This window comes from Pseudomonadota bacterium (assembly GCA_018817425.1).
Classification (GTDB): Bacteria; Desulfobacterota; Desulfobacteria; order Desulfobacterales; family RPRI01; genus RPRI01.
This window is the reverse complement of record JAHITX010000067.1, coordinates 1-57,671: the sequence shown is the minus strand read 5'-3', so window position 1 is coordinate 57,671 and position 57,671 is coordinate 1. Positions and strand designations below refer to the sequence as shown.

The following is a 57,671-nucleotide window of genomic DNA, read 5'->3' as shown; positions in this document are numbered from 1 at the left end:
GCCGATATCATGCAGCAGACCCATACGTCGTGCAAGCTTTGCGCTAAGCCCAAGCTCTGAGGCCATTATTCCGCTTAAAAAACCGACCTCAATCGAATGCTGCAAAACATTTTGCGTATAACTTGTTCTGTATTTTAATCTTCCTATAAACTTTATTAGTTCAATATGAATCCCATGAACACCCAGATCAAAAGCTGCTTGCTCACCAGCTTCCTTTATAATCTGATCAACCTCAATGCCAACTTTTTTTACTACATCCTCTATTCTTGCCGGGTGAATCCGACCGTCAGATATAAGCCTCATAAGTGAAATACGTGCCACTTCTCTTCTTACCGGATTAAACCCTGATAGAATTACTGCTTCAGGAGTGTCATCTATAATAAGATCAATTCCGGTAGCTGCTTCAAGGGTCCGTATATTGCGCCCTTCTCTTCCTATTATTCTTCCTTTCATTTCATCGCTGGGAAGTTGAACAACAGAAACAGTTCGTTCAGCTACATAGTCCGAGGCATATCTTTGCATAGCAGTTGCCATAATACTTTTTGCTTTCTTCTCAGCATCTTCTTTGGCTTCATTTTCTATTTTTTTAATTAGCTTTGCACCATCATGACGGGCTTCATTTTCCATGGCTCTAAGCAAAAGCTCTTTAGCCTGTTCAGAGGTTAAACCTGATATTCTTTCAAGTTGTCTGTTTTGTTCCTCAATTATTTCATTGTATTTATTTTCGCTGTTCTCAATATTATCTTCTCTTTTTTTAAGAATAGCTTCTTTTCGTAAATTTTCCTTCTCTTTGCGTTCGATCTGATCAAGCTTATTATCTAAACTTTCTTCTTTTTGAATCAGCCTCTTTTCACGTTTTTTATGCTCGGCTCTTGTTTCCTTGGTTTCAAGATCAAATTCTGTTTTCATCTTGAATAATTTATCTTTTGCCTCTATCTGGGCTTCTTTAATAACAGCTTCCGACTTTATTTTTGCGGCTTCTATTATTCTGGTCGCCCCATTCTCTGCTGCCTTGACTTTTTGGGAAGTCATTTTTCCTTTTACCCAATAGGCAACTAAATATCCTATGGCAAACATTGCAACGCCAATTATTATCAGATATATGTTCATTATCTATCTCCAGTTGTTCAAAATTAGCTTATATAAAACAAGATAGGTTTAAGCTACCATGTAAGATTTAGCAATTTAAAAATTAATTATGGGCAATGGCATGAAAACAGCTGATAGGTAGGAGGAAAACGGTAAGGGACAAAGATTACTCCTTAAAGATATCAATTCTATTTTCCTGGTAAATTTAATACCCCCGCACTGTGCCGTGTTGGCAAGCCTCTGAACCTAATGTTCAAAGTTGGCGCCTTATGGTTTCTTTAGGCTTTTCTGTACAAGCAGAACATGCACACCAAAACCAAGGAAGGCTCCCTACATTTTCTTTGTTGGATCAAAGATCAAATACCAATCACAAACACGGCAGGGGTATTATAAAAACCAATTTCGTTTCGGAAATCCCGGTCAGAAATACGTTATATATTTGAGAAATCGAAGAGAAATCTTCTATTTTCAGCTTATTACTATTACACTTTTGAAAGTCGGAACAAAATATCTTTTTTGATTTTTAATATTTAGGAACTTATTTCAAGTCCGTATCTTACAAATACTATCAAAAATCTAATATTAAAAGCTTTCTAATTTATTCAACAGCATTGACGATTTATCAGAAATTTTGCGAATAAAATCCACATGGTTGTCTTTGCTATCAATATTATCTCCAGCAATATTCATAGCAGTCAATATCATGATTCCAAGCGGATTAAAGCGTGCCGGGGAGCCCTTTTGTTGAGACTCAACTTTTTTTACTTCTTTAACAAGAAGCTCGGCCACTTCTTTAGCTTTTTCAACCTGAGTTTCAGCTTTGAATGTATATTTCTTTCCAAAAAGCTCTATTGTTATAATTTGTTCCAATAAGAAATATCTACCTTTCAATAAAATTAAACGGCATTTAACTATCAGCCTCTGTAACATCACCCAGCCTGTTAAGAAGATTATCTATCTTTGATTTAATAATATCTCTCTCCTGTATGTAGTCCTTTTCCCTTTCGCTCTTTTCCTGTAGTTCCTCCTCTAACTTTACTATAGTACTCTTAAGTTCCGAGTTTGTTGCTTCATATGATTTACAAACTGCAACCAGTTTTTCAAGTCTGTTTTCTATCTCATCAAATTGCCGCAGGATCAGTTCTGTATCCAAGTTTTCACCTCATATCCATAATCTTTTATAATATTTAATTCATGCCAAAGTCAAGATATAATACATCATTTACTTATATCGAAAATCATTGAGTCATTCTTTTTTTCATTATTTTTTCTACTACCATCAACTCCTCCAAGCTGTTTACACCTAATACCTCTTCACTGTCTTGTCCTATCATCGCTCCTACCTTTTTGTTTTCGGAATATCCGATTTTAACAACATCTGTAAGATAAAATTCACTCTGAGCGTTATTTGCTTTTATTTTATTCAGAGAATATTCCAAAAAACTTCTCTTTATACAATATATTCCTGAATTAATAATGTTTATACTTTTTTGTTCATCATTTGCATCAGCTTCCTCTATTATCCCGGATACACAGTTTTTTTCATCCATAATAATCCTTCCATATCCTTTAGGATTATCGATTTTAACTGCCAGAACAGATACGTCACGATCCGATTTAACATGGTCTTCATAAAGCTTTTTCAGCGTTTCAAAAGACAGAAGCGCTACATCCCCACACAATATTAAAACCTGCTTAGAATGTTCGGGCAGAAAAGATAAGGCACACTTAACCGCATGCCCTGTACCAAGCTGCTCTTTTTGTAAAGCAAAAATGACATTATAATCTTTTGATACTACCTCGCCGACTTTTTCAGCCTGATTTCCAACTACCGCAACTATGTTATCGCCGGCAATTTTTTTAGCTGTTTCAAGGATATACATAATCATGGGCTTACCATTAATCTCATGTAATACCTTTGCCTTATCTGATTTCATCCGTTTCCCTAATCCGGCAGCAAGAATAACAGCAACAAGTTTATTTTCCATTTCTAACCTGATATCCTTTTTTTATAATTTATTTATGCATAGGTTAAACAGCTACTCTTCTTTAACCTATGCATTGAGATTATGTCCACAAATTAAAATGATTTCCATTTTTTTTAAACATACCAGCACTAAAATTGAAAATCAATACCACTGGATTTATCAAAAATTTATCAAAAATCATTCGTCAGACAACAACCTATTTTTAGAATGTTTTTGTTACAAATGCTTTTCGCCTGTGTTTATCCTGGAAATCTACACTTCCATCCTTCACAATCTCGTTAAGATATTCGATATTACGGTCAATTGCTTCGATATATAGATTGCGGTCAATCATAAATCTCTCTTTAAAATGGCGCTGCGCATACTTATAGACATTAAAAAAAATTTTGGAAAACCGCTTTTTCATTAATTTATGAAAACTTATGGTTTTTTTTATAATATCAAACTCGATATCAAACCCTTTTATTTCAGCCTCTTGAAACTCATAAAACAAAAATAATAGTTTCTCCAGATAGTCACTGTCTGACATCTGAGATAAAATATCGGATGTGCCAAGTATATATCCGGACAGTTTTTCTTCATCGGAGGAAAAAGCTATGGTACCCGGTTTAATCTGCAAATCCGTACACAAAATCAAATTTTTCATAGGTAAAATTTGATCCGGAGTAATTTCAAAAACCTCATGATGCCTTTTAATAAATTGAATACTTCTTTTTACATGAGTTGCGGTATGTTTTGCACCAGTGCCTGTACTATCATTATTTTCTTGAATATACCCCGTATCATGAAAAAGGGCGGAGTTCAGAAGGGCTGACGCAAGTAAAATCGGAAGGGGTTTGTTTTCCAAGTTGTATCCATCTATTAATCGGGCGGTTGCAAGCAAAATATCCACAGTGTGCGTGAAATCATGATATTCAGTGTTGCATGCCTTATAACCCGGAAACTTCCCATCAAACAGGGTTTTTATAATATAAAAATTATCATGTATATTATCAAAATTTCTATTTGAATAATGGAAACAAAAGGTCTTTCTGACCTCAGTGATAATTGATTCAGGACTGGGATTACTTATAAGCTTTGACAACTGGATACTATCGCTTGAATTCACATGCATAACCTTTATTTAAGAAACAAGTGAAATTTATCCTTATAATTAGAGCAGGTCGAATTTTATGACAATCCAAAAAGAGTTTATTTTCTTTTCAATCCGATAGTTATCTATCCCATAGATAGCTATAAGTCAATAAAAAAGGGCTTACAGCTCTTATCTGCTGTAAACCCTTAAATTATCTGGTAGGCGCGATTGGATTTGAACCAACGACTTCTACCGTGTCAGGGTAGCGCTCTCCCCCTGAGCTACGCGCCTTTATTATAATTGGCTTTAGCATCAGTTAATTTTTGTGTCAAGAGATTTGGATTGCCTCTTTTTTGGATATGAACTTTTGAATTAAATGGTTTTTTAAAATCATGGTAGATGATGCCAATATATTAGATTGCACTATATAATTTGACTTTATAAAAAATATCCGTTATTTTTGCACAAATAAATTCTCCCGTTATAATTCTCCTCTGTTTTTCCAGCCGGCACATCTCATCTTTGAAGGGAGAGATCCTGATGAATAAATAAGTAAAAACAAACCCGGAACGAATCGGATAAATATCCATCTTAACGCAGGAAATAAGCAAAGCACACCTGTAATAGAGGAAATGATATCCCCATGACTATAATATTTATTTTGTCGCTATCTATTTCCCTGCAATTCTTTGCAGCATTCATGGCTTTCAGGCTTATTCCTATTACCGGCAAACGGTTAGCCTGGAGTTTTATCTCAGTAGCCCTGATATTTATGGCTATGAGGCGGTGCATCCCTCTTATCCGTATGCTTTCCGGAAACACGATGATTCGCCCGGATTTAAACGCCGAACTCCTGGCCCTCTTAATATCAATTTTAATGGCAGCCGGCATAATAAGGATCGCTTCAATTTTTTTGGAACGCAAGAAGGCGGAAGAGGCACTCCGGCATTCCGAAGCCTTTCTTAATAAAATTATTGAAGAAAGTCCTAACCCAATGTGGATTGCTGATGAGAAAGGCACACTGATCAGAATCAACCAGTCTTGCTGCAATTTATTAAACCTCATACCGGAAGAAGTGATCGGAAAGTATAATATGCTCAATGATAATATTGTTGAAGAACAAGGGCTACTCCCCTTAGTAAAATCAGTATTTGAGGAAGGTAAAACAGTAAGATTTGACATTACATATGAAACACCTCAACTGAACCAGCCTGCACTTCAAAAAGAAGCATTCGTAATTCTGGATACCACCATTTCCCCCATATGGGATTCAAGCGGAAAAATCACGAATGCAGCCATCCAGCATATTGACATAACAGAGCGCAAGCAAGCGGAAGAAGCGCTTCGGCTTAGCGAAGAAGAATACAGGTCTTTAATTGAAAATCAACCCGATCTTGTTTGCCGTTTCAAGCCCGACGGAACCTTTATATTTGTTAATGATGTGTATTGCAAATTGTTTGGAAAAACAAAAGATGACTTGATCGGGAAAAAATGGCTGCCTTTGCCTCTGGATGATGACCTAAAAGAAATACAGGAAAAATTGCTTAAATTGTCCCCGACAAACCCGGTTGTTAATATTGAAAATAGAGTGCGTTCTGTCAATGGAGATATACATTGGATACAGTTTGCCAATAAAGGTTTTTTCGACTTTAACGGAAATATGCTGGAAATTCAATCTGTAGGACGCGATATCACCGAAATTAAACTGGCGGAAGAAAAAGCGGCTCAAACAGCACGGGAGTGGAAAACTACCTTTGATGCCGCAAATGATGCTATCTGGGTTCTGGATCAAAATCAGCGGGTATTGCGGTCGAACAAAACCGCGGAGCGGTTTTTTCATCTCTCCTGTGAAGATTTCATTGGTAAACACTGTTGGGAAATTGTGCACAATACATCGAAACCGATCCCCGAATGTCCTCTCTCCCGGGCACAAAAAAGCCTTTGCCGTGAAACCATGGAATTACAGATCAGCGATAACTGGTTTCAGGTTACCGCAGATCCCATCATAGACGCGGCCGGCCATTATGCCGGTGCAGTCCACATCATACGCGACATAACCGAGCGTAAAAGAATGGAAGAGGAGCTTTTGAAGGCCCAAAAACTTGAATCCGTGGGAATTCTTGCAGGAGGCATAGCCCATGATTTCAATAACATCTTAACTTCAATATCAGGAAACATTTCCCTGGCAAAGATGCAGGTAAAGCCTGAACAAGATATATTCGATTTGTTAAGCGCAGCAGAAACCGCCTCAGTCAAGGCCCAGGGTCTTACAAGGCAGTTACTGACATTTGCCAAAGGCGGAACTCCGGTAAAGGAGACTGCTTCTATTCAAAAGCTCATCAAAGAATCTTCTCTCTTTTGTTTGCGGGGTTCAAAATCCGCATGCAAATTTCAGATAGCAGAAAACCTATGGCATGTTGATGCAGACCTGGGACAGATAACCCAGGTCATTAACAATATTGTGATAAATGCAAATCAGGCAATGCCGGATGGAGGTACTATCCTGATTACGGCAAAAAATCTGATAACGGAAGAGATACATACAATACCGGTAAAGCCGGGAAGATACATCCGTATATCGATAAAAGATCAAGGGGTGGGCATAGCTGAAAAACATCTTTTGAAGATATTTGATCCATATTTTACTACAAAGCAAGCCGGAAGCGGCCTTGGACTTGCCACGGCATATTCCATAATAAAGAAACACAACGGGCACATCTCAGTGGAATCTGTTCCGGGAATAGGAACCACGTTTGATATTTATCTGCCGGCTTCCGACAAAAAGATTCAGGAAACAGAAGAAGAATTTCTGTTAAAAGGCCGGGGTAAGATACTTGTGATGGATGATGATGTATTGCTTAAAGAAATGGTCAAAGAGATGCTTGATTTACTTGGTTATGAATCGGAGTTCGCAAAAGATGGCGATGAAGCGATTGAGATGTACAAGGAAGCGATTGAATCAGAAAAACCTTTTGATGCCGCCATCTTGGATATTACAATTCCTGGCGGTATGGGAGGAAAGGAAACCATAAAAATACTACAGGAAATAAACCCCAAAGTTAAAGCCATTGTTTTCAGCGGTTACTCTGATGATGAAGTTCTTGCAAATTTTAGCAAATACGGCTTTAAGGGCATGATGCCAAAGCCTTTTGATGTCTATGACTTGGGGAAAGTGCTAAATGATGTATTAAAAGACAACAAAGAGGTTTGAAAAATGCCTGTCTTTGGGCAACTCATGGGACACAACAATATAGCAACCATATACCTTTTGGCTATTGATACGCATGGGAGTTGACCTGCGAGGTCTGGCGGTTAAGAATCAAACCAAGCACCTTTTCTTTGGGCAGCATTTGCAAAGCTTTGTTGACTTCGAACATGGGCGTTTTACCGGCCTGCACAACCAGTATAATCCAGTCTACCAGCGGTACAAAAGCCAGGGCATCGGCTCCTACAAGAAGAGGCGGAACATCAAAGAACACATAGCGCTCAGGATAGCGGCCCTTCATCTCTTTAGCAAGCTCCCGCATCCGCGGCGATGCTATAACTTCGCTGCTCTCGTGTATGGTTTTACCGCCTGAGATCACTGTCAGCTTTTCCACGCCTGGCCAAACTACAAGATCATAAACAGGTGTGCCATCAAGTAAATGGTTTATAAGCCCTACGTCGCTACGATAACCCATTGTCTTATGGATGCTCTGCTTCCTCAGATCACAATCCACCAGCATGGCTGTGTGTTCGTATTCCTTTGCGAATGTGAGAGCAAGATTTATGGCAGTGGTTGTTTTGCCTTCTCCGGGAAGGGCGCTGGTAATCATTATGGCACGTCCTCCCTGTTCCTGAGTTAGGCGCAGTATGCGGGTTCGAAGCAAATTATAGTACTCTACTTCCGGGCTGTTCGGAAACATGGCCACGCAACGGTTTTTTGAAATAATATCAGGATCAAGCCTTACGCTCTTGGACCGAGAATAGGTTGGAGACACCCAGCCGGCTCTCTTCTTGCTTTCGGGCAAATCGGTAAGATCAATTTTATCAGTCGAATCTGTTTCTTTTGATTCCTTATTTTTCGTTTTGTCAGAAAACATATTGGGTTTCATAGGGTACTCCTTTTAATTTTAATACCTTTGAGAAATGTTCATGTTTGCTTCTTATTCCAACTCTTCAAGCATCTTTTTCTTGTTTCTAAAACCTCATCTTCAGGTAACGCATTATACGAATCCACAAAACACCCAGATCCATAATCAGTAAATGAATGACCACCAGAGCCACCAAAACGCAGAGGATCAGAGCAACCAGCATAATTATGCGCTTTTTTCTATCCCGGGCTAAATCTTCCACTGTAACAATCTCCGGTATCTCTGCGAGAACGGGTATCTGAAAAGCCTTTGTTAAGTCATCGGAACGGCGGACTGATTGGTCGGAATACTCCCATATAGATGCCATACCCACTCCAGCACCAATTCCAAAAATAAGGCCGATAAGAAGAATAACCGGAATATTCGGCCTTACCGGTTTCTCAGGAAGTCCGGCAGGGCTGATCAGCGTAAAGCGTTCACCAAGTTGATCCTTTTCAAGTCCTGATGCCACTTTTGCTTCCATAAATTTTTTCATCAGATCATTATATTTAGCCTGCGTATTATTTCTTTCAGCCAGCAGATTATTATATCCTTCCTCCACACGGGGAGAAGCTTCAATTCTTTGATTAAAATTTTGTCTTTTTATTATCAAATCGTCAATCTGCCGTTTTGCAGATTCGATTTCTGATTGTATGCTGGCCAATTGTGAACTGAGAGTAATGTAAGCAGGAGTGTCTAATTGCCGAACCGCCGATAAATCACTTACAGTATTTTGACGCTTTTCAAGCTCTGCGATTTCCGCTTTTGTTTTGATTACATCAGGATACTCATCAGATACCCTGGTTTTTAAATTAACAAGCATTGCGCTTAGTTCTCTCAACCGGACCTGGTCACCCATTTGGGCATCCGATGGTATATTTGCCAGTTGAGCCTGTGTGGAGCTTTCCTTCTCCCGAAGGGTTCGGAGCTGGTCGTTAAACTGGTTTAAATCTTTATCAATACGGTCCAGTGTTATGAGATTGAACTGAAAAAGTTCGGGAAGGGCAATATTGTTTTTTTCCTTATAGGTGGCAATATTCTTTTCCAATTCAGCCAGATTTTTCTGGACTGACTTCATTTCATCCTCCAGGAATTTTGTCGTACTTGATGTCTGCTGCGCCTTTACCTTAATATTTTCTTCCAGATAAAGAGATGTAAGCATATTTGCAACCTGCTGGACTACTACCGGATTTTTCCCCTCATAAGAAATTGTAAAGGCAATTGTGGCCTCTGTCGGTCTTCCGGTCCTTTGATCGATGACATCGGCAGTTACGGTCTCAAACTTGATGTCTTCCTCACGCATGTTGTCTATGATCTCTTCAGTCGTCAATCTATCTCTTTTATCAGCATAAAGATTGAAGCGATTAATTACACTGAGAAGTCGCGGCGTGCTCATGATCCTCTGGGTAATGGTTTGCAGACGCTGTTCCGCAAGACTTGTCACAGTAGCCATAACATAGTCCCGGGAAATTTCCTGCTCTTCGATAAGAATCGTAGATGTGGAACGATAGACAGGATCTATGCTAAAACAGATTATCACGGCAATCAAAAAAACGGCAATTGTTGGAATAATAAGTCCCCATCGCCTTCTTTTAATAATTCCGATAAGCTCATTGACTGTTAATGTGGTCTGTGCTTCCATAAAGTTCCTTTCCAATTATGTTACAGGGTTCAGGGTTCAGGGTTCAAGGTTCAAGGTTCACGGTTCAGGGTTGATTGACTTGAATACATAGAATCCTTTTTTTCATAAGTCAAAACAGTTGTTTTCTATCACTCAAACCCCTGAATCCGCAAACCCTTAAATCCTTTTCCTTCGTCAACCGTGAACTGTGAACCCTGAACCTTTTTTCTTTTTCCAACCGTAAACTGTGAACTGTGAACTGTTTTTCTTTTCCAACCCTTCTTTTGCTATTCCAACAGAGAATGCTGAATATACAGTCGAATAGAGAAAAGGTGTCTATCAGCTTCTGTGTCCGCTGTATTATCGTTATATAGACTATATTTATATTTCGCTTCAACAGAGATATCTTTTGACACATTGTAACTAATGCGTGGATTAATATAGTAGCTTTCCTTATCTATGTTTTGTGTATAAAACTCAAGCTTATCTGTTTTATTGGCAAAATAACCGACGTGAAGATCCGCTGATAACTCATAGGTCATTTTATACCGGCTGTAAAGTTCCAGAGAATTACGTTCCATTGCAACACCATAAAAGCTTGACGGCCTGATCTCCCTTATGTAAGAAATATCACAGTAACCGCTTTCTCCATTGTATATCAGAGAGACCTTGCCAAGCCAACCCCATGCATCTTCCGTTTCTTTATAAGCTACCCTCTGATATAAAAACGGCGGCAATACCGGTTCCAATCGGTATGTTAAAATTTCAGATTCTGCATACCGCAAGCCTGCGTAAATACCGACGCTCCACAGCTCGTTTAAAGCTTGGGAGAGCCCCACAGTTCCCGAAGTAATATCCATTTGATTGTCGGAAAAATCGTAATTACTGTAGCCTATGCCAAGATACCCTTTAAGAGCCGGAACATATTTGTTGAAATCGTGCGTAAGCCCGGCATTAAATTCATGAGTCAGTGTATCGGAATACCCCTCCTTGTCAAATGTCTCCTTACTATATGCATAGGAAAGCGATAAGGCGTCTTGCTCGGTAAACTGATAATCAGTGGATAAAGCAGTATTAACTCTATCCCTGCGCAAATCCGAAGTGATAAGGCCGGTTGTTTCCAAATCCCGGTCCGGGCGGGAATCACTTAGATACCCGACATCTGCTGAAATGCCGAACCGTGGTGTAATATTATACCTAAGCTTTCCCTGGTATAATTGATCCGTAGCATTAAGATCCCGGTTGTCGGCATAACCGATAAGGTCGAGCCGGACCTTGATGTTGGCATTCGACCGCTCTGTTCGATTCACAAGCTCAAAAGCCGGAGAAAAAGTTGTAATAAAGTCGCTTTCAGGCTCATATGACGTGAAAAAAACATTGCTGTTATATTCTTCTAACGCAGTTACAGAAGGTATAATCTTAAATTCATCACTTCTAGCACCAGAAGAAATCATAATAAAAGAAAAAATAGTAACTATAAGAATAATGAGTTTTTTACTTGTCATGGGATACCAATCCGTTGATCAGGGTACAACAACTATATCACCCTTTTTCAGGCGAATATTCTGTTCCAGATTTTCACCTTTCACAATCTTGTCATATTCAAAAGGAAACATTTGTGTCTTACCATTTTCTTCACGAAAAATCTTTATTTTATTGTTTTTTGCAAAAACATTTAGCCCGCCTGCGGTTGAAAGCGCTTGCAGTACATTGATATTGGCATTTAGATTAAATCTGCCTGGAGCATTCACCCGTCCGATAACGTAAACAATCATGCTGTTGGCCTGTCTGACTTCAAGGGACAAAACTATATCCGGTACATAGCGGGCGAGTTTGCCTTCAATTTCCGCTTTAAGCTCTGCAACGGTATTTCCGGCAGCCTGTATGTTGCCAATCAATGGAAAGGAAATAAAACCGTCCGGCAAAACAGTTGGTACGCTTGTCAATGCCTCATCTTTCCATACCGAAATGCTCAAAACATCTCCAGGTCCGATTATATAACTCCCTGCTTCAGGCAAGATAGCTGCTTCCTCTGCTGCCCAGGATGATGAGTGAAGCATGATTGTAAATATGCCTGCCAACATAATTAAAACATACATTTTTTTCAACATGTATACAGTCTCCTTCTTTGAGTAACTCATGAGTTCAAGGTTCAACAAGGTTCAAGGTTCAAGGTTCAAGGTTCTGGGTTCAAAGTTCTGGGTTCAAAGTTCTGGGTTCACGGTTCAAAGTTCTGGGTTCAAAGTTCTGGGTTCACGGTTCAGGGTTCAAGGTTCACAGTTCGAGGTTCAAAGTTGATTGACTTGAATGCATAGAATACTTTTTTTCATAACTCAACACTCAAAACAGTTTTTTTCTTTTTCCAACCGTGAACTGTAAACTGTGAACTTTTTTTCTTTTTCCAACCGTGAACCGTGAACTTTTTCTTCTTTTTCTAACCGTGAACTTTTTTTTCTTTCCAACCGTGAACTGTGAACTTTTTTCTTTTTCTAACTGTGAACTTTTTTTCTTTCCAACCGTGAACTGTGAACTTTTTTCTTTTTCTAACCGTGAACTTTTTTTTCTTTCCAACCGTGAACTGTGAACTTTTTTCTTTTTCTAACTGTGAACTTTTTTTCTTTTCCAACTGTGAACTTTTCTTAACGCATCCCAGCCACTATCTTCTCCGCCTGCTCTCTGCCTTCAAATCCGGCTTCAGACGTCAAGGCCAACTGTAGATACTCTTTTGCTTTGTCCAAATTTTTGTTTTTATAATATGCCATACCCAAATGATAAGCAAACGTAGGATTACGGGAAATTTCCACCTGGGCTTTTTCAAGATATTCGATGGCCGGTTTCAACTCATTTCTCCGATAATGAATCCAGCCAAGAGTATCAAAAATCGCAGGATTATTTGGATTAAGAGTCTCAGCTTTTTTAGCCAGGACCAAAGCCCGATCAAGATCTTTTGCACCCTGCCCATGTTCCGCCAGTAAAAAGGCCAGGTCATTTGCTGCAACCCAAAGATTCGGCTGAACCTTCATTAATTGCTCATATTCTGCTTTCGCTTTATCCCAATTCTTTCTTGTAAGATAGCTGCTTATTAGCTTTAGATAGCCAAGGGGCAACTTGGGAGCCTGCTGTTTGATTTTTGCATATTCTTTTTCCGCCTGCTCGAAATCACCGGATGCCTGAAAGAAATCACCCATTTCCGCCCTAATCTCCAAATCTTTGGGATTGGCATCAAGAATTTTTCGATACTGTGTTTCTGCATCTTTAAATTGTTTTTGTGTTATAAAAAGACGCGCCATAGACCGAACTAAATCCCGTGATTGGGGCATAAGTTTTATGGCATTTTGAAGGGTATCAAAGGCCATATTGGTTTCCTTATTTAACATATGGGCCTCGGCAAGCCTAATATAGCCGGGAGCAAACTGAGGGCTTTCGTTTACAACTGTCCGAAAGGCTGAAACAGCCTGGAGTCCTTCTTTCTTCCTCAGATGAATGGCCCCCTTGATATAATTGGTATCACTGTTTTTGGGGCTTTCCTTTATTACTTCATCTACATATAATTTAGCCTTATCGATCTCATTTCGGCCAAGATAGATTCGAGCCAGTGTATTTTTTGTCTGGATAATATGCTGGTCAGCCGGATTATTATTCAGGGATAAACATTCCTGGAGCACCGCAATAGCCTGATCATAGTTCTTCATGCGCGTAAGCAAATCAACCAGGGCAAAACGTATTATAAAACTTTTTTCATTCTTACGGATACCCTCTTTCAACTCTTGCTCAGCCTCGGCCGGTTTGTTTTTTATTATATAAAATTTAGCCGCCTGAATCCATGATTTCTCTTCCTCCGGTTCGGCTGAAACCATGGCATTAAGGATTTCTTTCGCCTGTGACTCTTTGCCCGAGTTCCATAAAATATCTGCCAGAGTCAGACGGAACTTTATTTCTTTTGGCTCAATATCAATAATTATCCGGGCAATTCTTATCGCTTCATCCGTCTGTTTCCTTTTCAGGGCAAGGTTGATCAGGGGAAGGTAAAGAGGTACAGCCTTTTTATTAACCTCAATACCTTTCCGAAGTGTCTTTTCAGCGCTCTCCTCATCTCCCTTTATTTGATAGGCTAAACTTAATAGAAGGTAACCGTCTGGTTTGTTAATCTTGCTACCCACAACATCTAAGAGAAACTTGAGTGCATCGTCCGTATTTTTTTTAGCCAGCAAAACAGCCCCTTTAAGGATATTTGCATCTTCATTGTTCGCATCGCTCTTTAAAACCAAATCTGCTTTTGCTAAAGCCTCGTCCGTCTTACCCGTGCTAAGCAACAAACCGCCCAACTGAACATGGCTGTCCAGATTTCCAGGATCAAGCTCGACGGCCTTCGAAAAGTTTCCATAAGCAGCTCTTAGATCCCGATTCTTCATAGCAATCAGACCAAGCAGATGATAGGCATCGGCAAATTTAGGATCGATTTGAATAGCGTTTTTAAGCTCCAGCCTGGCCTTAACATAATCTCCTTTTTCATACAAAGCTTTGCCTTTATTAAAAAATTCCATCTTCCTCTCTTCCGGCCCGCTGCATGAAACCAGAAGCATGACTGCCAAAACCAGCGCTATTCCAGAGAAAACACTACGTCGAATAATAATCATCCATCCTCCTTTATTCTAAAAAAACTACTCAATCAAGTTATTAGGTTCACGGTTTAGGGTTCAGAGTTCAGAGTTCAGGGTTCACAGTTCAGGGTTCAGGGTTCTGGGTTCAGGGTTCAAGGTTCAAGGTTCTGGGTTCAAGGTTCAAGGTTCACAGTTCACAGTTCAGGGTTAAGAGTTCATGCTTTACGGTTATTTAACTTGAGCTCTTCATATTTCTTGAGATAGTTGATAAATCCACGAATGGCAGCTCGGGTTTGTCTAACCTGTTCGTAAACATCTTTAAATTCGTCGGAAGATATGTACTCCTCGTCCATAGCCATATATAGTTCGCTCTGAACTTCCGTACAAGACCGTTTAGCATATCTCAAGAACCGGATAAACTCCGCATTCGTCTCGGAATCAAACCTTTCAGCAATATTATGCATCGATGATCCGGCGGCATCTTGTATCTGCCTCTTCAGCCCATAGTCCGTCGCAAATCCCGGTTTCTTTGTCAGACGGTACACTTTTCGAGTCAACACACGTGCCAGTTGCCAAGCCTCAATGTCTTCAAACCGTTCAATTTTCATCGCTCTTCAACCTTAACCCGTGAATTTAGAACTTTATTTCTTCTTTTCCAACCTTGAACCTTGAACTGTGAACCTGGAACTTTATTTATTTTTCCAACCCTGAACCGTGAACCGTAAACTGTGAACTGTGAACCGTGAACTTGGAACTTAGAACTTTATTTCTTCTTTGCCAACCTTGAACTGTGAACCTGAAACTTTTTTTATTTTTCCAACCCTGAACCGTGAACTTAGAACTTAGAACTTTATTTCTTCTTTTCCAACCCTGAACCCTGAACTGTGAACCGTGAACTTAGAACTTTATTTCTTCTTTTCCAACCTTGAACTGTGAACCGTGAACCCTGAACCCTGAACCTTCAACTGTGAACCTGAAAACCCTCACATCAACCCCCGCACACCTATGATAGCCAAACCACCAAGCGTACTAACCGTAAGAGCATTAAATTCCCCCCTGAGTTCTGTGATTAATACTTCATAGCTAAACAAAATTACAATCAGTTTTACCACAAGCATACCCACAATATGGCTTTGTATGGAATCAATCGGAAGATTAGGAATAACAATGGCTATGAAGAGAACCAGAAAATCCATGGTAGTCACATGAAAACCTTTGCTCCTTCGGGAAAACTTGATTGTAAGAATAACAAAAAAAGCCATAACTGCCAGCCCAATGTGGTACCCCATCATTATTTCCGGTTTGATCCAATCTGCGATTCCTTCCTGACTAAGGTAGAGGATAAGAGGAATACTCAGGTAAAGAGCAGCGCGCAGGCCAAGTGACCAGGCATTTTTCCCAAATATCCGCATGACAATAATCAGCAATCCGAAACCAAGTGCAACATAGATCGCATATCCGGGAATCTCCCTGGGCAGAAAACAGGAAAACATAAAAATCAGCGGGATCAAGACCTTCGATATCTCAAAGGAAATACGGATCACAAGCTTCTTGTCTCTGATGTTTGCCAACCTTCCTTTAATGATGTGATCGATCAGGTGGTAACGCTTAACCCGGAATCCTTTTCTGTCTGCTATGGCAAATACACTGATAAATAAAGCTGAAAAGATCAGATAACCTGCAAAGCATTGATACGCAAAGTAATACCTGAAAAGAATAGCCGAAATAATCATCAAAGACTGGATCAGGTAGATAATTACAACCGCCTCGGTATGGAAAAAGCCGATACTAATCAGCCTGTGGTGGAAATGGTTCTTGTCCGGCAAAAAAGGAGATCGGCCCTGCTTCATCCTTTCTAACATCACAGTGAGAGTATCAAGAATCGGAAAACCCATAATAATCAGAGGCAAAACCGGATTCACAGAAACATTTTCCTGAGTAACCTTGATCGCCAGCACAATAGCCGAAAAACCCAGAAGCTGGCTTCCCGTATCTCCCATAAAAATGCTGGCCGGATAAGTATTATATCGCAAAAATCCGAATATAGCCCCCACAAAAGCCAGAGAAAGAAGTAAAACTGTATTATCCTGAATCAGATAGGCAAGAAAACCGATGCAAAAAAAACCGAGCAGAGAAATCCCCCCGGCTAAACCATCAAGACCGTCGGAAAGATTAATGGCATTTGTTACTCCGACAATCACAAGCAGAGTCAAAACAACTGCAAGCAAATCCGGCAATACAGTACCATAGGACAGCAATGTGCCGAGATTAGTGATCCTGATGCCGCCATAAAATAACATAATCAGGGCAGCTAAAACTTGTCCTAGAAATTTAAGCCTGTAATCCAGCCCCTTAAGGTCATCCACCAAGCCGAAAATAACCAGAATCGCTCCGCTCACAATATAGGCATAAATAAAATCATTTCTCGGAGCCCACATTAAAAGGGGAATTAATACACCAAGAGCAATAGCAAGGCCACCGATACGGGGTATTGGTATTGTATGGATCTTGCGCGAATCCGGCATATCAAGGGCATTTCCTCTCACTGCCAGTTTTCTTAAGATGGGAATCAGGACGATAGTAATGAATACAGATAAAAGTAAAGCAGATAAGTTTTTCATGCAAATATGGGTTAGGGGTTAGGGGTTCAGGGTTCAGAGTTCACGGTTCACGGTTCGGGGTTCGGGGTTCAGAGTTCAGGGTTCACGGTTCAGGGGTTCGGGGTTCAGGGTTCAAAGCTCGGGGTTCAAAGCTCCTATCCTGAAACCTGAACACTGATTTGAACTCTCTTTTCGAGAGAAAAAATCTATAACCCATAAAGATACAGACCTGCAATGGACTGAAAATGTTTATCTTTAGTGTATAGCTTTAAACCATTTTGAAATGCCACAGCCGCAATCCATATGTCATTTGTGGGGATTGGTTTTCCGATTTGTCTTAAGTTATAAAGTATTTGAGCATAGAATTCGGTAGTGTCCTCATCGACAAGATAAAGAACCACTCTGGGGCTGTCAAGAAATTGCTCAAGTTCTTTGCGGTTCTTTTTCTCCATTCCTCCAATTTTGAACCCTGACAACAGTTCTCCAATGCTGATCACAGAAAACCCGATTACGTCGATTTCTCTAAGGACTTCTACAACACTGTCATCCCCTTTGAGTGCAAGCGAGTATATATTAGTGTCAATCAGCAATTTTTTCATTGCCATAATTCCGGATCAATTTTTCTTTGTTTGTCAATATCTCCCTGAATCTTTTCATGCTCAGACTTCGACCATTTTCCAAAAAGATGGTCTAAATCGTTATACTGCTTTGAAAACTTTTTCTTCTTTTGTGTTCCAAGATTCTGACTAATCAGTTCAAGGATAAACTTGTTGACACTCTTGCCTTCACGCTGAGCAGCATACTTTAGCTTTTCAGAAATGGAAGAATCAATTCCTCTGATTGTAATTGCCTTCATAAGTATCTCCATTATGTGCTATCATATTAAAACATCTTAATGATGTCATAATATGATGTCATAGAATGCTTGTCAAGTTTTCTTATTTCCTTTAATCACTTCCCTTCCACATGCTGGTTATCTTTTAAGAACTTCAATAACTCTGTCATCATTTCCCGAACAAATTGATCCAGCCTTTTTTCTGCATCCTTAATATCTTCATTCGGCCCAATAATAGTTATCGGTCTGATAAAAAGATCATAGGTATTATCTTTTTTTATTGCATTAAGAGCCAAATGCAGGCGGTTTATGTTTTTATCATGACTTGTCTTATCTTTGGTCTGGAACCAGAAATATACCAACTCATGTGTCCCTAAACTTTCCATAACCATTTTTATTACCGATATATTACCAAAGTGCTCGACATTATATATGTCATGAGTTGTTGTTTCTATCACTTTCCATCCGGATGATGGCAGACAAACGGTAGGGCTGTGAAAAAAATTATCGGTTTTCATAAAAGCGCTTTTTATATAACCAATATAAAGCGAAACATTATCATTCTTATCATTTCTATAAAAGCCTGAAAAAGCCTCTTCAGCACCGGATTTTATTATAATCTCATTATCAATATAATCCGCTCTTCCTTGCCATTCTGAAAAATTCAGGGGGAAGCTTTGCATACCACCCGCGATAACAAAAGGAGGCATTGCTTTTGTATTCCAACTGAAAAATGTCAGTATCACCAATAAAATTGCAGATACAAGAAAACCGGCGTAACCGGTTTTCCTGGGAATTGCAGTATCATTTACTTCAGGTTTCTTTGATCGCACATCGGATTTTTCCGGAAATGCTTTTCGCATAATATAACCAATTAAAAAAAGAAATGCGAAAGCAACCATAAATATTGCCCAACCGGAGAAATCATGAAAAAATCCTTCCGCAACCTCAGCACCGTAATAAGTGGCAAGAATAGCTGTTATCCCTATTCTCAAACCGTTTGTAATAATTGCAATGGGTACAGTTAAAACAACAAAAAAGATCTTTTTCGAAAGAGCTTTTTCGAAAAAATATGAGTAAATCACACCAAGAGCAAGAAGGGGAAATACAAATCTCAAACCGCTGCACGCATCCACAACCTGTAATTGTGTAACTCCAAGGTCAATTACGTTCCCGCTCAAATAAACAGGTATGCCGAACAACTTCACCAACCAAACTCCCAGTTTTGATGAAACGTTTTTCAGAAAAACTCCAAAGGTTCTGTCAAGAATATCCGGTAACGGCACCATAAAAACAAGCATGCCCATCGGTACCAAAGCTTTTTTTATAAAATCAATCCCAAGACAAAACATCGCAAAGAATATTATCATAACCGGTATGGAAGGCATTGCCACGTTTCCGCTGGAACCTAAAATACCGTACATGGAAACAAGGAAGAAGAATAAAAGGGCAGGCAAAACAGGCCATGATGTTTTAAAATCAACCTTTTTTATTTCATTCCTGTTATCCCATAACAGATAAAGTGTAATAAAAGGAATCAACATGCCATATGAATAATCATCGTTTGTCATCCATATATTTACCATGCTGTTTATAGGAATCCAGTAAGCAAGAATAAAAAGGCCAAGCAAGATAGCAAGATAAAATCTGATATCTTTAAAAATATTTAATTTTATATTCATATTTAAAAATCCCGTTTTACTTTATGCAGCTTAAAATAAAAAGTGTTTAGTGACTAAGATATGCAACTGACAAAACTTTCTATAAACCCCAAGATCCTCAACATCCAAATAATTTTTACCATTCACTTCACTCCCCCTGACACCTGAAACCGTGAACTGTGAACCGTGGAACCCCGACACCTCATCCCGAAACCCGAAACCGTAAACCCTGAACCCTATCCTGACACCCGACACCTTAACCTGACACCTGACACACGAAACCCTGAAACCTCTCAGCAGGTGTCAGGTGTCGGGTGTCAGAGTTCAGGAAGATTTTCAGCAGTATTGGGCCAGCCATTAAGCATACGAATGCATTCCTTATAACGATCCCTAAATTCTAAATAAACCATTTCTGTGATGTAGTCTTTGAGTTTTGCCATAAACAGATGGTGAATGGTTTCAGCAGCTTCTCCTCTACTACGATTCACGCCTTCTATTTTGTTACGGATATGGCGATCATCGTTTTTTTCGGCAAGTTGTGCTGGAGCACTGTTTGAAGAGCGCCTGGCCTGGCTTCCCAACTCATATTTTTCTTCGACAGGCCACATGTGCGTCAAAACACAAACTTCAATATGCAACTGACACAACTTTCTATAAACCCCAAGATCCTCAACATCCAAATATTTTTTACCATTCACTTCACTTCCCCTGACACCTGAAACCCAAAACCGTGAACTGTGGAACCCTGACACCTGAACTCTGAACCCTGAACCCTGACACCCTGAACCCTGACACCCTGAACCCTGAACTCTGAACCCTGAACCCTGAACCCTAACACCCGACACCTTATCCTGACACCTGACACCTAACACCCGAAACCCGAAACCCCTGAACCCTGAAACCTTATCCTGACACCTGAAACCCGACACCTGACACCTGAAACCCGACACCCGAAACCTGACATCCCCCAATCACTGACACCTGAAACCTGAAACCTCATCCTACATCATATATTTCTATGCAATCGGTATTAACTTTAGCACCCATAAGGCTTTTTAGTTTGTTACGTATAACCCATTTCAACGGATGCTTGATATATTTATGCATCACGGGCGATACCGAACCTATCATCCAGCAATTCTTGGGGCATGTTTTAACCCTCTGTCGAATCATAGAAGCATGGTTGCTTTGCCAAAGTTCATCAAAATGATTTACTTTACCAATATTTCCAAAACTCTCAAACCAATATTTTTTTTCCATCCCGTTACATGGCAGTACTTCTCCATAAGGATCGATAAAAAAATTTTCGGTGCCGGCTTCACACGGAAGCAATCGTTTTTCACCACGGATATAATTAATCAGGCCCAGATTAAAAAAAGCCCGGAACCAGCTTTTGGGACTGTTTTCTTTAAGAAGGCGATTTATAAGTTCTGCAAAATTATCTATAACTTCATCCTTATTTGTAATTATATTGTCATCCTTGTGGAAATAAAATGAATTATGAAATGCAGCAGTAGCAAATTCCATCTTCAGTTGCTTGGCCAATTCATAAAGCCAAAGCATATCTTTGGAGTTGTTGTTTGAAACCGTAATCCCAAACCCTACATCTTTTCTTCCCATTGCACGCAAATCCAGCAAGGCTCGAAGCCCCCTGTCAAAACCTCCCTGCTTACCACGAAGTTCATCGTTTTTTTGCGATAATCCTTCAATGCTTATGCGAAAACCAAGCGAAGGATACTTTTCAGCAAGCTGAAGTAATTTATCAGTATACCAACCACTGGTAGACATACATACACGTTTGGATTTCTGCATAATAACATGTATGATCTCATCAATATCATCTCTTATTAAAGGCTCTCCGCCGGTAACATTTGTAATATTCACCTGTGGCATTTTCTCCAGTTGCTCAGGCTTTATCTCTTTTTCCCTGTCAGTCGGATTATCCCAGATATTACACATCTTACATCGCATAGGACAGCGATAAGTAACTATAATAGAAGCATCCATAATTGCCTTTTAGGTTTAAAATGGGTTAGATGGTTGTGATCGTTGTGATGGTTTAGATGGTTTAGATGGTTGTGATGGTTTAGGTGGTTGTGATGGTTATGATGGTTTAGGTGGTTGTGATGGTTTAGATGGTTATGATGGTTTGGTTCGTTTTGTTCGTTGAGAACGCAGGTAACGAAGTAAGCCATCGATGATTTTTATTGTTTTTAGAGCCTGGTCATAAATGTCAGTAAAAGCATCTTTCGTAATAAATTGTTGATCCTTTGCAATATACAAACAGTTTTGAGTTTCTGCACAGGACCTTCGAGAATACGTCAAAAAGCGAATGAATTCATTATTAGACTGGGCAGCCCAGCCTTCGGCTGTATTATTCATCACAGAAATAGCTGCCCCTGTTATTTGACCAGTGAGACGATAGTCTTTTTGAAAATCCCTATTTTCATTGATGGCTCTATAAACCATGTTGACTAACTTCCTGGCCTCCTGCCAACATTCCAGATCCTCAAAACGATTTATCGTAGGCATCGATCCCCCCCCAAACCTTCCTAACTATCAAACACTCCCAACCGTCCCAACGCTCCCAACGCTCCTAACGCTCCAAACCATCCCAACCATCTCAACGATCCTAACGCTCTCAACCATCCCAACGCTCCCAACGTTCCCAACGTTCCCAACGCTCCAAACCATCCCAACCATCTCAACGATCCTAACGCTCTCAACCATCCCAACGCTCCCAACGTTCCCAACGTTCCCAACGCTCCTAACACTCCCAACGCTCTCAACCCCTCAATACCGATAAATACAATTCCTCCATTTGATCCGTCACCCTATCCCAGGAATAATTTCGCCGAACATGTTCTATCGCAGCAGCCTTCTTTTCCTCCACTTTCTCCGGGTGTGCTATAAGGTCAGAAAGTACATGCCGCAGGTCTTCACTATCGCGATTCCGAAATGTGTGGCCATGGTCTTTGATAGCTTCAATGTTCTCCGGGATATCGCTCGACATGCAACAGTTGCCATAGTTCATGGCTTCCAAAAGCGCCACAGGAAGACCTTCCATAGTTGAAGGCAGACAAAATAAATAGGCATTGCTGAAAAGTTCTGCAAGCGGAGAACCGGTTAAAAAACCTGTAAAAATAATACGGGGATCTTCACTTGCAAGTTCTTTGATTTTTGATATGTAATTTTCGGAATGAGCCGCATCACCGGCAATTACAAGCTGCATATCGGTTTTGATTTTTTTAAATGCATCTATTAAATAATGCACCCCTTTTTCCTCAACAAGCCTTGCAGCAAAAAGGATATATTTATTCGGATTAATCCCCTGTTCAAGCAGCCATTTCGGGACAGTCTTTTCAACAGGAGCGACTCCGTTTGGTATATAAATTACATCTCTTCCAAACTTTTCCTCAAAGTATTTTTTTTGCACTTTGGAAACTACAGTGGTTTTTGTGGGAAAATATACTGCCGTGTAATCGGCAAATCTAAAAAAAGTACGTCCAACAATTCCCCATTTGTCCCTTTTCCACTCAAGCCCATGAGTTTGCACAACAGTTGGAATACCTTTAATACGCGGAAAAATGGAAAACAGCGAAGGACCTACCGCATGCACATGAACAAGATCGACATTCCCGGATCGCATAACATCAAAAGTGGCATTAAAACATATTGACATCTTGTGAAGCGATTTGGTGTTCAAAGATGCAACAGTCTTTATCTTCATACCTTTATAAACACCATCAGCAGTTCCATAATCCCGGCTGGAATAAACGGTCACATCATGCCCCCTGTCCGCCATCCTGGAACCAAGCTGTTCGGTAACGCTTTCAATTCCTCCGCCAATGGGGATGCCTTTTACTGCTATATAAGAGATGCGCATATCAGCTTGTTTCGCCCCATTCTGTTTTGCAAATATTGCGAAGCCACCTAACGCTGTCTTTCATATCTTCACGGTCTTTCCATATCCCAATGAATGGTTCATTAACAAGATCTGATCGTTTCGATTTTTTCATGTTCCATTTGTTGCCTCATTTATTTAATGTCCGGATCTCATTTGGTGCTGAGGCTTAATAGCGAGGCTGAAACCCAACTCTGCAAGCATCCGATTGAGTGTACGGAGTTCCGGGTTTCCTCGTTTTGAGAGCAACCTATAAAGACTAACACGATTCAATGCAGCTTTTTCGGCAAGTTCTGATATTCCGCCACGGGCTGCGATTACATCCCGTAAAGCAAGAAGAAACACTTCCTGGTTAGGATCCACAAGCGCTGCGTTAAGATACTCCGCTGCTTCTTCCGGATTCTTGAGCGCCTCCATCAATTCGTCATCATAGTTGCTGGTCCGTTTCACGATTCCTCCATATATTCTTTCCAATAAAGCCTGGCTCTTTCAATATCCTTATCTGACAGGATTTACATGATTAACAGGATGATTAATCAGACCGCTCCGGAAGAGCGGCCTGAAACACGCAGCCGCTTCGCGGAGGCTTCAATTTCGATGACCATCGCTTTTCGATAGACGCTTTCCAAAAATCCAAATCCCAAGTTGTTATAGACTTGGTAAGCGCAGCCGATTACTTTGTGGGTTACGTCTTCTTTCTCCACCGGATTACCCTCATCGCCACAAGCGATGGTTTATTGCCTGACCGGCTTCCGGCCGGTCGGCAACATCCTGTCCATCCTGTTAATCCTGTCTAAAAACCTTGGTTAATAAATGCCTTGCGTCAATAACCTGTTGCTGAGCTACGGAAAAAATACAATATTCAGATTGGAGACCCGGTTGATCTTATGCTTTCCGCCAAAGGAATTTTAATGAAGCCGGTTTTAAAACCCCATACCAAGGCATCCCTATCTGAAAAATTATTCGGCATTTTTTCAATGCATAAAAAAATACAGGATGATTTGTCCAAAGAGGGTGATAAACAAAATATTCTTTATAGTTACGACAAAGATTTCGACAAATTCAGAATTGTAAGAAAAGAGCCATGAACCCAGCTGTTCGGTAACGCTTTCAATTCCTCCGCCGATGGGGATGCCTTTAACGGCATGTAAGAAATGCGCATTTTATTTATCACTAGCAATCTTTTCGTATTTCATTCTTCATAAGCTATAAATATCATACAAATAGCTATTATTACAGGGAGGGACCACCTCTCTTGATTGGTTTTTCAAGAACAATGCACGCTTGGTTCATTAATCCTTTTATTTTTGTCACGGTAATAATCTTATCATATAGCCTACCCATTTTACTTATGATCGGAAACTGGAGATATCCTTGAATAAAGGAGTAACAGTTGGTCTCAACCGACCTAAAGCCACACATTTCATAGGTTTCAATAAAGCTGGATATATCCTTATAGTTATACTGTGTTTCCCACCCGTCGCCCCCTCTTATCAGTCTATGGAACCACAGGGGCGTATACTTCGATATCATCATCTCCGGAGCTTTTGGATTTGGTAAAGTTGTTATAAAACGCCCGCCAGGTTTAAGTACCCTGTATATCTCTCGTGCAGCCATTTCAAGATTTGAGACATGCTCAAAAACAAAATTAGCTACTACTAAAATATAGCGATCTTCTGCAACAAAAGGCATAGATTCAACCGAAGAGTGCCAGCAGTTCTTCACTTTTGAATGATTAATTGAGCAATTTTCAATATCGATACGATCGCAGAAGTATTCAATTTTTTCTTGATCTATTTGATTTTCTATAACGACACTGCGACCAGCGCCTACATTGAGCATTAGTGGTGTTGTGGTGACACAATTTTTTTGTTCTTTGAGAAAATAAATGCACTGTGTTATCAAGTATCTTTCGGCAGGAGTTTGCATGAATCGGGTTCTCCCTTACGGTCGGTTACCTGGGTAATTGAGTTGCAAAAATCTGGCCTTCATCAAACAAAAGGCAGAAAATTATTATTTGTTTCAGCAGAAGACTATTACTGACAATCAAACAATTTTAAATCTTTTACTATTGAAGAAAAGTCAAACCCACCAATGCTATTTTTGTACCTTTTGCTTCATCTCCCACAGCAATCTTGATGTTACGGATTTTAGCATCAGGGTATGGATTGAGTTGTTATCAGCCAAATCCACTATTTCAATATCGCACAGCAGGCCTCTTACAAGGAAAATACTCTAAAAAGCAGGTGCTTGTTTAACAACAAACTCATTTGGTTATGATTCTTATCTGCCAACTGCCCTTCCAGCCTCACTTTCTTTTCTCCGGTCGATACAAAGCTGAAATAATTCATCCATTGAAGCAAGATGCTTATCTAAAGCATGAACCTCGTCAACTTTTTCTCTTGCTAACTGCCCCATTTTCTGGGCTTGTTGGGGATTATTCAAAAGCATATCCAGTTTAGCAGCAAGATCTGCGGTATCACCTGCCTTGAAACGATAGCCTGTCACTCCGTCATCAACCATTTCGCACAAGCTGCCCAAATCTGAAACCACTGCCGGACGCGCATGCGACATGCCTTCCAGAACAGTATTAGGCTGGTTTTCATACCAGACCGACGGAACCACAAAACAGAAGGCGCGGTCATAGAACATAGTTATCTGCTCAGCATTTTGAAATCCATAGAATGTGATCCTGCCCCGCAAATCATCGGGAATGCTTTCTTTTAATTGCTTGGCATAAGCAGTTGTATCATCCCCGACTATAGAGAGCCAGGCTTGATTATTTTTGAGCAACCTAAAAGCAGCAAGCAGCGTTTCAACTCCCTTTTCATGGCTGAGGCGACCGACAAAGAGTATTTCCTGCGTGGCTGGCAGCGATGTGCAGGCCGGAACCTTGACCATAGTCGGGATGTGCACGACTTTCTTCGGATCGAACCCGCCCTGAATCAACTTTTTACGGGTAAAGGCCGAAGGAGTAATAAAGAAATCAATATGATCATAAAGCCTGCGCACGCGTGACAACCACATACCGGCTACTTTGATACACGCTGCGGCTTTAGAGCGCTGATATCCGCCACATCCATTGCGGATTGCCCTGGCAAGCCCATGTTCCAGGCAATCTTCACAAACGTGTCCATCACGATAGAGCAAATAATTGGCACATATTTTATTGAAATCTGACAAACGCCAGATAATGGGGACGTTATGTTTTCGACAGGCATCAATAATACTGTCACTGAAAAAAACAGCATTAAGACAAAGAACGATATCGGGTCGTTCATTAATTATCAGGCGCTCAAGTTTGCGCTTAGCCTCAAAATAGTAGATTGAATTACAAGCATAAACAATCTTATTGAATAATGACATTTTATAATCGCTAAAATAAACATCGTTATCTCCTGCGGGTGGCGACACAAAATACCGGCTGTAAGGAGTTTCGCGGTTCTGTTTGAAGGCCACGCAAAAAGGTATAAACTGATGATTAGCCATGCTTTCCATGAGGGAAAACATGTATTTTTCAGGGCCGCCGGTAACGAAATAGTTTCTGTTTACGGTTAGTATCTTCATGTATCTCTACTGGCTATATATATTTTTGAATCAAACAGATTGATTGAGACACTAATTTTTCCCAAGCGGAGTGTCGTTACTAACCTTCTGAGCATCCAACATCACGGAGTTCACTTGCGGCTGTAAGCCATCCAGGTGAAACGATTGGTTATAAAAGTTATGCCCTATTCGTCGATATCGATTATATTTTCGAGCGGTGTAGTTTGTTTGGCCAATTTCTTCTTTTCGGCTTTATGCAGTCGCTCAATCTTTTTTAAGTCCTCAGATGGAGGAAGGGATTCAGGTCTTATGCCACGCTTGACAAGAACACCGCGGACATCAGTATTGTTTTTAACATGTTCATCGGTAATGTTGGATTCAGTATCGAGATCATCCCTTTTGATATTGAAATTCGTAATTTCATTGGCAAAATCTTTTGCCTTTATGGTTATGGTCGGCAAGAAGTCTGCTAAGGGTCGCCCTTTAGGGACCTTGAGTCTATTTTTCATGTCCTGCGTTGTTTTACCACCAAATAGCGCATGGTCACCTTTACTGCGGATGCGCGCAAAACTTTGCGATTCACCCAGACGTTCGAAGATGACACCTGATAGCTCTTTTTCAGAGATGGTCAACTTTTTACGGGCACTCAGTCGTTCAATTTCCGCCAAACGCTTTTCTATAATTTCTTGCTTGCGTGTCTGCACAGCAAAATATGTCTGTGCAAATGCGATTTCATCTTTTGAGGGGTCTCCATTTTGAGCTATAAGATAACAGGCATAGCGGTCGAGAGCTATGTCTTCAATAGAGCGTTTAGCCCCAGATCCGACCGGTACCATTTTCCTGACATCAAGAAAATGGTCTGGGACTTTATAACCTGCCGTTTTACAAGAAACTTTTGCCTTGTCAGTAACTTTGACAAAGTTTTCCCATTTTGCATAGCCAAGCAACGGCTGAAGGTCTCTAGCGAGCCAAAACTCGGCGCCGGTATCTGTTTCTTTTTGTACGATCTCCTCAAAATTGGTATGAAGCCTCGCGATCACATCCTTTTTCATAAGGCAGGCTCTCCTTTATTATTTAAAATTGAAAAATTTTATATAGCAAAGCAAGCACGTATTTCTATAACAAAAGATTATAACAAGAAGCCTTCCCGAAAAATGCCCAAAATTCTCCATCGTATCCAGTATGAAGTTGAACTCGCTTAAACGCCCCTGATGGTTCAGTGACTTAGCTTCGTATCTATATTCTGGTGTATTATTGTTTTGGCTAAAATTGACGCAGAAAGGAACGAACTCGTGATTAGCCATGCTTTCCATGAGGGAAAACATGTATTTTTCAGGGCCACCGGTGATGAAATAGTTTCTGTTTACAGTTAATATTTTCAATGCGTTAAGTGGTGATATTGTTGTTCATTTGTTTTTATCGATCGTTGTAAAGTGCTTTATAATTCTGGCGGGATTCCCTGCTACGATCACACTTTTAGGAACATCTTTTGTAACTACAGCGCCTGCTGATATTATTGAGTTTTCGCCAACTCTCACATTTCTTAATATTATGGCATAAGTTCCTACGAATACATTATTTTCCAAGGTTACTGCCCCCCCGACCATCATCCTCAGAAAATGCTGTATGTCTATATACAGAGTGGTCATGGCATAATACTGTCGCACCATAAGTTATATAGACGTTATTTCCAATGACAATACTATTTCTGTATGTGGTATCAATTTTAGCTTTGTGGCTGATAAAAACATTTTGGCCAATTTGCACCCCAAGCATTCGATAGCGCCAGACAACTATTCTCCGGACTATCTTGCCAATAGCTATTTTGATTTTATTTATGTTCATAAAAGCTTTTAAATGTCTTAGTGTCCTGATTAGCGATCTTCCCCAACACAATCTGCAAGTAATGCTCCGCCAGAGCTTTGCAATGCTTTTATCGATAGTATATTCCTGATTAAATAATGTGCGACATTACCTGCTCTTTCTCCGAGGCTATCGTCTTTAAGCATCTGAATGATCGCACCGGATAGCTTATCCGGGTCCTCTGGCAGAACCAGAATCCCGGTTATGCCATCATGTACCACTTCGGCATTTCCACCAACATCTGTTGCAACCATCGGCTTGCCATGGGCCATCAATTCAAGCAAGGTCATCGGCAAACCCTCCCATCTTGATGAATTCACATAAAGATCGCATGCAGCATAAACTTCATGGAACTCACTAATGGAGCCGGGGAGTTTGATTATTGCCTGAAGCCCTACGGATACAACCAATTCATTGAGTCGATCTTTTACCTCACCATCTCCCCCGATAATGCGACTGTGAATAAATGGTTAGCTTTTTTCAAGACATCGAGTCGCTACAATCTAATATCCCAATACTTCACAATAAATATTTTCTAACGCATCAACCATTTTTCGTAAATTAAATTCCTTGTAGACCTTATCCTTACCCCTTACCCCCATTCTGCGCCTTAAAGTGTCATCACCTAGCAGTCTTACAATTCTCTGGGCAACCCCATATTCGTCACCAATATCTGTCAGAAAACCGGTAAGCCCATCATCCAGAACTTCTCTTGTCCCTTCGCAGTCCGTTGCAACTACAGGAACGCCAGAGGCGAGCATCTCAATGACAGCATTGGGGAGCCCTTCCCTGTCAGACGTCAGCACCCCTATATCCGTTATCTGCAGTAGCTCCTCAACATCTTTACGAAAACCCAGAAAAAACACATTGCGGTTCAATGCCCGATCAATTACTTCAAGTTCCATTTCCTCCCTTAAAGTGCCGTCTCCTACGATCAAAAAAGCAGTATTGGGTTTATCTTTGAGAACAATAGTGGCAGCTTTTATCAGCATCATTGGGTTTTTTACCGGTTCCAATCTAGTAACCATAGAAACTATACTGTCAAATCTTTGCAGGTTCAGGCTGATTTTCTTCATCTCCCGATCTATGCGATTATTAAATCTCATCAAATCAATTCCATTATAAATCACTCTCATCTTGAGGGGCGAGTACTTTCCATACACCCGTTTGCCGGCCTCAGAGTTGGCAATAATTACATCTGAAAGCGCAAAGCTGGGTTTTAATAGCAATTTTTCATATAAGGTCGGCTGTTTTGTCCCCCTGACAAATGAATTTACAATAGGCAAACATGATAATTTCGACGAAAACGGCCCATACACACCGGCGACCGGCATGTATGAATGAACAAGGTCGATGTGATTTTGCCGAATAAAAAGCAATAGATTCCATATAACAAACGGATCCCATCGCCATTTTCGTTCTATAAAATAAATCGGGATATTCAGTTCATTAACATCATCTATGAAACCGGGAGATTTTCTAAAGTAAGCCATACAGGGGTTATACTTTTCTTTGTTAATTCCTTTCAGAAGCTCTACCAATTGCCTTTCGGCACCACCGAACTCCATTTTATCTATTAAATAAAGGATGTTGATTTTATTGCTATTCATGAATGCCTTAGTTACTCTGAAGAATTATCTATGTTATGGCCAGATAAAACAATCGCGGCATTTGAGTATATAATAGAAAAATAGACATATTCATAAATCAAACCCCCGGCAAAGTAACCGCTTATCATAAAAGGCAATATAGAGACGATGCAAATAATTCCCATGTCCCTTGTATATACATCACCTATATGGGGTTTTGCGCGTATATCTTTGAACGATGCTAACAGAGGATAAATAAATATAGCAATAAATGGCATAAAACCGATGAGCCCATAATCAGAGAGAGCCGTTACATACATATTGTGCGCATCAAATTTTTTCAAATGTTGCTTTGGAAAGGACTTCCAAAAATTTTCATAGTATCCTCTGTAGCCTGTTCCTATCAAGGGGCTTTTTTTAAATAGAACCCAACCGGCATAAGCCATATTCTTTTTCGAGATAAAATCTTTGTTAAGCGCTTTTTCTGCGAATCTATCTGTAATCATCGCGTACCCTGAAACCATCAGACTAATTAAAACAAATATTGCTCCAACCACCAGTACCTTTTTAAATTTCTTTTGCAATAGGTAGTATAGGAAAAATGCGAGAACCATCGTGACAATACCTTTTCTGGATACGGTAGATATGACTCCGGCCACAACGCTGGCAGCGATAATTAGACCAATCATTTTCGGAAACATTCGTTTTTCTATTGCATATAGAATACAAGGAATTGAAAGAACCAGAAATATGGCCAGGGCATTCGGATTATTTAAAGTGCCGACAGCTCGAGCTGCCCCCAGATCAGTTGTCATTACGCCAACACCCGATAAAATCTGATAAATACTCACTAAAGATAGTAAGAAAGAAGCAATTATAAAATGCCTTATGTAACTGTAAACATTTTGCTTTTCTTCAAATATGTTCAGTGCGAACATTGAAATACACAGGGGAACTATAACGGAACGAAACAATTCCCTCATAGTTTTCATGTCATAAGAATATGTTGACCAATATACTGATGCGATAGCAACCATCCCATAAAAGGCAATAAAGAAAATCCAGGCATTAAATAATTTGAAATGCCGCTTTATTAGAAGAACGTAAGGAACAAAGGCTATGATTAACGTAAAAAACAAAAACCATTCATAATGAATACCGAGGGTTTCAAATTTGGGTAATAATTTACTCACAAGTGGTGTATAGCATACAATAATAATGTACAGATATAATATAATTGAAGTCATGACACTCTACTCAAATGATAGTTTAATGTTGGATTTATGCAATTCAATCAACTGCGATATATTCATATTCAGTTTCGGGATCTCTATTTCTTTATTTGCTGATTTCAAGGACTTTATTACCTGCTTGATATCCATCAATATCATTGATTTCAACACAGGGAATGCGTTTTCGTAGACTGTTCTGTCCCCATCATCAAAACAAATATGACAGCAGCTATTAAGCTTTTTATCACCATAATAATAATGCTCAATGTCCTGTACTGATATGAAACTATAGAACTTTGAAATTGCCTCCAATGTTTCTCGGAACCAAAAAATAGATGGTACAATAAGGAACAGCATGATCAAATTTACAGGTTTAAACGCGCTGAGAGGATGTATCATGGCTATTACCCGCAGTAAAAATTATTTACTCTTATTAGCGACCATTCAATCCAGAGTTCTTGCGGCCAAGTATGCCCTTCATGAAAACATAGGTTTCCTTTCTCAAGAAGTTCAAAATAGCCATTTGCTTTGTATAGGGCAGCATCAATATACCCATACGACATTTCTACGACAACAAAATTTCCGCTCTCTGTAAAGAGGATATCGTAAGCCATTGAATCAAAAGAGAACCTCTTGTTCATTTGCAAACAATACCTTAAAGGGGCTTCAGGAATGTCGTGTTTATAATCAATAAGGCCACTTCCACTTGCCCTGAAATCGTTGGGTCGATTCTTGCGCCAGAAGGCATAGGCAAATCGATCACCAATAACCGTAATCCTTAAATCAGCAGAATTCCCTGATACGAATTCTTGCCAATACGAAACAGCAAACCGTTCACTGCCAGAGATAACCTGCCATATTTTTTTCCAAGCCCAAAGATTTGTTATGTTTCGAAAAAATGTTTTATAAATTGAATTCAATTTCGCTCGGCTTTCATCCCACAATTGCTGACAGAAAATGTTGGCGACAATTCCGTTCAACTTCCTTCTATTTTTTACAATATAAACATTTTCGCTGCTAGAGCCAAAGGATTCCTTAAGCACAGCAGGCAGTTCCATTTGGTCAATTAATTCCTTTGCATTTTTGTAGTCAAAAGTGACTATAGTCTTTGGAGACGGAATCGCATGATATTTAAAAATATAGCTTTGGGCAATTTTGCTTTCAAAATGCCAGATTGAGTCGAAATTTGGTATAACGAGCTTACCCATATGTTTTTCAATAAAGTAGATTTTTTCTTTTAAGTAACTGGCTGATACAGCGCCCAAATAAGCTGGTTTCCATATAACAACATCAAACTGTTCTACGGTTTTGATCCAATCATTATGATCTATGTCAATAATACTATAATTTACTATTTGGCCCTGGTCTATTCTCTTATCGAACGCCTGTGCAAGCTTATCATGCCACATAGAGCCGTTTTTACCTATTGCAATCTTAATTTCATGTAGCTTCATAGTAACAGCCCTTTCGACTGGAGAGTAGGTTGTATTTCGATTTAATTGTTTTCGAATTAAGTTGCTTCAAGATCTCGCCCCAGAGCAGGAGAATTCATAAATATTACATCTGGCCATTTTTTTATAACACCTTGAAGAAGATATGACAATTGCTCAAGGCCATATTCTCTGTTAGCTCTGTTAATAGATCCTATATAGTTGAAACGATGAGTGTTTATTATAGCCGGCTGATGGTTCCAGAAGGCGAACTGGATTTTCTTCATAGCCTTCTTAACCCAATTAATCCCTGGAGATAAGCAAGGTTCAAAGGCAACATTTCTGACCAGGTAAACCATATTATGAATATTCTTTTCACCTGAAAAATGGAACCTTGTATGGGGTTTCACGTCTATCTCCCCTGAACCCATTTTTTGCCTGGCAGCACCCTGAATATAGCGAATTCCCAATTTTGCCCAAATCATCTCTGCTTCGTCCGACCAATAATGGTTAGGTGGAACCGTGCTCAATGGTGGAAACCCGAAAGTCTCTATGAATAGTCTGTAACCATCCTCAATAAGAGTTTTCAAGTCCACCTGGAAATGAAGCAGTTCTTTATTCTCCACATACAGTGGTGTAAAAAAACTCTGGTTTTCTTTTGAAGATGATAGGGGAACGCCACACATCCGCATTTCAAAGGTTACGCGTGCTTCTTCCGACCCCCTGCGCAACGCCTCTAACCATCTCCACCAGCAAATATGTTCGCGAGCATGCAGCTGCGGCAAATATGTGCGCTGATTTATCCCTTGCACCCATAATGCCGGTAAATCCTTTCTTAACGGGTCATCCTTTATAGATTCAACGACTGGTATATAATGATAACTTTTGAAGTCCGACATTCTAATTCGTTCAAAGTCAGGATTTGCAAGTATCGTGTTAGCAGTCAGACAAGCAGGATTTCCGTGGCCATCGCGAAAGGAATGCAGAGTGTCCAACATGGCTGCTAAATCATCTGATGTTTCAAGAGCGTCAAAATTGAGCGGCGATAGTCCCATTGGCCAGCCCAACTCACAAAGCCGGTCATAGTTTCCCTTTGAACTCGACCTAATAGACCCCCAGTCATCACTCTCAAGCACAAGAATCCTCTCACTGATTTTGTGTGCCTTAACAGCCGTCTTTGATAGATCCGAAAAAAACCGATATGTTGAGAGGATAGTCAAACGTGCCTCACAATTTCTTACTTTCCATCATCTCAAATATCAACTCCATTACTTCTCTGTTAGATTCACAGGATAATATGTTATGAATCCCGAGTAATGAGCGTTGGGAGTAAAGAAGTCGGGTAATCGTACCTGTTCGGTTGAGCCATCTGACGATGCGGTTATGACCCAAAGTTTTATTAATGTAATAATAGTGATGTTCTTTACAGAATTTTTCCCACTGAGATTTTACAAAACCTTGCTCAATAATACTCTTTGACCGTAGACGGATCGTATTTAAAAATTCTTTTTCTTCTTCTTCCGGGAGCCGGCTAATCCCTATCGCCCCTCTAGACTGCTGAAAGGGCAGAATAGAAAATCTTGTTTTCCCGTTTTTCTCTATTTCTAAATTAACTAAAAAGCCCACATACCATGATGCTGCTTGGTTCGGGTAATCAAACAGCAAGTTGCCTTGTCCATAGACAATAAAGCCTCCAAGATACTCTTCATAGCAGCCCGCGCAGTGTGAATGCTGGCAAACTACTGCATTCGCACCCATCTCTATAAGAAAGCGACAGGTATCCATCAAGCGCGGGCTCGGCAATGGATAGTTTTCAGCCCCCCCATGCAGCAAGACAATAAGATGATCCCATTTATTAATATTCTGTTTGATGTTCCGCACATAATCGATCAGGTCTAGCGGATTTACTCCCCAACAATCAGTGCCAGCAATAGAAAACTCATGTTCTGCAAGTGCTAAGAATCCTATTTTGACCCCTTTTTTATTAATGACATGGATTCGTCGTGCAGCTTCGAGATTCACGCCAGCACCAATTGTCTGAATTCCAGAGTGGTTACACACTTCTATGGTACTTCGCAATCCGACCTCGCAGTGATCCAGTGCATGATTGTTGGCAAGATTGACTGCATCAATGGACGCGGCTTTAAGTGCATTAATACTCCGAGTCGAAGCCTTCAGCACCGGTCCGTCCTTGACAATAGGCGAATCACCATCGAATAATGGACATTCTAAATTCAACACAACACAATCTGCCTTTGAGAACTCTAATAGAAAAGATCCGAATAACCCAGTGGCGTCCCCCTCCTCAAATAATCTGAGAGAATCTCCTGCCGGACATACATCACCACCAATGATAATTTTTACTTTATCTGACTCGATCTGGTTCATTTAGGAAAGCTTCCACACGCAAAAACATACGAACCCGCCTTTGGCGTCACTCTACACATGATGGCAATCATGATATTGAATTTCCCATTTAACAATCCTTGAATAATAGGTCAGTACTTCCCACCAAGGGTTTCCTACCCGATTTTGAGGGCATGTGCCAATTAAATAAACGTTCAATATTAGTTATCGAGGGGCCCACCAGCCGTTTTATGCTATCGATAACTTCTTACGGGTTTCCTCTAATGCTATAACCGCCTGCAAACAAAAACAAGATCCTGCGCAAGATTGGGAAATATTTTTAATTCCAGAGCGGCGTTTTCAATAGGACGAAGTAATGACTGAGGAAGAATCAAACGGAGTTCCGTTGCCGGCATAAAACCGATTGGGTAAACTTTTTCGACCTTCAGGCCAGCCAACTTCAACAGTTCATCAACCTCATTATTGGGCATTCCATTGTATCCATCACGGCCGAAAAACCGACCAATGCGATTCAAAAGGCTGCCATCGTTTTTATGGTTATTAAAAACAAGATATCCATCTGTAGTTAAGTGTTTCATTAAAACGTTTATAACTTCAAATCGCAACTTATATTCCGCATTCGGGAAAAAACGAAAAGCTGTGATAAGGTCAAATTGATGATCACCCAGAACATCATTACGTGTAAGATCTGCTTCAATAATAGTCGCTCGCTTAACTTTCTTTTTCGCAACGTCCAACATAGATGGTGATATATCGACTCCATAGGACGAAGCCATCCTATCCTCAAGATAGGCGATAATCCTACCTGTTCCACATGCAAAGTCAAGGTGACGGAAGAGTCGTGCCACCATGAAGCGGCGTAAGATATCATCAAGAACTTTTCGCTCCAATTCCCATACTAACGAACGATGAGGGTTCTTTTGGAATTCATTATCATATGAAACTCCTTTGTCATGTCTCTTGTGTGAATCTCGATAATTTGCATACATCTGGAACACCTCTATTGAAGTTTAAATGACTTTATAAATCGAAAGAAACGGGAGTTTGCTGGTACCAACGACATTCTTTGTAATGGATTTAATGATGATCGCCTTTGGGCCATTTTCAGTCTAAAGAACCTTTCCATGTACGATCGAAACTGGTCTTCATTGATGGCTTCTTTCGAGGCTTCTGAATAACTTCGGAGAAAAATTTGCGCCCAAGGCGCCTCATGCAAGGCACCTATATATCGGTATATTGGGCGGTAAAATAACGTATTGATGAACCATGCAATATCAAAGAATCGCGTTCCCCAAGTTGCCTCACCACCATGTACTGAGGTCATCTGCCAATCTATTACAGCGATTGTGTCATATTGGCCCATAAAAAGAACGTTTTCCACATTAAAATCACCATGAATAAATACCTGCGAATCACCGGGAGCCTGAAACTCGTCAGGAAGTGGTTTTCGCATCTCGTCGGGTAGTATCAAATTGCTATGAATCTCTGCTAATACTTTTCCAATACGAGATACCAACTCCATAGTGGGCGAAAAGGCTAATATGTCCTTCATCATTTGAAGTCCACGGAGCCTTTCGAAAATTACTATTCCCGAAACCTCATCATAATCAATCACCTTTGGTGTGCAAAAAAGGCCTGTATTTTTGGCAATCTTGTAGCCTTGCCGTGCTTTTTCGACCTCAATACGCAATAGCGACGGCTCATCTTTCTTTTTTACTGTATTTTCATATAATTCTACAGTACGCATTTATTTATTATACCGTTCAGCAGTCATCAAACCTTAATCCGTCCTTTCATGGCACTTGGCCGTTTAATTTCACATATAGCCTGCGAGCACTTTCTGAAAGCAACTGCCAATCAGTCCTCCTTTGGCAACATAATTCCGTAAATCCGGTTCCTGTTTTTCGGCAATACAGCAATACAAGGATTAAACTGCTGATGATGTATGAAATGCTCATTGATATAGCTGCACCAAAAAGCCCCATAATCGGCAAAAGCCACCACATCAAAAACAGGTTTACTGCAACTCCTATTGCCGTTGCGGTTGACGAAACCCCAGGGCGATTGGTCATTAGGAAATAGTACTCTATCATCTTGCAAGCGGACCGAAAGAAAAATCCGACTGTGACAATCTGTAAAATCGGCACCATAGGTTCAAACGCTCGAGAAAAAAGAAGAATGATAATCGGCTTCGCAAACAATACCAGTATCAAAAGGGCGGAACCAGTAATCAAACCAACCATACGGCAGGCCTGTGCTGTCAATTCGGGTTTTCCTCGAAGGTCGGCTGCTATGCGCGGCATCATAATATCGCCGAGAGAATCCGGAATAAGCATGATGTAGCTCGTTATACCGACAGCCAAAGAAAACAGGCCAATGTCCGCCTGGCTTGCAAAAAATGCCAAAATTATATTACCAATCTGAAAGTTTACTTTGTTGCTGATTTTCCCCACATAGTATCGACCACCATAACTAAACATATCGATAACCCCTTGCCATGTGGGGCGAGCAAGTTTTAATCCATATTTAATGCGCAGGACCATGAGCACCACTACGATAGTGACTGCCTGATTAACACTAAGAGCCATAATAACACCGGCAACCCCCAACCGAAGAAACCATAGAAATACGATATTAAGAATTAAACCGAGGAAAGAACTTCCGGCCCCTATCAAAAAATACCAGCCGAATTTATCGTTTGCTGCAAGTAACGTTAAGAATGCATATGAAAAAAGAGATAAAGGAATCGTGGCTAAAGATAAGTAAAAACAGAGGGGGCTCGACTTTGTCAGGAACGACAGCGGAAATTTCATTATTAGCAATCCGACACCTATGGATAGAACACACCCTAACAGGCCGCATACCAATATGTGTGTTACACCTTCTGACAATGTAAAACGCCGGTTTAAAACATAGTATCGTCCTGCTGTATCTGTACCAACGACAAATAGCATTGTCAGAATATTCGCAAAAAGCAGTGCCACGGCATAAGACCCGCGCCCGGAAGGACCCAGCAATCTGGCTATAATGGATTGAGACGCCAACCCAAAGAGAACCATCATGATTTTTGAACCGAAGTTAGTTATAAAATTGCGAAGACCGCTTCGCATAAAGTCATCTCCAACATCAATTGAAATCTGTTAGTTTAAAAATGATATAGTCTCACCATCTTCGACTAACTACACCATACTATCTATCCTATCCTCAAGTCCGATGTTAAAGATTTTTGCTATGCCCGATGCACACCCTTAGAAACAACTTCACTGAAAATATTTTTATCGCATTATTTATTTGATGCTACTTTTCGTACATCTCAGACAGATCTGTAGTGCCAAGTTATCTGCATATGACACACTACTGCCCCTGTTGATAACCAAATGCTGCAGCATAACGGGCGGCTTTCATTGAGTGCCTCCAATGATTAATTTTCAATTTGTTTTAATAAGCACCTATATTGGGAGTACTACCTGAAAACGGCAAGCCAACATCAACACCTTTACCAACTAAACCACTTGTAGGCGCAAGTTTCAGAAAATTAATATTCGGCAATTTACCGTCCGGCATCCTTGCACCATCAATGCCTGAAGGAACTATAGTTAAAAAATCTGCACGAGTTACTAAAAACCCATTCCAAGAATTATTTGTTTGGTCAGATTCAGAAGATACCTGATAATCAATCGATTTAACTATATAATTAGCATAGGAGATATTGTTTTTTATGATATGTTTACTGGGATAATATGAAAGCCGAAAACCAAGGAAGCTATTTTTATATGAAGTATTATTATAAAATACCATTAATACATTGGCGTAATTTTGATCAAAACCGCTTCTCCGATTGGCATAGGCAACACAATTTCTGATAACTCTCTGAGGGACGCTATCACCAGCTTCAAACGTTTTACCTAATTTGAATCCAACGCCATCACCTGCACTGGTAAATGTTCCGGGCTGATAGCCATTCCAGAAAGACCAACAGTTTTGGACAATAAGATTACCCTCATTGCGCCAGAGGTCTAATCCATCATCCGAATTCCACCAGAACCGACACCCTGATATAATATTACTGCACCCTTTTGTAATGCCAGCAATTTCGCAACCGTCGGCATTACCACCAAAATAAAGTTTATCATTCTCATAACTATAAGGATCGTAATTATGATGGAAATCCGAATTTAATATTAGATTATTGTTGGAATTTCCTCCCAATAGAAAACCAGTTCCACCATTGTGGTGACAATTTAAGTTTTCAAAAATGCAAAAATTGCTGTCCTGCGCTACAAAGCCTTTACTTACATAACCATGTCCTGTGACTGGGTCAACGGATTGGGGAACACCTCTTATTTCCAGGCCCCTGAAATACCAGTAATCACCTTTAAAATCTATCGCTCTAAGAAACGGGATACTTCCTTTGTATATCATATTACTACAGTCCAGTATCGGCGTTTCTCCAGGATATGCGAAAAATCGTATATATTTTCCCGGCATGCCACTTTTGTATCTCATCACAACACTACAATATGTGACAGGATCAGGATAATAAACCCCGCCACGTATATATACTATATCCCCAGCTACAACTGCTGCCCAAGCCTTAGACCATGTTTTAAAGGGCCTGCCTATAGTACCAGGATTGGAATCATTGCCAGTAGTGGCCACATAATAGGTATGTAACGGCAGAGTATCCGGAGGCGGCTGGGTTACAGAAGTATAGCTTTGTGCCCACCCATAGAAAAATAGAACGATACTGAACGTTATGATAAATATTATATGTTTATACATATGCTTGTTTTTCATTAGGGTACCTCCTTTCAAGGGACGACTTGGGGGACGCCCTTTATATTTGTAGTTGCTGCGGCATTAACAAAAAACGGTTTACGGTTCACGGTTCACGGTTTACGGTTTACGGTAAGGGGGGCGATGGGGGGACGCCCTTTATATTTGTAGTTACTGTGTATTAATGAAAAATAGTTTACAGTTCACAGTTCACGGTTCACAGTTCACAGTTTACGGTAAGGTAAATTATAGCTCATAAGTTCGTAAGGTATTCAGGATTTAAGGGTCGAGAGATAAGATCATCTCCTCAATTATAATGGCCACGGAATGAAGTAATATCTATTTCTTTAAGTGATTCATAAATAGTATAAATCATACGGTCTTTATGGTTTAGACGACGGCTGTATACTTCCTTTTCAAAATATTTAAGTCGTTCCGGCTTACCAGTACCGCCTCTTGGATTGCTAATCAATTCTCGTACCAAATCAAAGCATTTGATATAACTGCTTCTATCATTTTTCCTGAGCCAATCCAAATCATCTTGAGCTTTCTTCAAGATTGTTATTCTATACATCGTCAAATGCTTCCTCAGGGCTGATGCCCTTTGGTTGCTCACCTTTATCCCGAATAGCATGCGATTCAATCAAGGCGGTCAAAGATTCTTTGTCGTTAAGCAGTTTAAGAGTTTCTTTTATATGTAACCACTCTATTTCATCCAAGATAACCACAGAACCTTCATCTGTCGCAATAATTGTTTCATCTTTATCCTTTATTGCCTTAAGAATAACATTTTTAAGGTTTTTGGATGCCATATCAAATGTAATTGTTTGCATTTTTTACTCCCACAGGACTACGGGGGGACGCCCTTTACATTTATAGTTACTGTGTATTAAAGGACTACGGGGGAACGCCCTTTATATTTGTAGTTGCTGCGGCATTAACGAAAAACAGTTTACAGTTCGCAGTTCGCAGTTTACGGTTCACGGTTTTAAGTTTTAAACGAATATTTATCATTGTGCTGATGAATGCTTTTCCTCTTTGACTCTTTCATGGAGCCAGATCTTTATTAATGCCGCACGATCAACGCCAATCGACATTCTGATTCTATCTATTTCTTTTACTAGATCTTCCGACATATCAAGAGTAATTCTAACCTTTTTGCCGGGCCTCAATATTTTGGCTGTAGTCATATCTATCAAATCATATATATCCTCACCAGTCTCAAACCTGCTGTCAAACTCCTTTGCACTCTTAGCTATCTTTTTTTGAGCCATATAAAAGATACCTCCTTTTTCCTGGCCCGCCTCACTGATATGATACGCTTGAAGGTAATTTAGAATGATTACCCCGATGTTTTAGTTTTATGAAGAATTTCTGAAACCGCTGCTTTAAGAACAGGTATATGATTTTTGCATATATCATAGATTATCTCATGGTCAATAACGGCATAATGATGAGATATAATATCTCTCAACCTTATAATCATATTCCACTCAATATTTGGAAAGTTATTAAGAATAGCCGGATCTGATTTTTCTATTTTTTTGACTAATTCCCCAATTACTTGCAATCTCATAGCAATTTCCATCTAGTATAACTACACCATAAGAGGACAAAACAAAATCCTCTGCCTGGTGAATTTCAGAAAACCTTTCTTCGATCATTAATATCGCTTCAAAAACACTTTCAAAATTATATGTTGTATAATTATCAGACATAAATAACTCTATGCTCTGAATAAACCGGTTTTTGATATTCTTGCTTTTCCTTACAATTTCAACCTTTTTATTAAATTTGGTTTCAAGATAAATTTTAAGCCCGGCAAGATATTCGAATCTAGGCTCTTTGAATTCTATAAAAAGATCAATATCACTATCTTTGTTTGGAGTTCCGAAGGCATATGAACCGAATAAACCGATTCCAATAACACCGTATTTATTACATAGGAAGTCCTTTTCGGTTTTTAAACCGTTTATTACATCGTTATGTGTAAGTTCTTTTTGCATTGGACTTATCTTTTTCAAGGTGGAACCGGGGGTTAACTATGGAACATTCTTTATATTTAAAGTTACTGTACATTAACGAAAAACTGTGTTGAGCAAACCCCATTCGGGGAGTTCGGAATTTTTTTAATACACCTCATCATGCTTTCCGATATCAACAAGAACAATCTAATCTTTCCCGCTATCCGGATCTTTGGCAAATGTAAATACAATACGGCAATCGTACTCGACCTGGCAGACCCAAAGTCCAAACAATTTTCCATGAAGTTTTTGAGCCTAAAGTGACGGATCAAATGGCTCTCTTGAAAGCTTTTCCAGTGCAAAGAAAATCTTCTCCTGTAAAACCGGATCTTTTCGTGTAGCCTTATTAAACCCGCTACGAAATCCATTTGACCATGATAGAGTGTACATCAACCTTTTAAGAGATCCTTTTTCAAATCTTCCACTGTTCCGAATTGTGCCCGCTTTTCTTGCACAGCTTGCAATGCTTCCTTTGCATTGGCTGCAATTTCATCACGCCTCTCTTCGGCAACACGCATTCTAAGAATCTCAAGAAGTTCCTCACGATCATCAAATGGAAGAGACTCCACTGCATCAATAGCCTTTTGAAAAGATGTTTCTTGATGGGAAATCATATTATCCTCTGCAAACCTCTTTCAATAAATACTTATTATATAAAAACATTAATGAAATTTATAATATTTCAAACCACCCTTTTTGTCAACATTCGGCAAAAACAGGGGAGGGCGCCCTTTATATCTATAGTTACTGTGCATCAATGAAAAACGGTTTACAGTTTACGGTTCGCAGTTTATGGTTCACGGTTTACAGTTCAAGGATTCAAAGGGTCAATCCCTCTGTTATAAGTAAATAGTCCGGATTTACTGAAGAACTGCTGTTTCTGCGTGCTTGTATGTTACCACGCAAATACACTTGCTCAAGAATCTCTTTCGCTTTCTCTGTTCGCTCCCATTTATCAAATGGCACAATAGCCGCCTTTTTCTTTCAGTATGCAGCTATCTGATGATACATTAAAAACCAGGCTATTTTGATATATTCGCTTCCCAAATTCTTCCAATCCGATGCTGAATATTGCCATATTTTATTATGCGATGTCTCAAAGCGGGTAGGTACAAAGACGATTTTTGAGGATTTTTTGCCAAAGACTTTCTCTGTAATCAATTTTATACGGCGCAAGTGAAAAGGGGAACTGACAAAGATAGCAGACTCCAACCCGTATTTGTCCATGATTTTTTTCGCTATCAGTGTTTCGATATGCGTATCTTCATAATAGGATTTGAATTTGAGGCCGGGTAAAAAAGGGGGTTGTCTCGAGGTTTCAAGCTTTGTGCTGAATGAAGTTGCAGACGTATCCAGAATTTGCCTGTAGGCAGGGATAAGAAGTAAAGTGGTAAATCCTTGTCTGATGATCAAATCCACTTCCTTTTTACGTGCCTTGTTATCTGACTCTGAGCCAATAAACAGTACAATAGCATCAGACTTGACCGGCTTGTCTGCATAAACGAGATATTTTGGGGCATACCAGAGCCCCCCCAAGGCAATTGTAACAACCAGTAAACCTGTTACTATTTTTATCTTATTGCGCATATGCAGCCAGGGGGATGTTCATCAGTACATAATAGTGAATTCTGAAAATTGAGCATTCTTCAAAGGTCTCGGCATTTTTCTCCATCCCTGCATACAGCTCCGCCCTCTCAGTTACAGCGTGAATCCTTTGCATAACACCCCCCCTTAAGCCAAAGAGCGGCGGTTAGTACTTACGCTTCACTTAGTACCATTAACACGAATGGGCTAAAATCTCATTTGTCGAAAGAATCGAAGACTTCCTGTGGTTGAGATTATAGCCTTTCTTAACCAAAATATGGTATTCTTCTAATGTCTTAAAACATGATATCGGATTAATGCAAAACCTTTTTACCCTCAAATTTCCTAAGCATGGTCTTATAACAAATATTTGTTAGTAAAACAATGCAATAGTTCTCAAATGTTATATTTTTTTTGCAATTTACTGTCTTTTTATCAACAGAAGAAGCAACAACTTAAAATATATTTTTATATAGTACGAAAACTGTGGGGTTTTGAGAATAATAGGAGAAAATTATAGGAGAGTTTTGAATAACTACCCGAAAATTGTTTTCCTGTAATATTTGCTTTAATTTTTAAATCCATAAAAGAAGTAATACAATAAGTTTGGTTTCTATTATCGTAAGGTTATTTTTAATATCTCAGCCGGATTAAATATATACTGCAATACTACTATCGTATAAGTTAAAAAAAGGGCAGGACCACCATTGATCCTGCCCGTGCTTCCCTTCAGACAATTCTTATTTTTTAATTTTTCTCTTTATACCAACTAAGCCTATCAGGCCGGAACCAAGCAGTAACAACGCTCCGGGGATTGGAACAGGTGTTGCGTCAAAGTGCCAGGTATACATTTCCTGGCCACCAAATGGGCTTAAAATAAATGTACCGGTATTTGCCACAGTATCAAGAGTAAATGCTCTCAAAGTTGCTGTATAGACTGAACCGAAAGCCGCAACATCGTAATCTTGGCTAGCATCCACACTCAGAACACCGGCAGCAATCGTGCCCGGCCCGGTCATTGGTGCAGGCCATGCCCATGTATTCAAACTATCATCAACACCTAAGCTAGTCGTGCTAATCGTTACCATACCCGGGGTCGTAAGATCGCCAGCTATAGTCATATCGAATGTAAAAGGCCCGAGAGTTGCCGTATTTGTCTCTGCCGGTTTTTCACAATAATAATCGATTGAAGCATTTGCCGAACCCACAATAAACAAAAAACATAAGAACATTAAAATAATAACTTTCTTCATTCTTTTCTCCTTTTCCTTTACTTGTCTGGTTAGTAGCTCTGCAATAGATATTAATTTTGAAGGGAAGCACATGCAGAACCAAGGAATATGTCTTGCCTGTGTTACTTATACTATTTGTTATGTACCTCTTTGTAAGTTATTTATCATCATCAATTCGAGCCAGTTTCAAAACGCCCCATTTTGGCCGATCTCTGTGTTGGGCTCAAATTTCAATCCTCGAAATACTAAATGTATTACTGTGGTTGATATTTTCACCCGCCTTGAGCTTGACCAAACTGAAACGTTTTGAAAGTGGCTCAATTCTTGTAAATATATTTTGGGACACATCTCACCTTACTTAATTTCCTGGATTGATTTAAAGATTATAGACACGTGCTTATTCTCTTTTGGTATGTGGAATTACTGCTCCAATGAACTTGCCTCCATCAAATTACTTATTTAACACAGGACAACCTACAGATAGCATACAGATTAACTAATAATGATTTATTTTTTTTATTTAGAAAAATGTGAGGTTTTAAATATTAATAACATTTATATTACCAATTAATATTATTAATAGCTCCAGTTGCAAAAAAACCCATTTGGGCTGATCTCTGCGTTGGGCTTAAATTTTAATCCTCGTAATACTTAATGTATTACTGTGGTTGATATTTTCTCCAACCTTGATCTATACCAAACTGAAATGTTTTGAAATTAGCTCTATTGATTGCAGGAAAAAGTGCCTGAACACTTTGTTTATTCGTTTTCTTTTGCTGCCGATCTCAAAGATTTATGCATCCTAATACTATTCTATTGAAGTGAGTATTGGCAGATGCGAAATACTATCGGAGCAATAACAGGCGATGCATCGTTTGTTATTCATATCTTAAAACTGTACCCAAATGCTGCAAGTCAGCTTTGTTTCCTGGTACGATAACCGGCCAGACAAAGGATGCCAGAGCCAAAAAGCCAAAAAGCGCCAGGCAGAGGTGTATGAACCGGCATAAGGTTGTCATCTCCATTGGCGTTATAAATATAAGTTTTTGAAAGCGCTGTCCAGGAAATAAGAAGTGAATCGTAGTGGTGGTTTGTCAGGCTCTCACCTAAGAACGCAATACTGAAAGGTGAAAGATAGCTGCCATCAACTTTCCTGAATGCCAACGCAACAAGATTTTTCCAATCTGAAGCTTCAGTAGTTGGCACTTCAATTATCAAGTCTGTAGAGGCTGCAAACATAGACCAAACCCCACTTCCTACTTTGTAAAATAAATCACCCAAAAGAGGATCGCTGAAATCAAGGATTGCAATATCTGCGTTTCCTTCATCACGACCATCATCGATTGCATAAAACTGAACTGCATAATCATCGATTGCATTGGACGGAACTGCCGCAGCCAGTGATGTAAGGCCAAAAACAATAAATGCCACAATGCTAGCAAATAAGACTTTTTTCATTGTTTACTTCCTCCTCAGGACTATCTGGTTTAAGCACTTACGCTTTATCAGGATTAATACGTTATTTATACTTGACTGTAATTACAACCCCACATTCACCGGGGTATAATTTACAAAGGATGCTTTAGGCTATATTATTTAACTACTCGTCTTTGTCTTTATTCTTAATACGCTTTAAACGTATTATATAGCGTTCTCTGAATAATTAATTGTGACTTTAAATTCATAGGAAAAGATTTTTTAGCAATTTATATAAATTTTTTATAAAGGTCAAGTAAAAAAACAGATCCCCAATTTTAATTTGCTTTTTGCACTGTACTTTTCCATAAGTAAATGGGATTTTGTAACCCAGGATTGAATGAAGCCGAATGGAATTACAATATGAGATATAATTTAACACCTCATGATTTGCTGAGTGTTTTGCTATAAATCGATAATGCGATAACCTTTAAGGCTCCAGGCTGCGAAAAAATTGTTCTGTGGGGAAATTATCCCAAAGTTTATTTTCGTCTCATGCCTGGTATTATTCAATACTGTTGAGCTTTTAATTTAAATTATTTTATGTAGCAAAACATGTACCAACTGTAACCATTTAGCATAATGTTCTGATATTAAACATTATTTAAATATTTCGGGTTGCAGATTAAATGAACCAGTTGAAGGGTATTTCATACGTAATGATTAGGTAAAGACATACATTGTTTTTTAACTGCTTTAAATAATACAAATATTATTTGGAGGCAAACCCATACACTTTTTTACTCTAGCATAATTTGCTTTATCTATATCATGCATTTTTAATATCTTCATAGGCACAAATATAACGCGAATACGCAAAAAGAGAATCTTATCTATCTTCAGGATACCGCAGCTTCCGATTTGAATTTACGCTCCCATTCCCAGGCCGTGCGGATAATAAAGTCCAAATCATCATGGCTGGGTAACCAGCCTGTTTTATTTCTGAGGCGGTCGCTGTTGGCAATGAGGGCTGGGGGATCTCCGGCACGACGACCGGTCTCAAGTACGGGGAAATCGATCCCGGTAACTCGTTTGGCAGTTGCCACTACTTCCTTTACGGAGAAACCGTGTCCATAACCACAATTCATGATATCAGATCCCTTTCCGGCCATGAGATATTCCAATGCCCTGATGTGTGCATCCGCAAGGTCGTTAACATGGATATAATCCCTGATACAGGTTCCGTCCGACGTAGGGTAATCAGTACCAAAGATGTAGAGCTTTTCGTATTCTCCCTTGGCAGTCTTTAAAGCCCGGGTGATAAGATGTGTTGCTTTCGCATATGCCTGGCCTATGCGGCCTTCGGGATCTGCACCGGCAACGTTAAAGTATCGCAGGGCAATGTAGCGAAAAGATCCCGACTTCGCCAGATCCTGAAGGATACCTTCCACCATGACCTTGGACGCCCCATATGGATTGATGGGACACAACGGAGCCGTCTCTGCAACTGGGATTGTTTCCGGAATGCCATAAACAGCGGCAGTTGAGGAATAGACCAGTTGCGTAATACCGCAACTAATCATAGCCTGAAGGAGATTCAGACTATTAGCAACGTTATTCTGGTAGTATAGTAATGGTATACGCACAGATTCTTCCACCTGTATGGATGCAGCGAAATGGATAACTGCCTCAGGCTGGAAATCATTTAAGGTCTTTTCAAGATATTTCTGATCGGCAAGATCCCCCTGCACAAGTTTACCGTAAAGGACGGCCCAGGGATGCCCTGTGCTTAAGTTATCATATACCAGGATATCATGCCCCAGCAAACCCAGTGCCTTAACAATATGGCTGCCGATATATCCGGCACCGCCCGTGACAAAGATTTTCATTATGGTATATACCCTTCTCTCGCTTATATTCCGCCCTCTCAATTGCAGTATATTAAGTGGGAGAATATCGTTAATATTATGGCATTATGGTATATGAAACGAGATTGCCATCTGCTTTTGCTGATGCTTTGAGGATTCAAGTCTAAAATACAAGTATAATTTAACTTGGCCACAGGAGCCCTTTCAATCTATTACCAGATATTTAACTTTTGTCAAAATAATATTCCGATTCAATTTGTAATTGTTTGGCTATGAGTGCGCATACAAATTTCAGGAAGAAAAAGATTAAGAAGATACATTCTCCGGTAGTTTATAATCCCTGAAAAATTTCCATATGATCTCATTGGCATCAAGATTTACTGCAGTTTTGCCGAATATTTTTTCAGGAAAGAACTTAGGCCTTCCGGGCCAGGTATGGCCGCCTTCTTCTATTTTGTAAAATACTACTTTTACTTCTTCCCTACCTTTTCCATACACATAGCATTTTATCGAAAGATCCGATGGCCCTTTTTCCAGTTCGGTATAAACAGGTTCAGGATCACAGCCGTTTTTATCTACCCACCATTGCACAAACTCTTCGGAAGACAAACTCGCCCCCTTATAAGTACCGGCAGTTCCGCCTTCATAATAAGCGAATACATCGCTTGTCCCATGAAAATATATTACAGGCACAGAACGATCCGGGTGCCACTTTTTGTCCATATCTTTAAAGATTGTTGCGGAAACAGGAGCTATAGCCGTTATCTTATTTGCAATGGCAGCTGCCAAATAAATGGCCATGCCACCGCCGTTAGAATATCCTGTTACATAAACACGACTTGGATCGACGTTCGCTTTTTCTATTAATTCATCAATTAATGCCGATAAGAACGATACATCGTCTACTTCCGGTATCCGGCAGTCATTCCAATGCAGCCTGTCTTTATATGTTCCTATCGCATCGGGATATACAACCACAAAGTTTTTTTCATCGGCGGTATCGGACCAACCTGTAATTCTCTCCATTTGCAGGCCTGTCATTTGTCCACCATGAAGCATCAATACTAAAGGCAGGCGATTACCGGGCGTAAAGCCCACAGGCATATAAACACGGTATGTACGCTTTCGATCATCGAACATCATTGAACGATCATACTTGCCGGGAGACTCAATTACTTCTTGTAATGCATATTGCTCCCGAAGCACACGTTTTAATTTCTTGCCTGAAGTTGAAGAAGGGATCTCATCTATAAAGATTACTTCCTTTGGCTTTTTATGCGATGCGAGCTTATCTTTAACATAATCTGTGATATCCTGCTCACAGACAGTAGAATTTTCTTTGGGAACCACATAAGCAACGAGTCTTTCTCCCCAATTCTGATCGGGCACACCGATTACCGAAGCATCGTAAACATCCTTATGACTGTGCAGCACTTCCTCTATCTCGGCAGGATAGATATTAACGCCGCCGGATATAACCATATCAACATCCCTGTCTGCAATATAGTAATAACCGTCCTTATCCATACTGGCCATATCGCCTACCGTAAAATAGCCGTCATAATAATTTGCTTTTGTTGCTTCGTGATTTTCATGATAGCCGCTTAACAGAAAAGAGCTCTTCACATATATTTTTCCTACTTCTCCAATCTGAACCTCATTATTATTTTCATCAAGCAACTTGATATCTACACCTGGGGCTGCCTTTCCGCAGCTTCCCGGCTTTTTCAGTTGTTCTTCAGGTATCATAAATGTCACACAGCTAAGTTCGGTTCCTCCATACATCTCATAAATTTTATCGTTTCCGAATATCTCAACCGCTTTTTTCTTAAGAGCAAAGGGGAAAGCTTCCCCGGTTACTATTATCAGGCGAAGAGAAGAAACATCATATTTTTTTAATATTTCTTCGGGCAAACTGCAGATCCGGTTCAACATCGTAGGAACAACAAAAGTAGTTGTAATACGATGTTTTTGTATAAGTTCAAGAAAATTTACGGCATCAAATTTCGTCATAATTACAACAGGGTTTCCAAAAAGAAAAGAACAGCTTGCAAAACTCAAAGGAGCGGTATGGCACAAAGGGCCTGCCACAATGTGTTTATCGCTAAAATCCCAACCTGTTATGAATGCATACAAAAGCATCATGTTTAATCTGTTTTTACTGTTTCTGACAACCCCTTTTGGTCTGCCTGTTGTGCCGGAAGTATATATCAATGAAGATGCCATTCCAAGAGAAGGATTTTGCAAACCAGGATCAGTATCATTATCAGCATTGATAAGATCTTTAAATCCAATTGAGTCTGATTTTGCAGGCCCGTTCGCACAAACATATATCAGGTCAGAGTTTTCGATTTTATCCTTAGCACCGGAAATTATCTTTTCAAATTTATGATCGTAAATCAAAATCTTTGATTTAGAATCATTTACAATATGAGCAACCTCATCTTCTTTAAAACGATAATTAATAAATACGGGCGTAGTAAATATTTTACCACATGCATGCCATATATATATCATCTCCGGACAATTTGACATAAGAACCGAAACCCTGGAATTGGCTGCAATTTTATGCTGCAATAAAGAATTAGCTAAAATATTACCGGTTTTATCAAGCTCTTTATATGAGACAGTAATATCTTCCATAATAATAGCCGGATGTTCCGGGATTCTTTTTGCGTGATTTGCTATCCCAAGCATTTCTGTGCCAATGTTTTTTATATAATCATCAAGATCCATATTATATTCTCAATTCGATCACTTATTTTATAAATATTATGTACCAAACCCTGGCATGGTCAAGAAAATTTCCTTCATCAAAGTCATACTTTATCTTTCGTATTATAATATCAACTATTGTAAATCCAGCGATAAAGTAATAATTATAAAATATTTTAAAGATTGCTAAGAATTAAAAAGGAAATCAGGATGAAAAAACAGGTTGTTGTGAGATTTGCACCAAGCCCCACCGGTTATTTGCATATTGGAGGTGCGAGAACTGCGATCTTTAACTGGCTTTATGCACGTAAAACCGGCGGCAAATTCATATTAAGAATTGAAGATACAGATGCCGAAAGATCCACGGAAAATTCTATAGAAGGAATAATTGAAGGATTAAAATGGCTCGGACTTTTATGGGATGAAGGCCCGAATTTTCAGAGCCAACACATTGAAGAACATCAAAGGGCTGCACAAAAACTTCTTGAAACCGGTTATGCGTATAAATGTTTCTGCACTAAAGAAGATATCGAAACAAAACGTGAAGACGCGCTTAAATCTAAAACAACTTACTCCTATGACAGGACATGCCGGAATCTTACCTGTGATCAGACTGCAAAAAAAGAAGCTGACGGATTGCCTTATGCAATCAGGCTGAAAGTTCCTGATGGTCCAGGCAGTGTAGTTTTTAATGATGCAGTTTATGGAACAATAGAAAAAAAATATGCCGATATGGAAGATTTTATCATTGTGCGTTCAAATGGAAAACCTTTATATGTGCTTTCAAATGCGGTTGACGATATAAGGGATAAGGTTACGCATATCATTCGCGGTCAGGACGGACTTGCCAATACGCCCAAGCAGATACTCTTATACAATGCTCTTGGTGCGACTTTGCCGGTTTTTGCACACATGTCTTTAACCCTTGATCCTAAGAAAGCAAAAATATCCAAACGAAACCACGGTGAACTTGTAGCCGTACATTTTTACAGACAAAACGGCTTTTTGCCCTGGGCGCTTGTTAATTTCCTGGTGCTTTTAGGCTGGGCAACAACTGAGTCAAAAGAAATTTTTTCAAAAGAAGAGCTTATCGAAGCGTTTTCTTTAGAGGGAATAAGCCGGGCAAATTCCGTTTTTAACATTAACAAGGATGATCCAAAGTACTTTACCGATCCTAAAGCTATAAATGTCAATGCCCATTATTTAAGAACAATTCCTGTAGAAGAGCTTTTGCCTTATGTAAAAAAACAGCTTGAAGGCGGGAGTTTGTGGAATGACGAATTTGAAACAAATCGAAAAAAGGAATTTATCGATATAATTGGTCTTGTCCGCAGCAGGTTTCATCTGTTAACTGATTTTACAACAACAGGCAGGGCATATTTTTCAGATGATTACCCAATAAATGCTGATGCATTGAAGAAGAACATTCTTAAGCATCCGGAACTAATAAATTGGCTTTCTAATCTTGCTGACAGGATAAATACAATAGAAAATTTCAATGCCAAAACGATTGAAAAGGTGATTATGGATATGGCAGGTGATATCGGCACTAAACCCGGAATCCTTGTAAACGGTATTCGCATTGCCGTAACAGGCCAGGCTGTTGGGCCTGATTTTATAAAATCTCTTATTACAATCGGACAGAATAAAGTGACGGAACGTCTGGCAAAAAGTCCTTTGTTATTTGAAGATGCAATTTCTTAAAAACATAAACTTTGAGCCACTTTCAAAACGTTTCAGTTTGGTCAAGCTCAAGGCGGGCGAAAATTTCAACCGCAGGAATACATTAAGTATTTCGAGGATTGAAATTTGAGCCCAACGCAGAGATCGGCCAAAATGGGGCGTTTTGAAACTGGCTCCTTTGAGTATTATTTATGAACATTTCATATCTTCTGGTAAACAGTGCAGGAAAATATCCGGATAAGACAGCAATTATTTCGGAAGATAAAGTATTTTCGTATAAAGAATTTAATGCAAGAGTAAACTGTCTGGCTGACGCTATGAGGCAACACGATCTTAAAGCAGGAGACCGGGTTGCAATAATGTTTTTCAACAGCCATCAGTTTGCAGAAGTATATTTTGCCGCTATAAAATCCGGAGCGGTTGCAACACCGGTCAATTTTCGTTTTGTGGCAGATGAGATCGAATACATTATAAATCATTCCGAAACCGATTTCTTTTTCTTTGGGAAAGAGTTCGAAGAAACAATTTCTTCTGCTTGCCGCACACTGCCGGCAGTAAAGCATTTTGTATGCGTGGATGCACAAAAAGATGGTTTCGCCCATGATTATGAAATGTTTTTGTCTTACGGAAAAGCGGATGAAAATTTGGTTGATGCAAAAGAAAACGATCCCTGCCAAATAATGTATACATCAGGCACAACCGGAAAACCAAAAGGTGCGGTTATTACCCACGGCAATATCTTATGGAATCTCCATAATACAATTTTGGGCAGAGAAGACCGGAGCAAAGAAGTATCTCTGATCATCGGCCCTATGTATCATACGGCCGGTTTGAATAATCATTTTACCATACAGATAGCCTTAGGCGGTACATGCATTCTGATTAAAAAATTCGAGCCTGAAACTGTATTAAGATATATCGAAGAAAAAAGTGTGAATGTTATATCCGGCGCCCCCTCTATGTTTAACATACTACTCCAACACCCGAAGCTTGATGATTATAACACTTCCTCCATTACCAAATGCACATCAGGAGCAGCTATACTGCCTGTTGAGGTCAAGAAAAAACTTTTAAAAGTTTTTCCCAATTCAAACGGAGTTTATGATGTGTATGGGTGTACCGAGGCATCTCCAACTATTACCATATTAAAAGGAAATGATTCTTTTAGAAAGCACGGATCAGTGGGACGTGCCGTAAATTTCTTGCAGGCCAGAGTGGTTGATGAAGATGGAAATTCCATGCCTGCGGATCAAGCCGGAGAGCTTATCTGCAAAGGTCCGAATATAATGCAGGAATACTACAAAGACAGCAAAGCAACAAAAGAAGCGATTAAAAACGGTTGGCTTTATACCGGAGATATGGCAACAGTAGATAAAGAAGGGTATTTCTATATAGTGGACAGGAAGAAAGACATGATTTCAAGCGGAGGGGAAAATATTTATCCGCGAGAGATTGAAGAAGTACTTTTCGGACATCCGGCTATTGCTGATGCAGCCGTTGTCGGAATTCCCGATGCCGTTTGGGGTGAAACCGTCAAGGCTTTTGTGGTTTTGAAAACAGGAATGACTATGAGTGAGCAGGAAGTTATAAATTATTGTAAAAAGCACCTTGCAAGTTACAAAAAGCCAAGAGCGGTAAGTTTTGTTGAATCCATTCCTAAAAATCCGTCAGGTAAAGTCTTGAAAAGGCTGCTTAAAGAACTTTAGGTAAAACGTGGGAAATCCGTCTTGACAACATGCTTACCATCAGGTAGCAAACTCCATGACTTGGATTAATCAGGGATTTATCAAAACTGCATACAGGAAAACAAAGAAAGAAGCTCTTTGGGTCATTAAAGAGGAAGTTAAATCATTACCTAAGATTCCCCCTTAAAAAAGGGGGATTAAGGGGGTTGTAATAGAGATATTATATAACACGGAATTGAAGACACTGTCAGTATTATGAATTTCCGGAGGATATGATACGATAACGGGCATTAAACAACCCCCTAGCCCCCTTTGTTAAGGGGGAATTTACTTGACTGCACCTCCGAGAGGATTATATGAAGCCTAAATGCGGTTAACCTGTTGGATTAATACATCCGGCTTGTCTTAATTAAATATCTGAAAACAGGATAAAAGAATGAAAAAACTAACATCAATAGGTACAGGGACTAAACTGTGCGCAGTTATTGGAAACCCAATTTCTCACAGCCTTTCACCAGCTATACATAACGCAGGTTATGATGCACTTGATCTGGATTTTGTTTATGTGTCATTTAGGGTTGAAGATGTAAAAAATGCATTGTCCGGTATGAGAGAGCTTGAAAATTTCAGGGGGATGAGTGTTACTATTCCACATAAAATTGCAATAATTGATCTTGTGGATGAAATATCTGATCTGGATAAAAATATAGGTTCCATAAATACAGTTATAAATGAAAACGGCAAACTGTTCGGTTTGGGTACAGATGGACCTGGTGCTCTTAAGGCAATCCGCAATGCAGGTGTGAATCTTGAAGGGAAAAATGTATTGATGCTTGGTTCAGGCGGTGCAGCACGCGCTATAGCGTTTACTATAGCACATAATACAGGCCTTGCAAAACTCACACTTCTTGATATCGACGCTGATATGCTAAAAAAACTGGCCTCTGATCTTAAAGCAGGTACAGATACATCTATTGATTCGGATATGCTTACAGATGAAACTTTATCTGCAAATATGAAAGACGCAAATCTTGTTATACACTGCACACCAATCGGAATGCACCCAAAGGAAGATGCCTCACTTGTTCCGGCAGATCTGTTTAAGCCAGGACAGGTAATTTTTGATGTTGTTTATACTCCGCTTAAAACAAAACTGCTGAAAGACGCAGAAGCTCACGGTCTTAAAACTATTTCCGGGGTAGAAATGTTTATCAATCAGGCAGTACTTCAATTTGAACGCTTTACCGGTGTAAATGCTCCGGAAGAAGTAATGCGCAAAGTGGTTATGGAGCATCTTAACTCATGAATATTGTATTGATAGGATACCGCGGAACAGGAAAAAGTGAAGTTGCAAAAGTTCTCTCCGAAAAACTCAAAATGAAAAGCATAGGCATGGATGCCGAAATTGTTAATAAAGCAGGTCTTACAATTCCGCAAATTGTTGAAAAATACGGCTGGGATAAATTCCGCAGCATAGAAACAGAAATTGCCCTTGGTGTTTCAAAGCTTGATAATGTTATCGTTGATACCGGAGGAGGCGTTATTGAGCGGCCGGAAAACATTGAAGCTCTTAAAAAAAACGGAATCATATTCTGGCTAAAGGCTTCTGTGGATGTTATTGTTGCACGCATTGAATCCGGAACCGAGCGGCCTGCTTTAACTCAAGGAAAAACATTTACCGAAGAAGTTGCAGAGGTTCTTGACAGAAGAACAGCTAAATACAAAAGCGCTGCTAAACATGAAATAGATACTGACCATATAACTCCAAATCAGGTTTCAGACAGGATTGTTGAAATCCTGAATAAGAAATAGCGAATACTCCTTCCTGGTCTGGTGTTGTTCTTTTTTTACGAGTTAATAAATCCTGCATTTGTAAATTTCCATCTTTTCAATTTATCACTCAACCATCTTACAATTATATCTGTTTTACTACCCAAATAAACTCCATCACTTGAAAATTTTCCCGCCATAGAAAATGATCATTATTTTGGCACAACCGTCAAAATAATGACGCAAAATTCCTTCCTGGTTAACTTATATGTAAATTTGCAGGAGGAATAATTTATTTTTATTTTTATTTAAAGTTTGCCTATATGAGTTATATACCTCCATCCAACTAACAGGAATAATACCTATTAAATTATACTAAACAAATATCGTTACTATCATTAGCAGTAAAACCTTAATTGCCTTAATAAACATACCTGATGTTTCGGCATCCAACTTGCTTTATGTAGATTCAAATTGCCTGTGGTTACTACGAGAGCTCTGATTAACTCTGGTTTGCCATATCGGATAAGGGAACAAAAAATTAATTTTAATGGATGCAAAGCAAAGCTTTCACTACAAGCTAAAGTTATCAAACTTTGCTTCCGATAGGAGAAGATAACAAAAGCTGATTTATTAAATCAAGTTAAATCGAGGCAGAAAGGTGTGTCACAGATTGGTCTGATAATTTTGGGTTATTATCTATAGCATCAGTCAAATATTATTATTTAAGGAGGAAACATGGTTAGAAGGAGGAAAACATTATGAAAGTAAAAGGGTTAATGGGAATTTTTATTATTGGGTTGGTTTTACTCGTTCCGCTTGCAGGAGCAGTATCGGCAGGCGATGTGCAAATAATTGCAAATAAGAATGTATCCATAAGTTATATCTCACCGGATATGCTCAAGGATATTTTTCTTGGCAAGAAAAATACATGGGACAATGGGGCAAGCATATATTTTGTGACTCTGGATTCAGGGCAACCACACGATGATTTTCTTAAAACCTATCTTCAAAAATCCAATGCACAGTTTAACAACTACTGGAAAAAACAGGTATTCACCGGCCAGGGCAGTATGCCAAAAACCTTTAGTTCGGACAAAGCTATGATAGATTTTGTTGCAGGCACTAATGGGGCCATTGGATACGTTTCGGGTACAGCAGACACCGGAACGGTTAAAATCATTACAGTAAAATAAGAGGGGGAACATTGATATGAAAAAAATATTAATATTTATAGCAGCATTTATGACAATTGGATTTGGCTCTAATGCTTTAGCTGTGGAAGCTGATGTGCTGGGCGGTGTTTCAATTCACGGCTTTATATCCCAGGGAGTCTTGATAAGCCATGAGTATAATTACCTGACTCACAACAGCAGAACCGGCAGCTTTGAGTATAATGAAATGG

At 39.6% G+C, this 57,671-nt stretch carries 55 protein-coding genes, 1 tRNA gene, 1 other RNA gene and 3 pseudogenes (1 of these 60 running past the window's edge); 8 read left to right on the top strand and 52 right to left on the bottom strand.

The genetic code is table 11. From position 1 onward, the window contains the following. The 7 genes from rny to KKC46_11885 form a co-directional block, all read right to left on the bottom strand. A protein-coding gene (rny, locus tag KKC46_11915) for a ribonuclease Y (GenBank protein MBU1054515.1) crosses the window boundary here: on the bottom strand, positions 1 to 1,110 show its 5' portion. The gene continues 453 nt to the left of window position 1, outside the view; the window shows 1,110 of its 1,563 coding nt (coding positions 1-1,110); it begins with the start codon at positions 1,108 to 1,110; its stop codon lies beyond the left edge, outside the window. 186 nt (positions 1,111 to 1,296) lie between these two features. Further along, positions 1,297 to 1,477, bottom strand: a non-coding RNA gene (ssrS, locus tag KKC46_11910) — 6S RNA. A 194-nt stretch (positions 1,478 to 1,671) separates the two neighbouring features. Continuing rightward, positions 1,672 to 1,959: a cell division protein ZapA gene (locus KKC46_11905; GenBank protein ID MBU1054514.1), complete on the bottom strand. Its 288-nt coding sequence runs from the start codon at positions 1,957 to 1,959 to the stop codon at positions 1,672 to 1,674. Positions 1,960 to 1,996: 37 nt separating this feature from the next. Beyond that, positions 1,997 to 2,242: a hypothetical protein gene (locus KKC46_11900; GenBank protein MBU1054513.1), complete on the bottom strand. Its 246-nt coding sequence runs from the start codon at positions 2,240 to 2,242 to the stop codon at positions 1,997 to 1,999. Positions 2,243 to 2,327: 85 nt separating this feature from the next. Continuing rightward, complete coding sequence (locus KKC46_11895) at positions 2,328 to 3,077, bottom strand: NTP transferase domain-containing protein (protein MBU1054512.1); 750 nt, start codon at positions 3,075 to 3,077, stop codon at positions 2,328 to 2,330. 202 nt (positions 3,078 to 3,279) lie between these two features. Next, positions 3,280 to 4,185, bottom strand: coding sequence for a hypothetical protein (locus KKC46_11890; GenBank protein MBU1054511.1), 906 nt, complete (start codon positions 4,183 to 4,185; stop codon positions 3,280 to 3,282). Between the two features lie 183 nt (positions 4,186 to 4,368). Next, positions 4,369 to 4,443 (bottom strand) — tRNA-Val (locus KKC46_11885). 352 nt (positions 4,444 to 4,795) lie between these two features. Between KKC46_11885 and KKC46_11880 the strand changes: the two genes are divergently transcribed. Beyond that, a complete protein-coding gene (locus tag KKC46_11880; protein ID MBU1054510.1) occupies positions 4,796 to 7,363 on the top strand; it encodes a PAS domain S-box protein in 2,568 nt (855 codons plus the stop codon). A gap of 61 nt (positions 7,364 to 7,424) precedes the next feature. Here KKC46_11880 and KKC46_11875 read toward each other — a convergent pair whose 3' ends face one another. The 18 genes from KKC46_11875 to KKC46_11790 all read right to left on the bottom strand — a co-directional run bounded on the left by KKC46_11875 (position 7,425) and on the right by KKC46_11790 (position 24,190). Then, the gene (locus KKC46_11875; GenBank protein ID MBU1054509.1) at positions 7,425 to 8,246 is read right to left on the bottom strand and encodes an AAA family ATPase; all 822 of its coding nucleotides are present in this window, start codon (positions 8,244 to 8,246) and stop codon (positions 7,425 to 7,427) included. 85 nt (positions 8,247 to 8,331) lie between these two features. Next, complete coding sequence (locus KKC46_11870) at positions 8,332 to 9,906, bottom strand: chain-length determining protein (protein ID MBU1054508.1); 1,575 nt, start codon at positions 9,904 to 9,906, stop codon at positions 8,332 to 8,334. A 266-nt stretch (positions 9,907 to 10,172) separates the two neighbouring features. Then, positions 10,173 to 11,390, bottom strand: a complete 1,218-nt coding sequence (locus KKC46_11865) for an outer membrane beta-barrel protein (GenBank protein ID MBU1054507.1) — start codon at positions 11,388 to 11,390, stop codon at positions 10,173 to 10,175. A gap of 18 nt (positions 11,391 to 11,408) precedes the next feature. Continuing rightward, positions 11,409 to 12,026: a polysaccharide biosynthesis/export family protein gene (locus KKC46_11860; GenBank protein ID MBU1054506.1), complete on the bottom strand. Its 618-nt coding sequence runs from the start codon at positions 12,024 to 12,026 to the stop codon at positions 11,409 to 11,411. 293 nt (positions 12,027 to 12,319) lie between these two features. Continuing rightward, positions 12,320 to 12,511 carry a hypothetical protein gene (locus KKC46_11855; protein MBU1054505.1) on the bottom strand — a complete coding sequence of 64 codons (192 nt, stop codon included), beginning with the start codon at positions 12,509 to 12,511 and terminating at the stop codon, positions 12,320 to 12,322. A gap of 13 nt (positions 12,512 to 12,524) precedes the next feature. After that, positions 12,525 to 14,522 carry a tetratricopeptide repeat protein gene (locus KKC46_11850; GenBank protein ID MBU1054504.1) on the bottom strand — a complete coding sequence of 666 codons (1,998 nt, stop codon included), beginning with the start codon at positions 14,520 to 14,522 and terminating at the stop codon, positions 12,525 to 12,527. A gap of 179 nt (positions 14,523 to 14,701) precedes the next feature. Continuing rightward, positions 14,702 to 15,094 carry a four helix bundle protein gene (locus KKC46_11845; protein ID MBU1054503.1) on the bottom strand — a complete coding sequence of 131 codons (393 nt, stop codon included), beginning with the start codon at positions 15,092 to 15,094 and terminating at the stop codon, positions 14,702 to 14,704. Positions 15,095 to 15,469: 375 nt separating this feature from the next. Continuing rightward, entirely contained in the window at positions 15,470 to 17,107 is a 1,638-nt protein-coding gene (locus KKC46_11840; GenBank protein ID MBU1054502.1) for an undecaprenyl/decaprenyl-phosphate alpha-N-acetylglucosaminyl 1-phosphate transferase, read from the bottom strand. A 185-nt stretch (positions 17,108 to 17,292) separates the two neighbouring features. Further along, the gene (locus KKC46_11835) at positions 17,293 to 17,685 is read right to left on the bottom strand and encodes a type II toxin-antitoxin system VapC family toxin (protein ID MBU1054501.1); all 393 of its coding nucleotides are present in this window, start codon (positions 17,683 to 17,685) and stop codon (positions 17,293 to 17,295) included. Further along, positions 17,682 to 17,942, bottom strand: a complete 261-nt coding sequence (locus KKC46_11830; GenBank protein ID MBU1054500.1) for an antitoxin — start codon at positions 17,940 to 17,942, stop codon at positions 17,682 to 17,684. Before KKC46_11830 ends, KKC46_11835 begins: the two co-directional genes overlap by 4 nt. 95 nt (positions 17,943 to 18,037) lie before the next feature. Continuing rightward, a complete protein-coding gene (locus KKC46_11825; protein MBU1054499.1) occupies positions 18,038 to 19,603 on the bottom strand; it encodes an EpsI family protein in 1,566 nt (521 codons plus the stop codon). Positions 19,604 to 19,899: 296 nt separating this feature from the next. Next, positions 19,900 to 20,553: a four helix bundle protein gene (locus KKC46_11820; protein ID MBU1054498.1), complete on the bottom strand. Its 654-nt coding sequence runs from the start codon at positions 20,551 to 20,553 to the stop codon at positions 19,900 to 19,902. A gap of 25 nt (positions 20,554 to 20,578) precedes the next feature. Next, a complete protein-coding gene (locus KKC46_11815; GenBank protein MBU1054497.1) occupies positions 20,579 to 21,589 on the bottom strand; it encodes a radical SAM protein in 1,011 nt (336 codons plus the stop codon). Between the two features lie 132 nt (positions 21,590 to 21,721). Further along, a complete protein-coding gene (locus KKC46_11810; protein MBU1054496.1) occupies positions 21,722 to 22,114 on the bottom strand; it encodes a four helix bundle protein in 393 nt (130 codons plus the stop codon). A gap of 27 nt (positions 22,115 to 22,141) precedes the next feature. Further along, on the bottom strand, positions 22,142 to 22,312 hold the full coding sequence (locus KKC46_11805) for a hypothetical protein (protein ID MBU1054495.1): 171 nt from the start codon (positions 22,310 to 22,312) through the stop codon (positions 22,142 to 22,144). 55 nt (positions 22,313 to 22,367) lie between these two features. After that, complete coding sequence (locus KKC46_11800) at positions 22,368 to 23,468, bottom strand: glycosyltransferase family 4 protein (GenBank protein MBU1054494.1); 1,101 nt, start codon at positions 23,466 to 23,468, stop codon at positions 22,368 to 22,370. A gap of 156 nt (positions 23,469 to 23,624) precedes the next feature. After that, positions 23,625 to 23,936, bottom strand: coding sequence for a putative addiction module antidote protein (locus KKC46_11795; GenBank protein MBU1054493.1), 312 nt, complete (start codon positions 23,934 to 23,936; stop codon positions 23,625 to 23,627). 86 nt (positions 23,937 to 24,022) lie between these two features. Next, positions 24,023 to 24,190, bottom strand: coding sequence for a GxxExxY protein (locus KKC46_11790; GenBank protein ID MBU1054492.1), 168 nt, complete (start codon positions 24,188 to 24,190; stop codon positions 24,023 to 24,025). A 183-nt stretch (positions 24,191 to 24,373) separates the two neighbouring features. Here KKC46_11790 and KKC46_11785 point away from each other — a divergent pair, with 183 nt between their 5' ends. Beyond that, positions 24,374 to 24,574: a hypothetical protein gene (locus tag KKC46_11785; GenBank protein MBU1054491.1), complete on the top strand. Its 201-nt coding sequence runs from the start codon at positions 24,374 to 24,376 to the stop codon at positions 24,572 to 24,574. Positions 24,575 to 24,719: 145 nt separating this feature from the next. On the opposite strand, the gene KKC46_11780 is transcribed toward KKC46_11785, so the two are convergent. The 27 genes and pseudogenes from KKC46_11780 to KKC46_11650 all read right to left on the bottom strand — a co-directional run bounded on the left by KKC46_11780 (position 24,720) and on the right by KKC46_11650 (position 51,149). Then, complete coding sequence (locus tag KKC46_11780; protein MBU1054490.1) at positions 24,720 to 25,415, bottom strand: class I SAM-dependent methyltransferase; 696 nt, start codon at positions 25,413 to 25,415, stop codon at positions 24,720 to 24,722. A 354-nt stretch (positions 25,416 to 25,769) separates the two neighbouring features. Continuing rightward, on the bottom strand, positions 25,770 to 27,053 hold the full coding sequence (locus tag KKC46_11775; protein ID MBU1054489.1) for a glycosyltransferase family 4 protein: 1,284 nt from the start codon (positions 27,051 to 27,053) through the stop codon (positions 25,770 to 25,772). 164 nt (positions 27,054 to 27,217) lie between these two features. Beyond that, positions 27,218 to 28,084, bottom strand: coding sequence for a DNA damage-inducible protein D (gene dinD / locus KKC46_11770; protein MBU1054488.1), 867 nt, complete (start codon positions 28,082 to 28,084; stop codon positions 27,218 to 27,220). A 354-nt stretch (positions 28,085 to 28,438) separates the two neighbouring features. After that, a complete protein-coding gene (locus KKC46_11765) occupies positions 28,439 to 28,702 on the bottom strand; it encodes a hypothetical protein (protein ID MBU1054487.1) in 264 nt (87 codons plus the stop codon). A gap of 204 nt (positions 28,703 to 28,906) precedes the next feature. After that, positions 28,907 to 29,359, bottom strand: coding sequence for a glycosyltransferase (locus KKC46_11760; protein ID MBU1054486.1), 453 nt, complete (start codon positions 29,357 to 29,359; stop codon positions 28,907 to 28,909). A 39-nt stretch (positions 29,360 to 29,398) separates the two neighbouring features. Further along, a complete protein-coding gene (locus tag KKC46_11755; GenBank protein ID MBU1054485.1) occupies positions 29,399 to 30,505 on the bottom strand; it encodes a glycosyltransferase in 1,107 nt (368 codons plus the stop codon). 11 nt (positions 30,506 to 30,516) lie between these two features. Beyond that, positions 30,517 to 31,299, bottom strand: a complete 783-nt coding sequence (locus tag KKC46_11750; GenBank protein ID MBU1054484.1) for an O-antigen ligase family protein — start codon at positions 31,297 to 31,299, stop codon at positions 30,517 to 30,519. 821 nt (positions 31,300 to 32,120) lie between these two features. Further along, positions 32,121 to 33,125, bottom strand: a complete 1,005-nt coding sequence (locus tag KKC46_11745) for a hypothetical protein (GenBank protein MBU1054483.1) — start codon at positions 33,123 to 33,125, stop codon at positions 32,121 to 32,123. A gap of 101 nt (positions 33,126 to 33,226) precedes the next feature. Then, positions 33,227 to 34,366, bottom strand: a complete 1,140-nt coding sequence (locus KKC46_11740; protein MBU1054482.1) for a hypothetical protein — start codon at positions 34,364 to 34,366, stop codon at positions 33,227 to 33,229. Between the two features lie 7 nt (positions 34,367 to 34,373). Then, positions 34,374 to 35,534, bottom strand: a complete 1,161-nt coding sequence (locus tag KKC46_11735; protein ID MBU1054481.1) for a CapA family protein — start codon at positions 35,532 to 35,534, stop codon at positions 34,374 to 34,376. Between the two features lie 245 nt (positions 35,535 to 35,779). Next, on the bottom strand, positions 35,780 to 36,502 hold the full coding sequence (locus KKC46_11730; protein ID MBU1054480.1) for a class I SAM-dependent methyltransferase: 723 nt from the start codon (positions 36,500 to 36,502) through the stop codon (positions 35,780 to 35,782). A gap of 11 nt (positions 36,503 to 36,513) precedes the next feature. After that, complete coding sequence (locus KKC46_11725) at positions 36,514 to 37,260, bottom strand: phosphotransferase (protein MBU1054479.1); 747 nt, start codon at positions 37,258 to 37,260, stop codon at positions 36,514 to 36,516. A gap of 46 nt (positions 37,261 to 37,306) precedes the next feature. Next, positions 37,307 to 38,623, bottom strand: coding sequence for a polysaccharide biosynthesis C-terminal domain-containing protein (locus KKC46_11720; protein MBU1054478.1), 1,317 nt, complete (start codon positions 38,621 to 38,623; stop codon positions 37,307 to 37,309). Positions 38,624 to 38,951: 328 nt separating this feature from the next. Next, positions 38,952 to 40,310 carry a right-handed parallel beta-helix repeat-containing protein gene (locus KKC46_11715; GenBank protein ID MBU1054477.1) on the bottom strand — a complete coding sequence of 453 codons (1,359 nt, stop codon included), beginning with the start codon at positions 40,308 to 40,310 and terminating at the stop codon, positions 38,952 to 38,954. A gap of 286 nt (positions 40,311 to 40,596) precedes the next feature. Further along, positions 40,597 to 40,863 (bottom strand): Txe/YoeB family addiction module toxin, encoded by a 267-nt coding sequence (locus tag KKC46_11710; GenBank protein MBU1054476.1) that lies wholly within the window; start codon positions 40,861 to 40,863, stop codon positions 40,597 to 40,599. After that, positions 40,856 to 41,122, bottom strand: coding sequence for a hypothetical protein (locus tag KKC46_11705; protein ID MBU1054475.1), 267 nt, complete (start codon positions 41,120 to 41,122; stop codon positions 40,856 to 40,858). Before KKC46_11705 ends, KKC46_11710 begins: the two co-directional genes overlap by 8 nt. Before the next feature lie 177 nt (positions 41,123 to 41,299). Beyond that, complete coding sequence (locus KKC46_11700; protein MBU1054474.1) at positions 41,300 to 41,563, bottom strand: CopG family transcriptional regulator; 264 nt, start codon at positions 41,561 to 41,563, stop codon at positions 41,300 to 41,302. Positions 41,564 to 41,631: 68 nt separating this feature from the next. Beyond that, a pseudogene (locus KKC46_11695) lies at positions 41,632 to 42,007 on the bottom strand (DUF86 domain-containing protein). A 6-nt stretch (positions 42,008 to 42,013) separates the two neighbouring features. Further along, positions 42,014 to 42,295: pseudogene (locus KKC46_11690) on the bottom strand (nucleotidyltransferase domain-containing protein). Positions 42,296 to 42,460: 165 nt separating this feature from the next. Then, a pseudogene (locus tag KKC46_11685) lies at positions 42,461 to 42,703 on the bottom strand (type II toxin-antitoxin system mRNA interferase toxin, RelE/StbE family). Beyond that, a complete protein-coding gene (locus KKC46_11680) occupies positions 42,703 to 42,927 on the bottom strand; it encodes a hypothetical protein (GenBank protein MBU1054473.1) in 225 nt (74 codons plus the stop codon). Before KKC46_11680 ends, KKC46_11685 begins: the two are co-directional and overlap by 1 nt. A gap of 370 nt (positions 42,928 to 43,297) precedes the next feature. Beyond that, a complete protein-coding gene (locus KKC46_11675) occupies positions 43,298 to 43,900 on the bottom strand; it encodes a hypothetical protein (protein ID MBU1054472.1) in 603 nt (200 codons plus the stop codon). Then, entirely contained in the window at positions 43,890 to 44,033 is a 144-nt protein-coding gene (locus KKC46_11670) for a hypothetical protein (GenBank protein MBU1054471.1), read from the bottom strand. The genes KKC46_11675 and KKC46_11670 overlap by 11 nt, the downstream gene beginning before the upstream one ends. Positions 44,034 to 44,637: 604 nt before the next feature. Then, positions 44,638 to 45,150: a hypothetical protein gene (locus KKC46_11665; protein ID MBU1054470.1), complete on the bottom strand. Its 513-nt coding sequence runs from the start codon at positions 45,148 to 45,150 to the stop codon at positions 44,638 to 44,640. An 894-nt stretch (positions 45,151 to 46,044) separates the two neighbouring features. Next, the gene (locus KKC46_11660; protein ID MBU1054469.1) at positions 46,045 to 46,587 is read right to left on the bottom strand and encodes a hypothetical protein; all 543 of its coding nucleotides are present in this window, start codon (positions 46,585 to 46,587) and stop codon (positions 46,045 to 46,047) included. Between the two features lie 857 nt (positions 46,588 to 47,444). Further along, entirely contained in the window at positions 47,445 to 48,434 is a 990-nt protein-coding gene (galE, locus tag KKC46_11655) for a UDP-glucose 4-epimerase GalE (protein MBU1054468.1), read from the bottom strand. A gap of 285 nt (positions 48,435 to 48,719) precedes the next feature. Next, positions 48,720 to 51,149: an AMP-binding protein gene (locus KKC46_11650; GenBank protein ID MBU1054467.1), complete on the bottom strand. Its 2,430-nt coding sequence runs from the start codon at positions 51,147 to 51,149 to the stop codon at positions 48,720 to 48,722. 189 nt (positions 51,150 to 51,338) lie between these two features. Between KKC46_11650 and KKC46_11645 the strand changes: the two genes are divergently transcribed. The 6 genes from KKC46_11645 to KKC46_11620 all read left to right on the top strand — a co-directional run. Then, positions 51,339 to 52,832, top strand: a complete 1,494-nt coding sequence (locus KKC46_11645; protein ID MBU1054466.1) for a glutamate--tRNA ligase — start codon at positions 51,339 to 51,341, stop codon at positions 52,830 to 52,832. A 170-nt stretch (positions 52,833 to 53,002) separates the two neighbouring features. Continuing rightward, a complete protein-coding gene (locus KKC46_11640; GenBank protein MBU1054465.1) occupies positions 53,003 to 54,517 on the top strand; it encodes a long-chain fatty acid--CoA ligase in 1,515 nt (504 codons plus the stop codon). A 415-nt stretch (positions 54,518 to 54,932) separates the two neighbouring features. Beyond that, positions 54,933 to 55,802: a shikimate dehydrogenase gene (locus KKC46_11635; GenBank protein ID MBU1054464.1), complete on the top strand. Its 870-nt coding sequence runs from the start codon at positions 54,933 to 54,935 to the stop codon at positions 55,800 to 55,802. Continuing rightward, positions 55,799 to 56,308, top strand: coding sequence for a shikimate kinase (locus KKC46_11630; GenBank protein MBU1054463.1), 510 nt, complete (start codon positions 55,799 to 55,801; stop codon positions 56,306 to 56,308). The genes KKC46_11635 and KKC46_11630 overlap by 4 nt, the downstream gene beginning before the upstream one ends. Positions 56,309 to 57,027: 719 nt before the next feature. Next, on the top strand, positions 57,028 to 57,462 hold the full coding sequence (locus KKC46_11625) for a hypothetical protein (GenBank protein ID MBU1054462.1): 435 nt from the start codon (positions 57,028 to 57,030) through the stop codon (positions 57,460 to 57,462). Positions 57,463 to 57,478: 16 nt separating this feature from the next. Next, positions 57,479 to 57,671, top strand: a 193-nt coding sequence (locus KKC46_11620) for a hypothetical protein (GenBank protein ID MBU1054461.1), incomplete at its 3' end; no start/stop codon positions are given.

What these genes read in the sequence shown, in the direction of transcription:
- KKC46_11840 (MBU1054502.1), bottom strand. Translation starts at nt 17,107, where the DNA reads ATGAAAAACTTATCTGCTTTACTTTTATCTGTATTCATTACTATCGTC.
- KKC46_11780 (MBU1054490.1), bottom strand. Translation starts at nt 25,415, where the DNA reads ATGCAAACTCCTGCCGAAAGATACTTGATAACACAGTGCATTTATTTT.
- KKC46_11870 (MBU1054508.1), bottom strand. Translation starts at nt 9,906, where the DNA reads ATGGAAGCACAGACCACATTAACAGTCAATGAGCTTATCGGAATTATT.
- KKC46_11640 (MBU1054465.1), top strand. Translation starts at nt 53,003, where the DNA reads ATGAACATTTCATATCTTCTGGTAAACAGTGCAGGAAAATATCCGGAT.
- KKC46_11710 (MBU1054476.1), bottom strand. Translation starts at nt 40,863, where the DNA reads ATGTATAGAATAACAATCTTGAAGAAAGCTCAAGATGATTTGGATTGG.
- KKC46_11630 (MBU1054463.1), top strand. Translation starts at nt 55,799, where the DNA reads ATGAATATTGTATTGATAGGATACCGCGGAACAGGAAAAAGTGAAGTT.
- KKC46_11815 (MBU1054497.1), bottom strand. Translation starts at nt 21,589, where the DNA reads ATGGATGCTTCTATTATAGTTACTTATCGCTGTCCTATGCGATGTAAG.
- KKC46_11730 (MBU1054480.1), bottom strand. Translation starts at nt 36,502, where the DNA reads ATGTATGCAAATTATCGAGATTCACACAAGAGACATGACAAAGGAGTT.
- KKC46_11675 (MBU1054472.1), bottom strand. Translation starts at nt 43,900, where the DNA reads ATGCGCAATAAGATAAAAATAGTAACAGGTTTACTGGTTGTTACAATT.
- KKC46_11635 (MBU1054464.1), top strand. Translation starts at nt 54,933, where the DNA reads ATGAAAAAACTAACATCAATAGGTACAGGGACTAAACTGTGCGCAGTT.
- KKC46_11810 (MBU1054496.1), bottom strand. Translation starts at nt 22,114, where the DNA reads ATGCCTACGATAAATCGTTTTGAGGATCTGGAATGTTGGCAGGAGGCC.
- KKC46_11720 (MBU1054478.1), bottom strand. Translation starts at nt 38,623, where the DNA reads ATGCGAAGCGGTCTTCGCAATTTTATAACTAACTTCGGTTCAAAAATC.
- KKC46_11625 (MBU1054462.1), top strand. Translation starts at nt 57,028, where the DNA reads ATGAAAGTAAAAGGGTTAATGGGAATTTTTATTATTGGGTTGGTTTTA.
- KKC46_11750 (MBU1054484.1), bottom strand. Translation starts at nt 31,299, where the DNA reads ATGACAACTGATCTGGGGGCAGCTCGAGCTGTCGGCACTTTAAATAAT.
- KKC46_11875 (MBU1054509.1), bottom strand. Translation starts at nt 8,246, where the DNA reads ATGAAACCCAATATGTTTTCTGACAAAACGAAAAATAAGGAATCAAAA.
- KKC46_11735 (MBU1054481.1), bottom strand. Translation starts at nt 35,534, where the DNA reads ATGAACCAGATCGAGTCAGATAAAGTAAAAATTATCATTGGTGGTGAT.
- KKC46_11835 (MBU1054501.1), bottom strand. Translation starts at nt 17,685, where the DNA reads ATGAAAAAATTGCTGATTGACACTAATATATACTCGCTTGCACTCAAA.
- KKC46_11660 (MBU1054469.1), bottom strand. Translation starts at nt 46,587, where the DNA reads ATGAAAAAAGTCTTATTTGCTAGCATTGTGGCATTTATTGTTTTTGGC.
- KKC46_11705 (MBU1054475.1), bottom strand. Translation starts at nt 41,122, where the DNA reads ATGCAAACAATTACATTTGATATGGCATCCAAAAACCTTAAAAATGTT.
- KKC46_11765 (MBU1054487.1), bottom strand. Translation starts at nt 28,702, where the DNA reads ATGGTGCGACAGTATTATGCCATGACCACTCTGTATATAGACATACAG.
- KKC46_11830 (MBU1054500.1), bottom strand. Translation starts at nt 17,942, where the DNA reads ATGAAGGCAATTACAATCAGAGGAATTGATTCTTCCATTTCTGAAAAG.
- KKC46_11865 (MBU1054507.1), bottom strand. Translation starts at nt 11,390, where the DNA reads ATGACAAGTAAAAAACTCATTATTCTTATAGTTACTATTTTTTCTTTT.
- KKC46_11800 (MBU1054494.1), bottom strand. Translation starts at nt 23,468, where the DNA reads ATGCGCATCTCTTATATAGCAGTAAAAGGCATCCCCATTGGCGGAGGA.
- KKC46_11805 (MBU1054495.1), bottom strand. Translation starts at nt 22,312, where the DNA reads ATGGTTGAGAGCGTTAGGATCGTTGAGATGGTTGGGATGGTTTGGAGC.
- KKC46_11895 (MBU1054512.1), bottom strand. Translation starts at nt 3,077, where the DNA reads ATGGAAAATAAACTTGTTGCTGTTATTCTTGCTGCCGGATTAGGGAAA.
- KKC46_11785 (MBU1054491.1), top strand. Translation starts at nt 24,374, where the DNA reads ATGCTTTCCGCCAAAGGAATTTTAATGAAGCCGGTTTTAAAACCCCAT.
- KKC46_11845 (MBU1054503.1), bottom strand. Translation starts at nt 15,094, where the DNA reads ATGAAAATTGAACGGTTTGAAGACATTGAGGCTTGGCAACTGGCACGT.
- KKC46_11700 (MBU1054474.1), bottom strand. Translation starts at nt 41,563, where the DNA reads ATGGCTCAAAAAAAGATAGCTAAGAGTGCAAAGGAGTTTGACAGCAGG.
- KKC46_11665 (MBU1054470.1), bottom strand. Translation starts at nt 45,150, where the DNA reads ATGAAGAAAGTTATTATTTTAATGTTCTTATGTTTTTTGTTTATTGTG.
- KKC46_11755 (MBU1054485.1), bottom strand. Translation starts at nt 30,505, where the DNA reads ATGAATAGCAATAAAATCAACATCCTTTATTTAATAGATAAAATGGAG.
- KKC46_11670 (MBU1054471.1), bottom strand. Translation starts at nt 44,033, where the DNA reads ATGCAAAGGATTCACGCTGTAACTGAGAGGGCGGAGCTGTATGCAGGG.
- KKC46_11775 (MBU1054489.1), bottom strand. Translation starts at nt 27,053, where the DNA reads ATGAAGATACTAACCGTAAACAGAAACTATTTCGTTACCGGCGGCCCT.
- galE (MBU1054468.1), bottom strand. Translation starts at nt 48,434, where the DNA reads ATGAAAATCTTTGTCACGGGCGGTGCCGGATATATCGGCAGCCATATT.
- dinD (MBU1054488.1), bottom strand. Translation starts at nt 28,084, where the DNA reads ATGAAAAAGGATGTGATCGCGAGGCTTCATACCAATTTTGAGGAGATC.
- KKC46_11650 (MBU1054467.1), bottom strand. Translation starts at nt 51,149, where the DNA reads ATGGATCTTGATGATTATATAAAAAACATTGGCACAGAAATGCTTGGG.
- KKC46_11725 (MBU1054479.1), bottom strand. Translation starts at nt 37,260, where the DNA reads ATGCGTACTGTAGAATTATATGAAAATACAGTAAAAAAGAAAGATGAG.
- KKC46_11715 (MBU1054477.1), bottom strand. Translation starts at nt 40,310, where the DNA reads ATGAAAAACAAGCATATGTATAAACATATAATATTTATCATAACGTTC.
- KKC46_11880 (MBU1054510.1), top strand. Translation starts at nt 4,796, where the DNA reads ATGACTATAATATTTATTTTGTCGCTATCTATTTCCCTGCAATTCTTT.
- KKC46_11645 (MBU1054466.1), top strand. Translation starts at nt 51,339, where the DNA reads ATGAAAAAACAGGTTGTTGTGAGATTTGCACCAAGCCCCACCGGTTAT.
- KKC46_11680 (MBU1054473.1), bottom strand. Translation starts at nt 42,927, where the DNA reads ATGATTTCCCATCAAGAAACATCTTTTCAAAAGGCTATTGATGCAGTG.
- KKC46_11745 (MBU1054483.1), bottom strand. Translation starts at nt 33,125, where the DNA reads ATGTGGCATGATAAGCTTGCACAGGCGTTCGATAAGAGAATAGACCAG.
- KKC46_11825 (MBU1054499.1), bottom strand. Translation starts at nt 19,603, where the DNA reads ATGAATATAAAATTAAATATTTTTAAAGATATCAGATTTTATCTTGCT.
- KKC46_11850 (MBU1054504.1), bottom strand. Translation starts at nt 14,522, where the DNA reads ATGATTATTATTCGACGTAGTGTTTTCTCTGGAATAGCGCTGGTTTTG.
- KKC46_11860 (MBU1054506.1), bottom strand. Translation starts at nt 12,026, where the DNA reads ATGAGTTACTCAAAGAAGGAGACTGTATACATGTTGAAAAAAATGTAT.